Genomic DNA, 56606 nt, shown 5'->3' with positions numbered 1-56606 from the left:
TCGAGCCGGTCGCGGCCGTCGACGAAGACGTGCCTCGGCGCCTCCGGCAGTGCCACCACGGCGCGCTTCAGCGCCCACAATGAGGCGCGCAATATATTGTCGCGGTCGATTCGCGAGGGCGAGGCGACGGCGACCGAGACCTGGGCGGTGGCGCAGATCTTGTCGAACAGTTTTTCGCGCTCCTCGGCGGTCAGGCGCTTGGAATCGTCGATGCCGCGCGGGATCCGGTCGGGGTCGAGAATCACGGCCGCGGCTACCACGGGGCCGGCGAGCGGCCCGCGGCCGGCCTCGTCGCAGCCAGCGACCGGCCAGACGCCGCGCTTGATCAGCGCGCGCTCGCGCCGGAAGCTCGGCGGTGCGACTGCGATGATGCCTTTCTTGCCTGCGGGAACGGTCGTTGTTTTGGTCGCAGGCGCTTTGCCGGCCTTGGCGGGCGCTGCCTTCTTCGCAGCGTCCTTCTTTGGCGCGTCTTTGGCCGGTGTCTTGGCGGACTTGTCCCGAATCATGGCGGGGATCGTGCGCAAGCGGCCCGGCCGGCGCAACCGGGAACCCCGCGCAATTCCCGTTATTCAGACCGCCCTATTCCGCCAGGTGCACCCGCCGGTCCTCGCCGACCTCGATGCCGGGTGCGACCACGACCTCCCAGGGATGGCCGTCGGGATCGGCAAAATAACCGGAATAGCCGCCATAATCGGTCTCATGCGCGGCCTTCACGAGCTTTGCCCCCTTGCCGAGGGCAAAGGCCAGCACTGCATCGACCTCCTCTCGGGTCCGACAGTTCCAGGCGATCGTGATGCCGCGGAAGGTCGATGGCCTCGGCTGGTCCGGCAACGCCGCGTCGGCCGAGAGCTGATCCCAGGGATACAGCGCGAGCACCGGACCACCGGTATCGTAGAAAGCGACGGCCTCGCCGGTCGCCTTTAGCCGGCGCGAAAAACCGAGCGCGTCGTAAAAAGCGATGCTGGCGCGGATATCGCTGACGCCGAGCGTGATGACAGTGAGCCGCGGCACCGGCGAGTGAAGTTCCTTGACCATGCGACGCCTCTTCCACTTCCCGATCAGAACAGGCTGAGCTGATCGCCGTTCCGCTTCGGCCGGGCAAAGTGATCGGTCGTCAGCTTGGAGCGCCGCTTGTTGAGGCCGAGCCTGTCGCAGGCGATCTCGAAGCGGCGGCCGATGGTCCAGGCCATTGGTCCGGTGCCCTTCATCCGCTCGCCCCATTTCGCATCGTAGTCGCGGCCGCCGCGCATGTCGCGGATCAGGGTGAAGACGTGGCGATAGCGATCGGGATAGTTTGCCATCAGCCATTCGCGGAAGAGATCGCGCACCTCCAGCGGCAGCCGCAGCAGCACATAGGAGGCTTCCTTGACGCCGGCATGGGCGGCAGCATCGAGGATGCGCTCGATCTCGGAATCGTTCAGCGCGGGGATCACGGGCGCGACCATCACGGTGGTCGGGATGCCGGCGTCCGACAGCTGCTTCAGCGCCTCCAGCCGCTTCGGCGGCGTCGAGGCGCGCGGCTCCATGGTGCGCGCGAGCTTCGGATCGAGCGAGGTGACCGAGATCGCGACCTTGGCGAGGTTGCGCTTGGCCATCCGCGCGAGAATGTCGATGTCGCGCACCACCAGCGCCGACTTGGTAACGATGCCGACGGGATGGCCGGCACGCTCGAGAACCTCGAGGATGCCGCGCATGATTTTGCGCTCGCGCTCGATCGGCTGATAGGGATCGGTGTTGGTGCCGATCGCGATCATCCGGGGCTCATAGCCGGTCGCGGCGAGCTCTTTCTCCAGCAGCGCCGGCGCCTCGGGCTTGACGAACAGTTTTGACTCGAAGTCGAGCCCCGGCGACAGGCCGAGATAGGCATGGGTCGGCCGCGCGAAGCAATAAACGCAGCCATGCTCACAGCCGCGATAGGGATTGATCGAGCGATCGAAGCCGATATCGGGGGAGTCGTTGCGGGTGATCACCTTGCGCGAGGTGTCGACGCCGACACTGGTCTTGAACGGCGGCAGCTCTTCCAGGCTCTGCCAGCCGTCGTCGAAAGCGACGCGCGCCTCGGCCTCATAGCGGCCGCTGGCATTCGACTGTGCGCCCCGCCCTCGCCTGCGCGCGCGGTCGATGGCGACGCCAAGTTCTGGAAAGTCAGAGTCCACACCCGCCGGCTCGGAGGGTGCCTTGACCGGCGGGTGTTTGAGAGCATGAGAGGATGCTGCTGGGCTCATGAAGCCAAGATAGCACGACAACGGAACAAATCAAGAACACAAACAAAAAATGGGAAAACAACCCCATGCAAAGTAGCCGCCCAAATTTCGGGCGCGGTCCTTTGACCTCACGCAACACGCCGGTCGCAACGATTTCGTTTGATGCCGGCCAGGGATCAATCGTCGCGGAACAATGTTGGTGACGATCGCCGGGTGAAGGTCAAGGAACATGACAAATCAACAACAGTCGGCCGCGGCAAGCAGCAACCTCGACCTCCTCGATCGCTACTGGCGCGCCGCCAACTACCTCTCCGTCGGGCAAATCTACCTGCTCGACAATCCGCTGCTGCGCGAGCCCTTGCGGGCCGAGCACATCAAGCCGCGCTTGCTCGGCCATTGGGGCACGACGCCCGGCCTGAACTTCATCTACGCCCATCTCAACCGCGTCATCCGCGCGCTCGATATCAGCGTGCTCTATATCTGCGGTCCCGGCCATGGCGGGCCGGGCATGGTCGCCAACACCTATCTGGAAGGCAGCTACAGCGAGATCTATCCCGACATCGCGCGCGACACGGACGGATTGCGCAAGCTGTTCAGGCAGTTCTCCTTTCCCGGCGGCATTCCGAGCCACGCGGCGCCGGAAACGCCGGGCTCGATCCACGAAGGCGGCGAGCTCGGCTACGCGCTGGTGCACGCCTATGGTGCGGCGCTGGACAATCCTGATTTGATCGTGGCTTGCGTGGTCGGTGACGGCGAAGCGGAAACCGGTCCGCTCGCGGCCTCCTGGCACTCCAACAAGTTCCTGAACCCCACCCATGACGGCGCAGTGCTGCCGATCCTGCATCTGAACGGCTACAAGATTGCCAACCCGACCGTGCTCGGGCGGATGCGGGACGAGGAGATCCGCGATCTCTTCCGCGGGTTCGGCCACGAGCCGCTGTTCGTCGAGGGCGATGATCCCAAATTGATGCACCAGGCCATGGCGGATGCGCTGGACGTCGCGCTCGCCAGCATCCGCTCGATCCAGCAGCACGCACGGGACGGGCGCAAAAGCGTCGAGCGGCCGCGCTGGCCGATGATCGTGCTGCGCAGCCCGAAAGGCTGGACCGGCCCGAAAGAGGTCGACGGCAAGAAGGTCGAAGGTTTTTGGCGCGCGCATCAAGTCCCGGTGGCGGGCTGCCGCGAGAACCCGGCGCACCTCAGAGTGCTCGAAGACTGGATGCGCAGCTACGAGCCGGAAAAGCTGTTCGACCAGAGCGGCGCGCTCGTTCCAGAACTTCAGGCGCTCGCGCCCGAAGGCATTCGCCGCATGGGCGCCAATCCGCATGCCAATGGCGGGCTGCTTAAGAAGGAGCTGAAGCTGCCGGACTTCCGCAGCTTCGCTGTCGAAGTGCCGCAGCCCGGCGGCGTCATCGCCGAGGCGACGCGCGAGCTCGGCAAATTCCTGCGCGACGTCATCCGCCTCAACGCGAAAGAGCGCAATTTCCGCATCATGGGTCCGGACGAGACCGCGTCAAACCGTCTGGACGCCGTGTTCGAGGCGACCGAGCGGGTCTGGATGGAGCCGATCGAGCCTTACGACGTGCATCTGGCGCAAGACGGCCGCGTCATGGAAGTCTTGAGCGAGCATCTCTGCCAGGGCTGGCTCGAGGGCTATCTGCTCACCGGACGTCACGGGTTCTTCTCCTGCTACGAGGCCTTCATCCACATCGTGGATTCCATGTTCAACCAGCATGCCAAATGGCTGAAGGTCACGCGCGATCTGCCGTGGCGGCGCCCGATCGCCTCGCTCAACTATCTCCTGACCTCGCATGTCTGGCGGCAGGACCATAACGGCTTCAGCCATCAGGACCCCGGCTTCGTCGATCTTGTCGCCAACAAGAAGGCCGATATCGTTCGCATCTATTTCCCGCCCGATGCCAACACGCTGCTGTGGATCGCAGATCACTGCCTGCGGACCTATAACCGCATCAACGTCATCGTCGCCGGCAAGCAGCCCGCGCCACAATGGCTCTCGATGCAGGAAGCAGCCACGCATTGCGATGCCGGCATCGGCATCTGGACCTGGGCGGGGACAGAAGATGCAACGGGCGAGCCGGATGTCGTGATGGCCTGCGCCGGCGACGTGCCGACGCTCGAGACGCTCGCTGCCGTCGACCTCTTGCGCAAGGCGCTGCCGGATTTGAAGATCCGGGTCGTCAACGTCGTCGACCTCATGACGCTGCAACCGAGGGATCAGCATCCGCACGGCCTATCCGACCGCGACTTCGACAGCCTGTTCACGCGCGACAAGCCTGTCATCTTCGCCTATCACGGCTATCCCTATCTGATCCACCGCCTGACCTATAACCGCACCAACCATGCCGGCATGCATGTGCGCGGCTTTGCCGAGGAAGGCACCACGACGACGCCGTTCGACATGGTCGTGCTCAACGAGCTCGACCGCTACCATCTCGCGATCGAGGCGATCGAACGCGTACCCGGGCTCGCGGCCAAGGCTGCACAGGCGAAGCAGCAATTCCGCGACAAGCTGATCGAGCATTCGCGCTACGTGCGCGAGCACGGCGAGGACATGCCCGATGTCCAGGGATGGGTCTGGCCCAACAGCTCCGGCGGCAACACCCCCGCCGAAGGCGGCGATTAGCCATGCCGGACACGGTCCTCGTCCTCAACTCGGGATCGTCGAGCATCAAGTTTGGCCTGTTCGATATCTCGGCTGTTGAACCCAGCTTGCTCTGCAAGGGGCTGCTCGACGAGCACGAGGCAAAGCCCCGGCTGGTGGTGAAGAGCCCCGCGGGCGAAGACCTGTTCGAGACGCGGACAGAGGCGCCGGACGCCGACGGCGGCCATCTGTTCGCCGATGTGCTCGCCTTCATCGAGGACCGGTTCGGCGAACATCATCTGCGCGCCGTCGGCCATCGCATCGTTCATGGCGGGCCGGACTATTCAGGCCCGGTCGCGCTGACGGACGACGTCGTCGCGAAGCTGGAGGCATTGACGCCGCTGGCGCCGCTGCACCAGCCGCGGTGCCTCGCGCCAATTCGCGCGCTCGCGGCGATCCGGCCAGCGCTGAGGCAGATCGCGTGCTTCGATACGGCGTTCCATCACGGCCTGGCGCCACCGGCGAGCCGCTTCGCCATTCCGAGGCGCTACGAGGAACGAGGCGTGCGACGCTACGGATTTCACGGCCTCTCCTTCGAATATGTCGCGGGACGCCTCGTCGAGATTGCGCCGGAGCTCATCGCCAAGCGTACCATCATCGCGCATCTCGGCAACGGCGCCAGCCTGTGCGCATTGCGCAACGGCCGCAGCGTCGACACCACCATGGGACTGACGCCGCTCGACGGCCTCGTGATGGGCACACGCTGCGGCACGATCGATCCCGGCGTGCTGCTCTATCTGCAACAACACGAAAAGATGTCGATCGAGGATGTCCAGCACCTGCTCTATCACCAGTCGGGCCTGCTCGGCGTCTCCGGCATCTCCGCGGACATGCGCACGCTGCTTGCGAGCGGCGAGATTGCCGCGCGAGACGCGGTCGATCTCTTCACCTTCCGCGCGGCGCAGCAGGTCGCGATGATGGCGACCACGCTTGGCGGCCTCGATTGTCTGGTCTTCACCGGCGGCATCGGCGAGCACGCCAAGGAGATCCGCAGCGCGATCGGCGGGCTGCTCGGCTGGCTCGGCGTGCGGATCGACGCGGCGGCGAACGAGGAGGCACGTGAGCGGATCAGCGGTAGCGATAGCGCGGTGGAGGTGTTCGTCATTCCGACGAACGAGGAACTGACGATCGCGCGCCACTGTGCAGTGGTGCTGCGAACTAAAGGGACAATATCGTAGGGTGGGCAAAGGCGCAAAGCGCCGTGCGCACCCTACGACACCGGACTCGTGGAGATGTGAGGCACAACAGCGCGCGGAAAAAAGCGCTCAATGCGTTCCCGACCATATCTGAAAACACCCGATCGCGACCTCGATCACGATCAGGACCACGACCGCGATCTCCAGGCGGAGCGAGCGCTGGGTGTCGATGATGTCGGTCAGCGCGTTGGCGGTCTCCGACACCGCGGTGAGCTTGCGCTCGAGCGTGTCGAGGCGTTCTTTCAGCTCGTACTCGTCCTCGAGGCGGGAATAGAGCCGGTCGAGCTCGGGCTTCTCCCAGAGCACGTCGGGCTTCTCGGCGATCGCGACGCGCCCGGCGACGCGCTGCTGCACCAGCAGTGCATTGCCGATCAGTTGCAGGATGCCCTTGCGACGGCGCGGCGTGCGGCCGTGTTCGGCGAGCTCCCGCGCAAACGGCTCGATCACATCGAAGACCGCGGCGACGCGGCGCTCATCGCGCGCCAGCGACGTGCTTTTGGCGAGCGCGTCCGCAACCAGCAGCAGCCGGTCGTCGGAGAACTTTGCGAGGCAGATCGGCCCGCCCGGCTGGATCGCTTCAGTGCTTTCATCCTTGCAGAGCTGTGCCTGCGCAATCTCTTCCTCATACGGGCTGAGCTCGCCGATCACCCGCGGCTTCAGGCTGTCGATCAGCACTTTCTCCTCGGACGGAAGCAGCCCGATCAGCACCACGACGCCGTAACGGAAGATCACGGCAAGGCCGGCATGGACGCGGAAGGCGGCGGGCGTCGACGAGACCAGCGTGCCGATCTCGAGACTGGCGGCGTTGATGCGGTCGCCCAGCATCAGCGCGCGGATCCGCAAGGTCGGCGCAGCCTCCGACTTCGGCGATGTCGACGCCGTGCCAACAGCGAGTTGATCGGCGTTCACAGGAAGCCTCCGCCGGCACCAAAGTCACACATTTCCCGTTCGAACCTTTCTTGCAGGCGCCCCGTCCCTGCAGGAGCCGGCTACCCGCGCGCCGCGCAATGTCGCCGTAAAACTCCGGGTTAATACCCCCGGGACGAGCTTGTGCCGAAACATTCGGCAACATCGCCAACCCGCGCGTGACACATTTGGCTGCGAGGACTGGCTGCAGTTTACCATCGCACGCCGAAGCGCGGCCGGAAAGTTGCACTCGGCAACGCCACGTGTTTATGACAACATCATAACAAGTTACGCTTCTCCCGAAGTGCGGACATTGAAGCCTCAATCATGCTGAGCGTCATCATTCCGACCGAAGGCGTCGAGCAGACCGCGGTGGCGACTCTTGCCGCGCTGGTCCCCGGGGCCGCCGCCGGCGTCATCCGCGAGGTGCTTCTGGTCGACGGCACCCGCAACGGCGTCATCGAGCGCGTTGCGGACGTCGCAGGCTGCCGTTTCGTCGGCTTCGAGGGATCCTCGCAAGGCGCCGCGCTCGCGGCCGGCGCGCTCCAGGCCCGCTCGCCGTGGCTGATGTTCCTGCCCGCAGGCGCCGTGCTCGAAACCGGCTGGATCGAGGAAACCACCCAGTTCATCCAAGCCGTCGCGACCAGCGGACGGGACCGTGCTGCCGTGTTCCGCTATGCGCGCTCGCCTTACGCCGATACCGGATTGCGCGACATCTTCCGGGCCGTGGTGCGCAGGCTGATCGGCCCGCTCGGCGATCAGGGCCTTTTGATCGCGCGCGATCATTACGACCGGATCGGCGGCTACCCGCCGCAGGCCCGCCGTTCCGAGGCACGGCTGCTCCGCCGGCTCGGCCGCTCGTCCCGGACCGTGCTGCGCAGCCAGATCGTCATGATCGGCTGAAGTCACCTGATACTTGCCAAAGTCAAATAATTAATTGACAATGGCAAACATCGAGGTGCCGCCATGCCATCAAGCCCTTCCTCACCAGCCCTTGCCATCGAACAGGTCGCCGACGATCGCATCGCGGCGGTCCGCGCCTTCAACCGCTTCTATACCCGCAAGCTCGGTGTGCTCGACCAGCATCTTGGAAAGAGCCCGTTCTCGCTCAGCGAGGCCCGGGTGCTCTACGAACTCGCGCATCGCGACGAGCTGGCGGCAAAGGAGATCGGGAACGAGCTTGGCCTCGACCCCGGCTATCTCAGCCGCATCGTGCAAAGCTTCGACGAAAAGGGCCTGATCACGCGCAGGCCCCTGCCCGCCGATCGCCGTCAATATCAGCTCAGCCTCACCGCCAAGGGCCGCCAGACCTACGCCAAGCTGAACCTGAGCTCGCAAAACGAGGTTGCCGCAATGCTGGCTCAGCTTTCGGCCAGCGATGCAACGCGGCTCACGCAGGCCATGGCGACCATCGAGGCCGTGCTGGAGCAACGTCGAACCCAGCCTGCGGCCTTCATGCTGCGCAGCCATCGCGTCGGCGACATGGGCTGGGTCATCTCCAAGCAGGCCGCCGCCTATGCCGCGGACTACAACTGGGACATCAGCTACGAAGCGCTGGTCGCCGAGATCTGCGCACAGTTCATCAAGAATTACGATGCCGCGCGCGAGCACTGCTGGATCGCGGAAGTGGGCGGCGAGCCGGTCGGCTCGATCTTCCTGGTCAAGGCCACCGACGAGATCGCCAAGCTGCGCCTGTTGCAGGTGGAGAAGAAGGCGCGCGGGCTCGGTGTCGGCCGCGCGCTGGTCGAGCAATGCATCCAGGGTGCACGCGAGCGCGGCTACAGCAGGATGACGCTGTGGACGCAAAGCATCCTGGTTGCCGCACGCGGCATCTATCAAAGTGCAGGCTTCAAGCTCGTGAAGGAAGAGAAGCACCACAGCTTCGGTGCCGATCTGGTCGGCGAGACCTGGGAGCGGGATCTCTGATTTTGCGACGAGCGCGATGCGAATGAATGTGCCCTCGCCCCTTGTGGGAGAGGGCAGCGACGCCGGCAGACACAGGCTCACTTGGGTGAGGGGTGTGTCTCAGCGTATTCCGTGCGGATAGATACCCCTCATCCGGCGCTTCGCGCCACCTTCTCCCACAAGGGGACAAGGGAGAAAGCAATCACACCGTTGCGCCTTGCGCCTTCGGCCGGCGCAGATGCTCGTCCAGCCGCGGCATGATCTCGACGAAATTGCAGGGGCGCGTGCGGTAGTCGAGCTGAGCGGCGAGGATGCCGTCCCAGCCGTCGCGGCAGGCACCGGGCGAGCCTGGCAGGCAGAAGATGTAGGTCGCACCCGCGACGCCGGCGGTGGCGCGGCTCTGGATCGTCGACGTGCCGATCTTGGCGTGGCTCATCATGTGGAACGCGATCGAGAAACCGTCCATGCGCTTTTCGAACAGCGGCTCGATCGCCTCCGGCGTGACGTCGCGCCCGGTGAACCCGGTGCCGCCGGTGGTGATGACGACGTCGATGCCGGCATCCGCGATCCAGCGGCGAACGACGGCGCGGATCGCTTCGACATCGTCGGTGACGATCTCGCGGGCGGCGAGGCGATGGCCGGCCGCAGCAAGGCGGTCGGCGAGCGTCTGGCCGGACTTGTCATCCGCGAGCGCACGGGTGTCGGACACGGTGAGCACTGCGATGTCGAGCGGGATGAATTGTTTTGCTTCGTCGATGGAGGCCATTGCTCGCTCCTATTTCCCCAATCACCGCCCTCATCCTGAGGTGCGCGCCGTGCGGTGCAAGCGCACCGCTCGTCGAGCCTCGAAGGATGGGCCGGGGCCTCGTCCTCCTCCAGGGATCGCCGAAGAGGCGAGCACCTCAGGATGACGCCACTACTTCTGAATCCCATGATGCGCAATGGCGCATCATAATTCACGCTGCGCCCGGGGCACGGACGCTTGTGGCAACTACTGCCCGCCGCCGAACGTGTTGCAGGCCTGGACCGTGCCTTGCTGATAGCCGGTCATGAACCACTGCTTGCGTTGCGCGGCCGAGCCGTGGGTGAAGGAGTCAGGCACGACGCGTCCCGTGGCTTGGCGCTGCAGCGTGTCGTCGCCGATCGCGCTCGCCGTGGTCAGCGCGGCGTCGATGTCGCCGGGCTCGAGGAAGTTCGGACGCTTCTTCGACTCGCGATTGACCCAGACGCCGGACAGGCAATCGGCCTGCAATTCGACCTTCACCTGGAGCGCGTTGGCCTCCGCCTTCGAGCCCGCCTGCTGCTGCAGCCGCGTCACGCGCGGAATGATGCCGAGCAGGTTCTGGATGTGATGGCCGGCTTCGTGCGCGATGATGTAGGCGGTGGTGAAATTGCAGGCGGACTTGCCGGAGCAGCCGCGGAAGCGCGTCTCGACCTCACGGAAGAACGAGGTGTCGAGGAAGATGGTGCGATCCGGCGGACAATAGAACGGCCCCATCGCCGACTCTGCCCGGCCGCAGCGGCCGCCATTGGTGACGTTGCGGAACAGCACGACCTTCGGACCGGTGTAGGACTGGCCGGAGGCCTGGAAGATCTCGCTCCAGCGATCGTCGATCTCGCCGAGAATGCCGGAGATCATGCTGCCCATCTCGTCCGTCGGCGCGCCACGCTTGGCGGTCGAGGACGACTGGCGGTCGGTCTGGTAGCTCGGCGCCTGGCCGCCGCCGGTGAGAATCTCGGCGCCGCCGATCAGGATGCGCGGATCGATGCCGAAGGCGTAGCCTACGAGGCCGAGCACGATGATGGTACCGATACCGAGCCCGCCGCCGCCCATGGGCAGGCCGAACCCGCCGCCTCCACCGCCGCCACCACCTTCGTCGCGACGATCCTCGATGTCGTCGCTGCGGCGGAAGTCATCGTAACGCATGGCGGCCTTCCCTTTGGAGCCCCCGATTCCCGGGATCCCTGATTCAGTTTCGTCGGCGCGCAGGAGCGCGAAAGCTCAACGCGCCACACACGTAAAATTTCCCTTGCCTTTATCAATATCGTGGCCGGCAAAAATTGCCTAGTGCGGCAACATGCCGATGCCAGCAATTTTTTCCGAGGGTCGAGCAATTTTTTCCGAGAGAAATTTGGGGCTTTTTTGGCGCCGGGGCTGCTCCCGCAACGCGAAGAATTGCGAAATACCCTGCAAAACACGATAAACGCGCGCGACGACCGGCGCGCCGGACGCGATGCGGGGACTGCTCACGAAAGCGGCGGGTTAAGTCGATTTTTACTTTGCCGCTTCAATGTAACGGTCAGTCGGTTGTTTGGTCCCGCGTCGCCGACAGCGTCGCCTGAGTCAGAGTTCTTGAGTCATGGTAGAGTCGCGTCGCGGGGCGTCTGCAAGGGCGCCCCGCACAAATTTTGAGTCCGCCTCGCATCGCATCATTCTCGGTGATTGCGTCGCCGAGATGTCGAAGCTTCAGGCTGGTTCGGTCGATCTCGTGTTCGCCGATCCGCCGTACAATCTCCAGCTCAAGGGCGATCTCAAGCGCCCCGACGAATCCCATGTCGACGCCGTCGACGACGACTGGGACAAGTTCGATTCGTTCTCCGCCTATGACGATTTCACCCGCGCCTGGCTGCTTGCCGCTCGCCGCGCGATGAAGCCGTCGGCGACGATCTGGGTGATCGGCTCCTATCACAACATCTTCCGCGTCGGCGCGATCATGCAGGACCTCGGCTTCTGGCTCCTGAACGACATCGTCTGGCGCAAGTCGAACCCGATGCCGAATTTCCGCGGCCGCCGCTTCACCAACGCGCACGAGACCATGATCTGGGCCGCGCGCGACGAAAAAGCCAAGGGCTATACGTTCAATTACGAGGTGCTGAAGGCCGCGAACGAGGACGTGCAGGCACGTTCCGACTGGCTGATCCCGCTCTGCACCGGCGAGGAGCGCCTCAAGGGCGCCGACGGCAAGAAGGTGCATCCGACGCAGAAGCCGGAAGGCCTGCTCGCGCGCGTGCTGTTGTCCTCGTCCAAGCCCGGCGATCTCGTGATCGATCCCTTCAACGGCACCGGCACCACCGGCGCGGTCGCAAAACGCCTCGGCCGCTCCTATATCGGCTTCGAGCGCGACAGGACTTATGCGAAGGCCGCGGAAGCCCGAATCGCCAAAGTCGAGCCGCTGCCGGAGGAGAGCCTCGCCCCGTTCATGACCGCGCGCGAAGCGCCGCGGGTCGCGTTCTCCGAGCTGATCGAGCGCGGCATGATAATGCCCGGCACGAAGCTGTTCGACGCCAAGAAGAAGCTCGGCGCATTGGTGCGTGCCGACGGCGCCATCATGTTCGGCGACAAGGTCGGCTCGATCCACCGCATCGGCGCGGTGGCGCAAGGCGCGCAAGCCTGCAACGGCTGGACCTTCTGGCACGTCGAGACCAAGAAAGGTCTCAAGCTGATCGACGAGCTGCGCGCCGAGATCCGCGCCGGCATGGCGGCGGAGTAGCCGCTTCCCACGATCTTGTAGGGTGGGCAAAGCGAAGCGTGCCCACGTCCTGCCCAATTGACGCGAAGACGTGGGCACGGCGCAAACGCGCCTTTGCCCACCCTACGGCGCCTTGAATGCCGCGCCAGCCGGGATTAAGTTTCCTCGATCAGCCCCGTCCTGACCGGTGGGCCCTATGCGACGACAGTCCGAGACATTGCTGTTGGTGCCGCTGCTGCCGATCTTCCTGCTCGGCATGTTTCCGATGTTCCTGATCGCCCTGCTGGGGTTCTTCGGCCTCGCGCTGTTCGGCGTGCTCGTGATCTGCGTCGGGCTCGCCAGCAGCAACGAGGCTCACGACAATTTCAATCACGACGTCATCGTTCACGGCTATGCGCGCGGATCGGAGCGCGCGGCGCGGGCCTCCGACATGCATCTGGCCACGCGGCTCGGGCTGCGGCTGGAAGCGGTCGGCGCCGCGATGGTCATTACGGCGGCAATCGGCCTTTGTTACGCCGGCTGATCTGCGTGGCGCGCAGATACCGCCCGGCAAACTCGCCGGTTGCCCTCCCGCAACGGGTTCAGGCAAGACAGGCGGCGCGGCAATGATGCTGCGTTCGCGCCTTGCAACAAACCTGGGGAGATCGATGCTCAAATTCTATTTCAACGGATCGCCGAACCCGACCAAGGTCGCGCTTTATCTGGAGGAGTCCGGCCTGCCCTTCGAGCCGGTGAAGATCGACACCCGCAAGGGCGAGCAGTTCACGGCGGAATTCCTCAAGATCAATCCGAATGCCAAGGTGCCGGCGATCGACGATGGCGGCACCATCGTGTTCGACAGCAACGCCATCCTGCTCTACCTCGCCGAGAAGACCGGCAAGTTCCTGCCCGCCGCGAGCGTGCGCGGCGAGACGCTGTCATGGCTGATGTTCATCGCCACCGGCGTCGGCCCATATTCGGGTCAGGCCGTGCACTTCAAGCATTTCGCGCCGAAGGACCAGAACCACGATTACGCCCATAACCGCTACCAGTACGAGACCGATCGCCACTACAAGGTTCTCGACGCTCACCTCAAAGGGCGCAGCTACATGGTCGGCGACGGCTATTCGATCGTCGACATGGCGCTGTGGGGCTGGGCGCGGATGCTGCCGTTCAAGCTCGGCGACGACGCCTTTGCGCGCTACCCGAACGTGAAGCGGCTGGTTGACGAGATCTCGGCGCGCCCCGCAGCCGCGCGTGCGATCGCCCTGAAGGACAAGTTCACCTTCAAGGCCGAGATGGACGACGAGGCGCGCGCCAACATGTTCAAGCACATGGCGACCAAGGTCGCCTGATCGCACCGCGCCGCTCTTCGAGGCCACGCGCATGCGCGTGGCCTTTTGCGTTTGGGATTCAGGCGGCGTGGACCGAGTTCAGGAACTTGGCCACTTCGAGCTTGAGGCGGTTGCTGTCGGCCGACAGCGAGCGCGCCGCCGACAGCACCTGCGATGAGGCCGACCCGGTTTCGGAGGCGCCGCGCTGCACGTCGCCGATGTTGGACGACACCCTCTGCGTGCCATGAGCCGCCTGCTGGACGTTGCGGGAAATCTCCTGCGTCGCCGCGCCCTGCTGCTCCACGGCGGCCGCAACCGTCGACGAAATCTCCGACAGCCGCTCGATGGTGGCGCTGATCTCCCTGATGGAGCCGACCGATTCCTCCGTCGCGGCCTGGATGCCCGACACCTGCTGGGCGATCTCGCCGGTGGCCTTCGCAGTCTGCTCGGCGAGCGCCTTGACCTCGGAGGCGACCACGGCAAAGCCGCGGCCGGCTTCACCCGCGCGCGCCGCCTCGATGGTGGCGTTCAGCGCCAGGAGGTTGGTCTGGCCGGCGATGGTGCTGATCAGCTCGACCACGTCGCCGATCCGCGCGGCGGCCTTGGAGAGCGCGCCGACCCGGTCATTGGTCCTGCTCGCCTGACCAACGGCCTCGACCGCGATACGGGCGGATTCCTGCACCTGGCGGGCGATCTCGGACACCGAGGAGGACAGCTCCTCGGTCGCCGAGGCAACCGCCTGCACATTGGCCGAGGCCTCCTGCGAGGCGCTGGCGACCTCCGTCGACAAATCCTGGGCCCGCGAGGCGGTCGTGGTCAAGGTGCCGGCGGAGGCTTCGAGCTCGTTCGATGCCGACGACACGGTGTTCACGATCTCGCCGACCGCCTGCTCGAACTGATCGGCGAGCCTGACCATGTCAGCCTTGCGGCTTTCCTCCTGCCGCGCCTCGACCTCGGTCTGCTCGGCGCGCAGGCGCTCGGTCTCGACCATGTTGTCCCTAAACACCTGGATCGCCTTGGCCATGTCGCCGATCTCGTCGGCCTTGCCGCGTCCGGGGATCTCGACCTCGAGATTGCCGCCGGCAAGCCGCCCCATCGCGCTCGTCATCGAAGCCAGCGGACCGACGATGCTGCGGGCGATCAGGAATGCGACGATGCCGCCGAACAGGACGGCAAGGCCGCCCGCGATCTCCTGAATGGTTGTCGTACCGGCGATCACGGCTTCGGCGGTCGTACGCGATTCCTGGTAGTCCTTCTTCAGGGTCGTTTCCGCGGCCTTGAGCCTGCCGACGCTGTCGACGATGAGGGGCGCGAGGGTCTTGTGGTAGATCTCGTCGGCCTGAAGCATCGCGGCGGACGTCGTCTCGAACGCCGATTTGTAGATTCCGAGCGAGGTCTTTACGGGCGCGAGCGTGGATCGCAATTCCGCTGCCTGCGGGCTCTTTTCGAGAGCCGCGAGCCGTTGCGCCGCCCTGTCTACGCTCGCCCTGAAATTCGCGGGTCCCTGCGCGTCGCGCAAGGCCAGGAAACGCCAGTTTGCGACCCGAACAAGGAGGATCCTGGATTCGAGGTCGGCGACGAGGGCCGCGGTGTCTTCGTCGACGGCTGCGCGCGCTGCATCGACCAGCTTGCCCATCTTGACGGCCAGCTCTTCGCCGCTCGGCAGCAACGTGGCCTTGCCCGTTCGCGCCTCGTTGACGGCGTCGCCGAGGTTGTCACGCAGGCGTCGCATCTTGGCAATGTCGTCGATGAGGCCGTTGTAGAGCGCTCGCCGATCCTCCGAGAGCGTCCCCTTGGCGCCGACCCGCAACAGCTCGGTCGCCGCGGTTTCCCGCTCTTGCGCCTCCTTCATCGCGGGCTCGTTGGCGTCGTAGACGTAACGCAGATTGGCCCGCTGGATCGCCTGAAGATGGGTCGATATTTCCAAAACCCGCGCCGTGCTGTCCGAAAGTGCGGATTGTCTCGCGACCTGATCCTGCACCGCCCGCAAATTCCAGACGGCAACCACCGCCATCGCGAGACCGACCGCCACCAAGGCCATGAAGCCTGCGTACAGGCGTCCCCTGATCCGCAAACGAAACTTCGGCATTCCCACTGTCCACCCAGATGTCATTTCACTTCGAGCGGCCGAACAAGTCCGGCAAATCGTCACGACCACCCTGGCAGCCGCGCGTCTTTGCGACCCACGCTGCACCGCGACACAATGGGGGACACTCGTTAATTGAACCTTCAAATTTTTCGCGCGCACCAAAGTGGCGCGCACAATATCTGCTGATTTTATAGCCAGTTGCGTGCGCCCTTGGCGCAAGGCGTGCGACCCATGCAGATAGATACCCGCATGGGCGCCCGGATGCATGCCTGTTACGCGGTGGCCTGCTGCAATTGCCGCCCGAATCCCTCCCATTCTCTCTCTGTTTTCATTTCCGCCGGAAGGGCTTCTTCAGCTCGTACTCAATCTCCGAACGAGACATCCCGCAGTCCAGAAGCTCCCGCTCGCTCATCGCCACGAGCTGACGGCGCGCCGAAGACCGCTCGCGCCTGATACGAACGATCTCCGCCAGTCTTTGCCATACCGACGCGACCATCGCCAACCGTGACGGACGGCGCCGGCGGGCGGACCAGATCACGCTCAAGTCAGTCAGCCCGCGGCTCTGACGCCCCCTTGGGGAAAAGAACCGAGCGCCCGCTCGGTCAGGATCGAGTCGCAGTACTCGCGGATCTCCTTGATCTTGCCGTCCTCGAGACGAAACACCAGGCAATAGTCATTGTCGTAGCGCACGCCTTCGGGCGTGACGTTGACGCCCTTGGCCTCCACGACGACCACATCGCCGTCGGCGATGAAGCGGTGCGCGACCGTGCGCGTGCGGTCGCGCAGGCGGGTGCGCACATAGCCGTGCAGATCGTTGAGGATCGACTCCTTGCCTGAGAAGGTGCGCGACCAGGAATACTGGCCGGTCACGACCCATTTGGCATCTTCGGCAAGGCTTGCAGCGAACAGGGCGCGATCGCGCGCGGCCGGATCTGGATTGGCGGCGGCGGCGAAAATATCCTGCATCAGTTTCTTGTTGGCGCTCGCGTTCATGGCGGCATCTCCGTTTGGTGGGAACGCGGAGATCATCGCCGCAGCATCAGAATTCTTCAAATCGATAGAGAATATGATATCTATTCGCCTGATGAATTTGAACTCGCTTGACCTCAACCTGCTGACCGCGCTCGACGCCCTGCTGCGCGAGGCCAGTGTCAGCCGCGCCGCGCTTCGAATGGGCCTGTCGCAGCCGGCGGCCAGCCACGCACTGCAGCGCCTGCGCGACATACTTGGCGATCCGCTGCTGGTGCGCACCGGTGCACGGATGGAGCTGACGCCGCGGGCGCAGGCCTTGCGCGCGCCGCTGGCGCAGGCGCTCGATCAGGTGCGCGGCCTGTTCGTGCCCGATGACTTCGATGCCGCACGCAGCGAGCGGCAATTCCGCCTGATGATGCCGGATCTCGCAGTCGAGCTGCTGATGCCGCCGCTGATGGAGAAGGTGACGCGGGCCGCGCCCAACGTCCGCATCGACATCGTGCCATGGCGGGGATCGGCGATCTTCCACGCCGAGTTCGCCCGCACCATCGACCTCGTGATCTCGATCGGCAACGCCTTCAAGGGCTTTCACCGCCAGCTGCTCTACGTCGACAGCGACGCGCTGGCGGTGCGGCGCGGCCACCCCTTGGCCGCGAAGCTGAAGCGGCGCGAGACGTTCCTGGCCGCTCGCCATGTCGGCGTGATCATCCGTGGCAGCAACGAGGATCTGATCGACACCTGGCTGCGCGCCAAGGGCATCGAGCGGCACATCTCGCTGGTCGTGTCAGGCTATCTCGAAGCGCTGCACGTCGCCGCCCGCACCGATCTCGTCGCCTTCGTGCCACGCCGGCTGATCGCAGCACTGTCGAAACAGCTCGGCCTCGTCGCGGTGACCCCGCCGCTCGACCCCGGGATCGACGAGCAGTTCATGTTCTACCCGACCCGCGCGCAGATGGACCCCGGCTCGATCTGGCTGCGCCGACTGATGCTGGAGACGGGGCGGGAATTGGAGAAGCGGAAGGCTGGGTAGGATGCTGCTTCACCAAACACGGTGTCGTCCCGGACAAGCGCAGCGAAGCGGAGCGCCGATCCGGGACCCATAACCACAGGATGCGGTTTGGCGAAGACTGGTCGTTCGGGATTGCTACCGATCGCAATCGATAGATTCCGCGGTATGGGTCCCGGGTCTGCCCTTGCGCTTGCCCGGGACGACACCGCGTATTTGTCACGCCTTCTGCGCGTCCATCACCTTGCGCACGGCGGGCCTGTCAGACATGCGCTTGAAATGGTCGGCGATCTTCGGGGTTGCGTTGATGTCGACGCTGTCGCCTTCGAGCCAGGTCGAGAGCGTGTAGAGATACGGATCGCAGATCGTGAACTGATCGCCCATCACCCAGGGCCCCCGAAACATCTTCTGCTCGATCAGGGCAAAGCAGGCGGCCATGGTCTTCGGGACCATCGCCTTCATATCGGCGAACGAGCTCTCCTGCGTCGCCCAGCGCGGACCGCGCATCTTGTGGGCATGATTGATGTGCACGGTCGAGCAGAGGTAGGAGTTGAACGACTGTACCTGGGCGAAGTCGAAGGGATCATCGAGCGGCGCGAGCTTCGCCTTGGGGAAGGTCTGCGCGAGATAGGCCAGCATCGCCGGCGTCTCGGTGAGGACGCCGCGATCGGTCACCAGCGCCGGCACGCGGCCCTTCGGGTTGATCTTGAGATAGTCCGGGCTGTTCTGCTGGTTGTCCTTGAAGCTCAGCCGTTCAGCCGCGTAGTCGGCGCCGGCCTCCTCCAGGGTGATGTAGGTGGCGAGCGCGCAGGTGCCGGTGGCGTAGTAGAGCTTGAGCATGTCGGACCTCATGGGAAAGCCCGAGGTTAACGGCCCTCCGCCGCCCCGTCCATAGGGGACCTCTTCGCAGTTGCCCACGGCCGCCCGGCCGTGCGAAGACGCCGTCAATCGGAGGGGATTTTGTCATGACCGTACTCATCGCCGGTGGCGGCATCGGCGGGCTGACGCTTGCGCTCAGCCTGCACCAGATCGGCGTTCCCGTAAAAGTGTTCGAGAGCGTCGCGGAACTGAAGCCGCTCGGCGTCGGCATCAACGTGCTGCCGCATGCAGTGCGCGAGCTGATCGAGCTCGGGCTGATGGACAGACTGGACGCCAGCGGGGTGCGGACGCGCGAGCTCGCCTATTTCTCCAAGCATGGCAAGCCGATCTGGAGCGAGCCGCGCGGGCTGGAGGCCGGCTACAAATGGCCGCAATTCTCGATCCATCGCGGCACGCTGCAACAGCTCCTGCTCGACACCGCGATCGAGCGGCTCGGCCGTGACAACATCCTCACCAGCCACCATCTGACCGGCTGGAGCGAGACGGCAGACGGCGTGCGCGCTGACTTCATCGATCGGGCGACCGGCAAGGCCGCCGGGAGTTACGACGGCGCGATCCTGATCGCCGCCGACGGCATTCATTCCGCCGCACGCGAAAAGCTCTATCCCAATGAAGGTCCGCCGATCTGGAACGGCCGCATCCTCTGGCGCGGCGTCACGCCTTCCAAGGCCTTCCTGACTGGCCGCACCATGATCATGGCCGGTCACGAGATCCTCAAATTCGTCTGCTATCCGATCAGCAAGGCGCCGGACGCCGCGGGCAATCATCTGATCAATTGGGTCGCCGAGCGCCACATGCCGCCGACCTATCAATGGCGGCGCGAGGACTATAATCGCACCGCGCGGCTGGAAGAGTTTCTGCCCTGGTTCGAGAGCTGGCAGTTCGACTGGCTCGACGTGCCCGGCCTGATCAAGAACTGCCCGCACGCCTATGAATATCCGCTGGTCGACCGCGATCCGGTCTCGCAATGGACCTTCGGCAAGGTCACGCTGATGGGCGATGCCGCGCATCCGATGTACCCGATCGGCTCGAACGGCGCCTCGCAGGCCATCCTCGATGCCCGCACCATCACCCGCGAGATTCTCGCGCATGGACCGACGACCGCGGCGCTGCTCGCCTATGAGGCCGAGCGCCGGCCCGCGACCACCGACCTCGTCCTGCTCAACCGCAAGAACGGACCCGAGCAGGTCATGCAACTGGTCGAGGAGCGCGCGCCCGACGGCTTTGAGGTCGTCACCGACGTGCTGTCGCAGAAGGAACTGGAAGACATCGCCGCCAACTACAAGCGCGTTGCGGGCTTCCAGGTCGAGGCGCTGAACGCGAAGCCGCCGATCGTCAGTGGAGATGCGAAGCGCGCGAGCGCCTGAAGGCGGGGCGGTAAGAGTTGTCCAACCGCCCCGCGTCCGTCACGGCCCATCAATAACCATACTGTCCGGAACACACCCAGTTGCCGTAGGCATCGTAGCAACGGTTGTTGTAGTAGCCGTATGCACCTGCCGCCGCCGCTCCGACTCCTACTGCCGCGGCTCCGTATGCGGCTCCCCGGTAGACGCCTCTACGCGCCGCAGTACGTGCTACGGGGTACCCTGCTATCGGCCGGGAGACGTGAGCGCGGCCGTAGCGACCAGCGTGAACGGCACCGCCTCTGTAGTGCGCGCCTCCTCCATGAAATCCCCCTCCCCGATAGGCGCCACCTCCTCCGCGGCCGCCGCGGGCGAGTGCGTCATCGGGAACAAGGCTTGCGCCGACAAGAACGGCTGCGGCCAAGCCAACCAGAGCATATCGAAACATGGGCGTCCTCCCGTCATTGGAGTGCCGGTTCCATCCGCAGGGTGATGCCGTCAACGGGACAGGCACTTGCCCCATCATTTGGCGCGCCCTGCATGTCCAATTGACCTAGATCAACGCCTGTCTGTTTCAAAGACCCGGAATGGTCCAGCGCTTTCAGGCCGAGGCTGAAGACCATGAGCGGCCGCAACCGCCCGCTGGTGCGCTTCGATCTAAGCCACATCCTTGGATGCGAGAGAAATTTGTCCATTCGATAGACGCGAATAACCGAGGCTGCGATCATGAAGTTCCGGGCGGGGTTGCTTGCGGCGGCTATCTTGCTGGCCGAAATACACGTAAGTCATGCGGCGATACGGATCGCCGGCGATCGTGGCGGGCTAATCGACACCTATGTTGACAGATATGAACGCCTGCGCACTTCCGGAGAGACCGTCATCATCGATGGACTTTGTGCCTCATCGTGCACCATCGTTCTCGGTGCAGTTGGCGCTGACAAAATCTGTGTGACCTCGAAGGCCGCTCTCGGCTTCCACGCTGCTTGGGATTTCGGTCGGAAGGGAAGGACGATCACCGACCCTGACGCCACCAATTACCTATACTCCATGTATCCCGCGCCGGTGCAGCGTTGGATCGCGGCGCGCGGCGGGTTGAGGCCGCAACTCATCTTGCTGCGCGGCAAAGCACTTCAGGCGCTGTATAAGCCTTGCGCGCAGCACTCCGCGACACGGCCCCGACGGTAACGACTACCGCACCACCCTTGCCGCTTCCAGCAACCGCTCGGTCGCGCTAGCCGTTGCCAGCACCGTGCCGTTCTCCGCCATCAGCTTGGCCTCGACGAACGCAATCGTCTTGCCGAGCTGCGTCACCTTCGCCTCCCCGATGATCGGACCGGGCTTGGCGGGGCTGAGGAAATTCACGGTCATGCTGATGGTGGTGGTATAGAGCCGGCCCTCGCTCATCACCAGCACCGCCGGGCCCATGGTGTCGTCGAGCATGGCCGAGAGCATGCCGCCCTGGATGAAGCCGGCCGGATTGCAGAATTCCGGCTTGCCCTCGAAGCCGAGCTTGATCCAGCCCTCCTCGGGGCGGGCATCGAGCAGGCGCCATCCCAACAGCTCCGCACAGGGTGGCCTTGGAAAATTGTCGAGCGCGGTCTTGACCATTTGCAGCCTCCGTTTCGCACCCCGATAGCGTAGCGCTGCTGCCAGCGTGCTGTCAGGAGGACGAGCCCGCTGAAAGGTTGAGCGCGTGCGCAATGACCTTGCGCATGACATTGGGCAGCGCCTCGTCCGCAAGGGTGGCGACCGGCACCCAGCGCATGCCCTCGGGCGCGCGGGTGCGGGCTTCGGCCTTCGCCGTGTAGACAACCAGCTCCAGCGGAAAATGCGTGAAGACGTGGGTGACGACGCCCATTTTGCGGTGCCAGCGCGACAGCCCCTTCAGCGCCGGCGCCTGCAGCTTCGCCGCCGCCTCGTCCTGGCCGGCGAGCCAGTCCGAGCCGGGCACTTCGGTCATGCCGCCGAGCAGGCCCTTTTCGGGCCGGCTGCGGACCAGCAGCTCCTCGCCGCGTGTGACGACGAAGGCCGCTCCGCGCCGCAGCGTTCCGCTCTTCTTCGGCGCCTTGCGCGGAAAGGTCTCCTGCGTGCCTTGGAGCCGCGCCGTGCAATCCTCGTTCAGCGGACACAGCGAGCAGGCCGGCTTTTTCGGCGTACAGATCGAGGCGCCGAGATCCATCAGCGCCTGCGCGCTGTCGCCGGCGCGGGAGTTTGCAAGCAGCGTCGCCGCCAGTTGCTGGATCAGAGGTTTCGCCTGCGGGAGTTCATCTTCAACTGCAAAGAGCCGCGACACCACGCGCTCGATATTGCCGTCGACCGGCATGGTGTGGCGATCGAAGGCGATCGCCGCGATCGCCGCCGCCGTGTACGGCCCGATGCCCGGTAGCGCACGCAGCCCCTCCTCGGTGTCGGGAAAGATGCCGCCATGCTCGCGCGTCACCGCGACCGCGCAGACGTACAGGTTACGCGCGCGCGAGTAATAGCCGAGCCCGGCCCACATCCGCAGCACGTCATCCTGCGAGGCCCGTCCGAGCGCAGTGACATCCGGCCAGCGCGCGACGAATTTTTCGAAATAGGGCCCGACCGCCTTCACCGTGGTCTGCTGCAGCATGATCTCCGACAGCCAGACGAGGTATGGGTCCGACGTCTCGCCGGGCGCGGCCCGCCACGGCAACCTGCGCCGGTGGCGGTCGTACCAAGCGAGCAACGCCACCGGGCGCGACGAGGTCTCCGCCTGACTGGGTTCCGATTTCGCCTTCAGCGCGGATTTAGGGCTCATGCTCCCACTGTAGCGGTCCGACCTCAATCTCTCCACGTCATGCCCGCGCTTGTCGCGGGCATCCACGTCTTTCTTCGTGGCGAGACGTGGATGGCCGGGACAAAGCCCGGCCATGACGGCGGCAGTTCCTGTCACGTCGCGCACGGTGCTATAAGGACCCATGTCCAAATTCCCTCCCAAACCCGGTCCCATCAGCGCCAAGCCGCTGGGCATCCTGCTCAACGACGTCTTTGCCGAGGCCTATGCCAAGCAGGGCTTTGCGGCACGCGAGTTGGTGACGCGGTGGGCGCAGATTGCAGGTCCCGAGATCGCGGCCCATGCCGAGCCGCTGAAGATGCAATGGCCGCGCCCGGTGGAGGGCCAGCCGCAGGAGTCGGCGACCCTGGTGCTGCGGGTCGAGGGGCCGATGGCGCTGGAGATCCAGCATTCCGCCGACGTGATCCTGGAGCGCGTCAACCGCTTCTTCGGCTGGAGCGCGGTCGGCACGCGCGATCCCAAATCGGTGGCCAAGGTGGCGGAGAGCCTTGGTGACATCGAAGATGAACAACTGAAGACGGCGCTGGCGCGGCTGGGGGCTGCCATCAAGCGAAATTGAGCCTAATTTTTCGGTCAATCTGGACCCGTCTCTACCGCTCGCCATTGCCTCAAGCTACGTTTCAAGCTAGCGACAGGCCGCCCGGGCGGGAACTTCATAGACCCTGGGGCGACATTTTTGCCAATTCGGGAGCCGACCTTGATCATCACCCGCCGCGCCTTCACCACGATGCTGTCGCTGACCGGGCTTGCCGCGGTCGCCGGGTTCTCGCCGCTGCGGCTCATCTCCGACGCCATGGCGCAGTCGGCTGCCGACGTCGCCAAGCCCGTGTCGCTGCCCGACATGGCGCTCGGGCCCAACGATGCCGCCGTCACCATCACCGAATACGCCTCGATGACCTGCCCGCACTGCGCCGCCTTCAACGAGCAGGTGTTCCCGAAGATCAAGAAGGAATACATCGACACCGGCAAGGTGAAGTACATCTTCCGCGAGTTCCCGCTCGACATCAAAGCCGCCGCCGGCTCGATGCTGTCGCGCTGCATCGCCAATGGTGATGGGCCGAAATACTTCGCCGTCACCGACATGCTGTTCCGGCAGCAGAACGACTGGGTGGTGAAGAACACCACCGAGACCCTGACGCGGATCGGCAAGCAGGCCGGTCTCACCCAGCAGCAGGTCGAAGCCTGCCTGAAGGACCAGGCGCTGCTCGACAAGATCGCCGCCGACCAGAAATATGCCAGCGACGTTCTGAAGGTGGATTCGACGCCGACCTTCTTCATCAACGGCGAGAAGATCAAGGGCGAGGCCTCGTTCGAGGAATTCGCCAAGAAGATCAATCCGCTGTTGAAGAGCTGATTCGCACGCCCCAATTCTGATTCGCATCTCGAAAGCCGTATCTTTCCCGGCATAAATCCCTTGGGAAAAGCGGCTTTCGCCGGTTGCCCTCGCGGCGCACCGCGGCCATTGTCCAGCCGCATGAGGCGCCTCGCGCGACTCGCCCGGATAACGACATTGCCTTCCATGGTATTGTCCCGGCAGGGGGGATTCGCGCCTGCCAACAGAGATGCGTGCTTATGAAAATCACCCGGCTGCGCCTTCACGGCTTCAAGTCCTTCGTTGAGGCCACGGACTTCGTCATCGAGCCCGGCCTGACCGGCGTGGTCGGACCCAACGGCTGCGGCAAGTCGAATCTCGTCGAAGCGCTGCGCTGGGCGATGGGTGAGACCTCGTACAAGTCGCTGCGCGCCGCCGACATGGACGCGGTGATCTTCGCAGGCTCCGGCAACCGTCCCGCGCGCAACCACGCCGAAGTGACGATGACGATCGACAATGCCGATCGCACCGCGCCGGCGGCGATGAACGACAGCCAGTTGCTCGAAATCTCCCGCCGCATCGAGCGCGAGGCGGGGTCGGTCTATCGCATCAACGGCCGCGACGTGCGCGCCCGCGACGTGCAGATCCTGTTTGCGGATGCCGCCACCGGCGCGCGTTCGCCGGCTCTCGTCCACCAAGGCAAGATCGGCGAGATCATCCAGGCCAAGCCCGAGCAGCGCCGTCGCGTGCTGGAAGACGCTGCCGGCGTCGCCGGTCTGCACGCCCGCCGCCACGAGGCCGAGCTGCGGCTGAAGGCGGCCGAAACCAATCTCACCCGCGTCGAGGACGTGATCGGCCAGCTCGCAGGACAAATGGAAGGCCTGAAGAAGCAGGCCCGCCAAGCCGTGCGCTACCGCGAGGTCGCGGCCAAGGTCCGCAAGGCCGAAGCCACGCTGTTCCACCTGCGCTGGATCGGCGCCCATGCCGACGTCAACGAATCCGGCCAGACTCATGATCTCGCGGTGCGCGAGATGGCCGAGCGCACCCAGCACCAGGCCGAAGCCGCCCGCATCCAGGCGATCCGCGCCGCCGAAATGCCGGCGCTGCGCGATGCCGAGGCGCGCGCCGCCGCAGGCTTGCAGCGCCTGACCAATGCTCGCGAGCTGCTCGACCGCGAGGAGGAGCGCGCCAAGGAGCGCGTCGCCGAGCTCGAGCGTCGTCTCGCCCAGTTCGAAGGCGATATCTCGCGCGCCCAGCAGCAGACCATGGACGCCGACGTCGCGCTGCAGCGGCTCGACACCGAAGATTCCGAACTGAAGGAAGAGATCAAGTCGCGCGTCGAGAAGCGCTCCGGCGTCGACGAGCGCGTCGGCGAAGCCGAGGCGGTGCTGACCGAAACCGAGCAGCAGTTCGCCGAGCTCACCACTGCGCTCGCCGACCTCACCGCCAAGCGCAATCAGCTCGAGGCCAACGTCCGCACCCACCGCGACAAGCTCGCCCGGCTCGACCAGGAGATCGGGAACGTCGCTGCGGAAGAGCAGAAGCTTGCCGCCGAGACCGGCGGCTTCGGCGATCTCGACGAACTGACCGCGACGGTCGAAACCGCGGAGCAGACGCTGGCCGCCTCGGAAGCCGCAGCGCAAGCGAGCGAAGCCGCCCACGTCGCGGCGCGCCAGACGCTGGAATCCTCGCGCTCACCGCTGGTCGAGGCCGACAAGCGCGCGCAGCGGCTCGAAACCGAGGCGCGCACGATCTCCAAGATCCTCAACGGGGAGACCAAGAATCTGTGGCCGCCGATCATCGACGGCATCACCGTCGACAAGGGCTTTGAAAAGGCGATCGGCGCCGCGCTCGGCGACGACCTCGATGCCCCGATCGACCCGTCGGCGCCGATGCGCTGGACCAATGTCGGACAGGCCGACGGCGATCCAGAGCTGCCCGAAGGCGCCGTGCCGCTCGCCAATCATGTGCAGGCGCCGGCCGAGCTGACACGCCGTCTGGCCCAGATCGGTGTGGTGCCGCGCGAGCGCGGTGCCGAGCTGGTCTCGCAGCTCAAGACCGGCCAGCGGCTGGTTTCGCCCGAGGGCGACGTCTGGCGCTGGGACGGTTTTGTTGCCGCGGCGCATGCGCCGACCGGTGCCGCGCGGCGCCTTGCCGAGCGCGCCCGTCTCGTCGACATCGAGAACGAGCTGGAGCAGGCCCGCATCGACGCGCAGATCAAGCGCCAGGCGCTGGAGAATGCCGAGTCCGAGCTGCAGATGGCGGCCAGCACGGAAGGCGCCAGCCGCGAAGCCTGGCGCGCCGCGCAGCGCGAGCTCAACGTCGCGCGTGAGCGCCATGCCACCGCCGAGCGCGAGATCAGCCGTCACGCCGCGCGCAAGGCGACACTGTCGGAAGCGCACAGCCGTCTCGCCGCCGACCGCGCCGAGGCCGAAGCTGCGTATGAATATGCCGAAGCCGGCATCTCCGAGCTGCCGTCGAGCGAGGACACCGAGACCCGTCTCGCCGCGGTCCGCAGCGACATCGAAGGCCATCGCCGCATGGCCGCCCAGGTCCGCGCCGAGGCGCAGGCGCTGGCGCGCGAGGCCGAGCTCGCCGACCGCCGCGTGCAGGCAATCCTGGCCGAACGCACCGAGTGGCAGAACCGCAAGGAGAGCGCGGCTTCCCACATCGACACCATCCAGGCCCGTATCGCCGAGCTCACGATCGAGCGCAGCGAGCTCGAAAACGCGCCGCAAGTGTTCGCCGAAAAGCGCAGCGCGCTGATCACCGAGATCGAATACGCCGAGAACGATCGCCGCATGGCCGCCGACGCGCTTGCGACCGCCGAGACCGCGATGGCCGAGACCGATCGCGTTGCCAAGCTGACCTTGGAGGCACTCTCCAGCTCCCGCGAGGCCACCGCCCGCGCCGAGGAGCGCATGGAAGGCGCGCGGCGCCGGCTCGAGGACATCGAGCGCGAGATCCGCGACATGCTGGAAGTCGAGCCGCAGGCCGTTGCCGGCCTCGCCGAGATCGAGCCCGGCGCAGAGCTGCCGCCGCTGCACGACATCGAGGAAGACCTCGAAAAGATGCGCCGCGACCGCGAGCGCCTCGGCGCCGTCAATTTGCGCGCCGAGGAAGAGCTGCGCGAGGTCGAGACCCAGCACAATGGTCTGGTCACCGAGCGCGACGACCTCGTCGAGGCCATCAAGCGTCTGCGCCAGGGCATCCAGAGCCTCAACAAGGAGGCGCGCGAGCGGCTTCTGACCTCGTTCGAGGTCGTCAACAACCACTTCAAGCGCCTGTTCGTCGAGCTGTTCGGCGGCGGCGAAGCGGCGCTGCACCTGATCGAGAGCGACGACCCGCTGGAAGCCGGCCTCGAAATCATTGCCAAGCCGCCCGGCAAGAAGCCGCAGACGCTGTCGCTGCTCTCGGGCGGTGAGCAGGCGCTGACCGCGATGGCGTTGATCTTCGCGGTGTTCTTGACCAACCCTTCGCCGATCTGCGTGCTGGACGAAGTCGACGCGCCGCTCGACGACCACAACGTCGAACGGTACTGCAACCTGCTGCACGAGATGACCGGCTCGACCGACACGCGCTTCATCATCATCACGCACAATCCGATCACGATGGCGCGGATGAACCGCCTGTTCGGCGTCACGATGGCCGAGCGCGGCGTCTCGCAGCTGGTGTCGGTCAGCCTGTCAGAGGCGGTGGACATTCTCGACCAGAACGTGGCGTGATATCCTTGGCGTCATTCCGGGGCTCGCGAAGCGAGAACCCGGAATGACGTGAGGTTGATGATGATCTCGCCCACGCTCCCTCCTGAACTCAAGGCCGCCCTCGACGGCAAGCTGCAGGGCTTCTCCCGCACCGACGCTGCACAACGGTCGCAGAAAATCTCGACCGCCTATCGCGCCGGCGGCGGCTCCGGCACGATCAAGTCGGACGCCGATGCGCTCGCCTATGCGCTCGCGCGAATGCCGGCGACCTACGCGGCCGTGGCCGCCAGCCTCAATGCGCTCACCGAGATTGCGCCCGATCTCGCCCTGGAAACATTGCTCGACGTCGGCGCAGGCCCGGGCACCGCGAGCTGGGCCGCTGCGGAAGCCTTTCCCTCGCTACAGGATTTCACCCTGCTCGACGCCAACGCCACGCTCAGCCGGCTCGCGCTCGAGCTGGCGCGCGACAGCTCGCGATTGGCGGAGTGCCGTTATTTGCCGGGCGATGCAGGCGCGAATCTCGTCGAAGTTTCCGAAGCCGATCTCGTCGTCGCGAGCTACGTCATCGGCGAATTGAGCGAGGCCGATCAACGCAAGCTCGCGGAAGCGATGTGGGCGAAAGCGCGCCACGCGCTGGTCGTGATCGAGCCCGGCACGCCCGCGGGCTACGCGCGCATCCTCGCCCTGCGCCAGCAGCTGATCGCGCTGGGCGCCTTTGTCTCCGCGCCGTGCCCGCACGAAAGGCCCTGCCCGCTCACCGCCCCCGACTGGTGCCATTTCAGCCAGCGCCTGCCGCGCTCGCAGGCCCACCGCCAGATCAAGGGCGCCGACGTGCCGTTCGAGGACGAACGTTTTATTTACGTCGCGCTGACTCGCAAGCCGCCCGCAACGCGTGCTGCGCGCGTGCTGGCGCCGCCGGATGTCGGTAAGGCCGAGATCACGGCGAAGCTCTGCACCGAGGACGGCGTCGCGCTGACGAAAGTCCCGCGGCGCGACAAGACCGCCTATGCAAGTGCCCGGCGTTGGCGCTGGGGCGACGCCATTCTGTCCGAAAGTTAACCTCGTTCCGGACTTTCGCCTTGAACTCGGGCGGCTCCTCATTCGACCAAGTCTTACCTCCCCTCTGCGCCGGGCTCTCGTTTCGCGCCGATTTGGTCTACCCTAGCGCCCTGCTTCTTCCCCCCTTCAGGAGTTCTCCATGTCGACCGGCTGGATCGTTCTCGGCGTCATCGTCGTCCTCGCGCTGTTCGCCTTCAGCGCCTACAACCGCCTGGTGGCGCTGAGCCAGCGCGTCGGCCAGGCTTTTGCCGATATCGACGTGCAGCTCAAGCAGCGCCACGACCTGATCCCGAACCTGGTCGAGACGGTGAAGGGCTACGCCTCGCATGAGCGCGGCACGCTCGACGACGTCATCAAGGCACGCAATTCGGCGATGTCGGCGCAGGGGCCGGCGCAGGTCTCCGCGGCCGAGAACCAACTGTCCGGCGCGCTCGGCCGGCTGATCGCGCTGTCGGAGGCCTATCCCGACCTCAAGGCCAACGCCAATTTCCAGCAACTCGCATCCGAGCTTTCCGACCTCGAGAACAAGATCGCGGCGAGCCGCCGCTTCTTCAACAACGCGGTCCAGGAATACAACACCGGCATCCAGCAGCTGCCCGCCGCTTTGTTCGCCGGCATGTTCGGCTTCACCAGGAAGGACTTCTTCGATCTCGGCGCCAGCCGCACCGAGGTCGAGGCCGCGCCGCAGGTGAAGTTCTGATCTTGAGCCGATAGGCCGGCAGGGCACCCGCGTCATGGCCGCGTATGGTCTCTACACGCACATCGCCTCGAACAAGCTTCGTTCGATGCTGCTGCTCGCCGGCCTGTTCATGCTGGTCTACGTGCTGGTCTATGCTGGCGCGTTGGTCGCCGAAGTCGTCATCAACGGCAATGAGACCGTCGTCTATTACCTGAGGCGCGCCCTCCACGATCTGATCGTGGCCGCACCGGTTGCGACGATCGTAGCGGCGGCCTGGGTCGTGATCGCCTATTTCTTCCACCAGTCGATGATCGACGCGGTGACCGGCGGCCACGACGTCACGAGGCAGGAGGAGCCGCGGCTCTACAATCTGCTGGAAAACCTCTGCATCTCGCGCGGCATCACCATGCCGAGGCTGAAGATCATGGAGAGCCCGGCGCTGAACGCGTTCGCGACCGGGCTCAATCGGCGACAATATTCGATCACCGTCACCACGGGTCTCCTCAACGCGCTGAACGACAAGGAGATCGAGGCGGTGCTGGGCCACGAGCTGACCCACATCAAGAACGGCGACGTGCAGCTGATGGTGGTCGCCGTCATCATCGCCGGCGTGGTCGGCTTCTTCGGCGAATTGTTCTTCCGCCTGTTCACCAATTTCAATTGGAGCTCCGGCTCCGGCGGCTCATGGTCCTCGGGCTCCTCCTCGTCGTCGCGGTCGTCCTCATCATCGAGCGACAACAAGAGTTCCGGCGGCGGCGCGGTAATCGTGATCATCATCGCGATCGTGCTGATCGTGGTGGCCTGGCTGCTGTCCCAGGTTGTCAAGCTCGCACTGTCGCGTTCGCGCGAATATCTCGCCGACGCGGGCTCCGTCGAGCTGACGAAAGACCCCGATGCGATGATCTCGGCGCTGCGCAAGATCGAGAATCGCGGCGAGCTGCCCGGCGCGACCTCGGCCGTGATGGAGCTCTGCGTCGACAATCCCCGCGAGGGCTTTGCCGATCTGTTCGCGACCCACCCATCGGTGCAGTCCCGGGTCGACGCGCTGGTCAAGTTTGCCGGCGGCCACGATCCGGGCCCGCTGCCGCCGACCGAGGAAACGGACGAGCCCGAGGCGCAAGCTGACCAGGACGCCGCACCGCCGCTGCGTCATGGCCCGTGGGACGATGCGAGTGGGCCGGCCGCTCCGCCGCCCCTACCCGCACCCGGCCCCTCCGGTACCGCGAGCAGCAACCCCGCGGGCAATCTCATGGGTCCTTGGGGCCGTCATTAAGCACGCGATGTCCCGCCATGCGCGGTGGGTTTCGCCGCGATTGGGAAAAACTTCGGGAATTGCCGTATCGACATGCCGAGGAATTGAATTCTCCCTTGTTTCTGCCATGTTCGCGCCCAACAGCAGACTTGGGACATCCTTGGGGCATCCTTGGGACATCGATTTGGGGCCCGGCCGATTGCGACCTCGCGATCGGGGGCGCGCGTTAGGGGACAGCAATGGCAAAGCCGGCAGTGGTTGTGGTGGGCGCGGACAAGGGCGGGGTCGGCAAGACCACGGTATCGCGCACCTTGCTCGATTATTTCTCAGCCAACAACGTGCCGACGCGCGCCTTCGACACGGAATCGCCGCGCGGAACCCTGAAGCGCTTCCACCCCGACATCACCGAGATCGTCGACATGACGACGACATCGGACCAGATGAAGATCTTCGACACGCTCAACGCGGTGAGCCCGTCGGTGACCGTGATCGACGTTCGCGCCGGCCTGCTCTCGCCTGCGCTGGCTTCGCTGCGCGACATCGGCTTCCTCGACGCCGCCAAGGCCGGCCAGATCACTTTCGCGGTGTTCCACATCCTCGGACCCTCGATCGCCTCGCTGGAGGAGATCGCCGAGACCGCCGGCTTCATGACCGGCGCAAAATATTTCCTGGTGAAGAACTTCATCAACGACACCCAGTTCTTCCAATGGGACCAGGCGACCTACAATTCCTACTTCCACCGCATCAAGGACGCGACCGAGCTGACCATCCCCAAGCTCAACGAAATGGCCTATGAGCAGGTCGAAGTGTCCTCCGTCCCGTTCCTGAAATTCGTCGCCAACAAGGGAATCAGCGACGAGGCCGCGAATTATTCGTTCGTGCTGCGCGGCTATGTCCGGCACTGGCTGGCGAATGTCTGGAGCGAGTTCGACCGGATCCGGCTGACCGACATCGTCGGCTCGAAACCCGCGACCCGCAACAGCGAAAAATAGTTGCGCAAGCAGGGCTGATACGGCTGGATTGGTCGCCAGGTTCGACTGATATAGCTGCCGATGCCCGCAACGCCCGTCTACATCATCTGCTCGCCCCGCCCGCAGGTCGGCAAGACACTGCTGGCGCGGCTGCTTGCCGAATTTCTGCTGCTCAAGAACGGCAATGTCGCGGCCTTCGACGTCAATCTGAAGGAACCGTCGCTGCTCGACTACCTGCCAAAGATCACGGAGACCGCCGACGTGATCGACACCTACGGCAAGATGCAGCTGATGGACCGCGTCATCGTCGATGACGGCACGGCCAAGGTGATCGACCTCGGCTTCCACGCCTTCGACGAGTTCTTCAAGATGACCGACGAGATCGGCCTCTTGAAGGAGGCCGCGCGCCGCCACGTCGCACCACAGATCCTGTTCGTCGCCGACACCGACCGCGCCTCGGCCCGCGCCCACGAGATGCTGCGCGGGCAGATCCCGCGGATGAACCTGATCACCGTGGACAACGAATATGTCGTGCGCGGCGAGCTGCCGGCCGCGATGGCCGGCGGCCGCCTGTTCCGCCTGCCCGCGTTGCCCGGCTTCCTCAAGACTTATGTCGACCGGCTGAACTTCTCCTTCACCGGCTATCTGCGCCAGGAAAAGGACGCCTCGACCGAGCTGCACCAATGGACCCGGCGGAACTACTTTGCGTTCCGCGAGCTCGAGCTCAGCCTGATCCTTCAACGATCCTAGATAATTTCACCCGGATAATATTGACTGCGGGCTGGAGCAGCCTTATTGAGGCGGACATCGGTATCCCCCTCAGCAAGGCCCGTCACCGTGAGCATCGACCGGAAAGCAGCGATCGCCGCCTACAAGGAGCGAAAGACCGTCGCGGGCATCTTCGTCGTGCGTTGCGCGGTCTCGAGCGAGGCCTGGGTCGGCCAGGCGCCGAACCTGGAGACGATCCGGAACCGCATCTGGTTCTCGCTGCGCCAGGGCAGCCATACCTGCCGCAGCCTTCAGGCTGCCTGGAATGCGCATGGCGAGGCCGGCCTGACCTTTGGCGAATGCGAGCGCCTGGAGGATGAGGAAACCGCCTATGTCAGGAACGCGCTCCTGAAGGAGCGCCTGATGCATTGGCGGGATGAACTGAAGGCCGAGGCGATCTGAAGATCGCGGCGACCTCTCAATGCCCCTCGAACGTCATCAGCGTGCGCACCGGCACGTCCATGGCGCGCAGCTTGGCTGCGCCGCCGAGCTCGGGCAGATCGATGATGAAGCAGGCGGCGACGACGTTGGCGCCGATCTGGCGCAGCAGCTTCACCGCGCCTTCCGCGGTGCCGCCGGTGGCGATGAGGTCGTCGACCAGGATGACGCGCTCGCCGGGCTGGATGGCGTCGACATGCATCTCCATCTCGTCGATGCCGTATTCGAGCGAATAGGCGATGCGCACGGTGGTGTGCGGCAGCTTGCCCTTCTTGCGGATCGGCACGAAGCCGGCCGAGAGCTGGTGCGCCACCGCACCGCCGATGATGAAGCCCCTCGCCTCCATGCCGGCGACCTTGTCGATCTTGTTGCCGGCCCAGGGGTTGACGAGCTCGTCGACCGCGCGGCGGAAGGCGCGCGCGTCCGCGAGCAGGGTCGTGATGTCGCGGAACATGATCCCCGGCTTGGGATAGTCGGGGATGGTCCGGACGCTCGCCTTGATGTCGTGGTCAAAGGTCATGGTTATCTCGCTCTGGCTTTTCCACCGTCATTGCGAGCGAAGCGAAGCAATCCAGACCTTCTCCGCGGCAACAGTCTGGACTGCTTCGTCGCCAGCGCAAAATTGCTGCGCAATTTGTCGCGGGCTCCTCGCAATGACGGCTCTTACTCAATTCGCCCCAGCATCCAGCCGGAACGCATTCTCGACAATACGTAGTCCCACCTCATTGCTGAGCGACATCAGCGATTCCGGGTGGAATTGCACGCCGGCGACTGGCAGCGTCTTGTGCTCCAGCGCCATGGCGACGCCGTCCTCGGTGCTGGCGGTGACGGACAACACCTCCGGCATGCTGTCGCGCTCGACGAAGAGCGAGTGATAGCGGCCGATGACGATCTCGTTCGGCAAATTGCGCATCAAGCGTCCGCCGCGCACCTGCACCCGCGAGGGACGGCCGTGCGCAGGATGGGTGAGCTGGCCGAGCTCGCCGCCGAAATATTCGCCGATCGCCTGCACGCCGAGGCAAACGCCGAACACCGGCAGCTTCTTCTCCAGCGCCGCATCGATGGTCTTCTTGATCCCGAAATCTTCCGGTCTGCCGGGGCCCGGCGACAGCACCAGCAAATCCCATGTCTTCCGCTTGAGCATGTCGAGCGCGTGCACATGGCGGACCACGGTGACGTCAGCGCCGACCTGGCGGAAATAATCGGCGAGCATGTGCACGAAGCTGTCGTCGTGATCGATCAGCAGCACCCGCTTGCCCGAACCGGTCGCATCCGGCGCGAAGGTCGACAACGGCTTCGGCGGATCGCCGCGCAGCGCCTGGAACAGCGCGGCGGCCTTGACTTGGCATTCGCGGTCTTCGGCGGCCGGATCGGAATCGAACAGGCAGGTGGCGCCGACGCGCACTTCGGCGAGGCCATCCTTCATGCGGATGGTGCGGATGGTCAGGCCGGTGTTGATACTGCCGTCGAAGTTCACCGCGCCGATCGCGCCGGCATACCAGCGCCGCGGCGAGCGCTCGTGATCCTCGACGAACTGCATCGCCCACAGCTTTGGCGCACCGGTCACGGTGACGGCCCAGGCGTGGGTCAGGAAGGCGTCGAGCGCGTCGAAGCCGGGACGCAGCATGCCCTCGACATGATCGACGGTGTGAAACAGCTTTGAATAGGTCTCGATCTGGCGCCGCGCCAGCACCTTGATCGTGCCGGGCACGCAGACGCGCGCCTTGTCGTTGCGGTCGACGTCGGTGCACATGTTGAGCTCGAACTCGTCTTTCTCCGAGTTCAGGAGCTGCCGGATCTGCTCGGCATCGCCGATCGCATCGCTGCCGCGCGCGATCGTGCCCGAGATCGGGCACGTCTCGACCCGGCGCCCGTCCGAGCGCACGAACATTTCGGGCGAGGCCGACACCAGGAATTCGCCCTCACCCAGATTCATCAGCGCGCCATAGGGCGACGGGTTGATGACGCAGAGGCGCTGGAAGACTTCAGCCGGCGAACGATCGCAAGGCTCGGCGAACAGCTGCCCAGGCACCGCTTCAAAGAGATCACCGCGGGCGAAGGCCGCACGCGCGGTCTCGACCGTTGCCTGATATTCACCGGGGGCGTGATCGGCAAAACCCTGCCGCGGCGTCTTCAGATACGGACTCTCGGCGGTCTCGCGGGGCAGGCCCTCGGTGGATTTGCCCTTCCAGGCAAAGTCGTACGAGAGCACCACGCCGCGGCCGGTGGCGCGGTCATAGGCCAGCAGGCGATCGGGCACGTAGAGCACGATGTCGCGCTGGTCGCTCTCTCGTGCGCGCTTCTGTACGAGGTCCTCGATCTGGAACACGAGGTCGTAGGCGAAGGCGCCGAACAGGCCGAGCAGCCCGTCGTCATTGGCAGAGAAGGCGGCGACGAGATCTCGGACCAGCGACATCACGCTGGCACGCCGCGTGCGCTGGTCTTCCTCGACCGGCGCATCGCCGCGGATGATGTGGCCGGCGAGGCGCGTCGTGGTCTTCTCGGAAATGACGACGCAGGGCTCGCGCAGCACATCGGCCAGAAAGGCGATCAGCACCTGCCCGCGCTCGTTCAGCGCTTCCAGCTTGAAATTGACGCCAGTGGTCTCGAGCTTGAGCGGCGGATCGGAGAAGCCGAGGTCAAAGCTCTCGTAGCGGCCGGGCACGGTCGTGCCCGAGGACAGCACCACGCCGCGACGGCGGTCGAGCAGATTGATGAGGTCGTCGAGCCGGCTCGCGCCGCCGGTGAATTGCTCGGCCACGCGCGTGATCGCGAGACCCGCGCGGGTCACGTAATCGCTTCTGGCCGGGAGGGCAAAGACTGTCCTGTTCATGTGATCCTCTTGGGGTCCTCTTACGAGACTTGCCGAGGAAACGCCACACAGGACAAACGATCAGGCCGCCGCACTGCGCTGGCGACCTCAGACGATTTGGGAAAGGAAAATCGCACCGGCCACCTCGTTAGGAGGTGCGCCACCAAAGACGGGCTGGGCGAACGGCGGTGCTCATGGGGCGGATACTCACCATGGCACGGGGACGGCGTCAAGGGCGGCCGGGGCAGTAGCCCGGATGGAGCGCAGCGCAATCCGGGGGCGTGCCACAATGGAAGTCCCCGGATTACGCTGCGCTCCATCCGGGCTGCAGGCTGGGTCAGGCTGCGCTGTTACCGCCGAGATGATTGGCGAAGAACTTGATCGCCCTGCCCCAGGCGAGCTCGGCCGCCTCGCGGTCATGCACGGCCTGGCGCTGCTCGTTGACGAAGGCGTGCTCGGCGTCATAGCGGAATAGCTCCAGCGACTTGCCGGCCGCCTTCATGGCCTTCTCGAAGCCGCTGACCAGCTCCGGTGTGCACCAATCGTCCTTGTTGGCGAAATGGGCCTGGAGCGGGATCTTGACGTCGGCGGGCTTGGCCGCCTGCTCCGGTGGGATGCCGTAGAACACGACGCCAGCCGCGAGCTCCGGGATCTTGGTCGCGCCGATGATGGTGACGGCGCCGCCGAGACAGAAGCCGGTCAGCCCGACCTTGGCGCCGTTACGCGACAGATATTGCGCGGCGCCGCGCACGGTCTGCGTGGTGGCGTCCATGAAGTCGAGCGAGTTCATCTCCTTGTTGGCGCTGTCCGTGTCGTGATACGGCACCACCTTGCCCTTGTAGAGATCGGGCGCCAGCGCATCGAAACCGGCCAGCGCGAAGCGGTCGCACAGGCCCTTGATCTGGTCCGACAGGCCCCACCATTCCTGGATCACGACCACGCCCGGCGCGTTGCCGCGCGCGGCATTGGCGAGATAGCCCGAGGCGTCCTTGCCGTCCGGGCGCTTGAAGGTGATGGCGGTTCCCATGGTGTCCTCCGATGAGTTCTTGGGGGAGTGGTTGGTGGCATTTTGGCGGGTGCATGCGAATGACGCAATCACCGCGCAAACAAACTCTCGTGCCCCGGATGCTGCGCAGCGCGCCGCCCCTTGCGGCGTGATGCGCTGCTGATCCGGGGCCCAGCTACGAGCATTCCGGGTCCCGGCTCGCGCTTCGCGCGTCAGGGACACGGACCCAACAAAAAAGCCCCCTTGCGGGGGCTTCTTCATTTTCTCGTCGCATCAGAGCGCTCAGTGCGAGCTGGCCCAGACCTTTTTCTTGGTGAAGTACATCAGGCCCGCGAACAGGATCAGGAACACGAAGACCTGGAATCCGAGGCGCTTGCGCGCTTCCATGTGCGGCTCTGCGGTCCACATCAGGAAGGTGGTGACGTCCTTGGAATATTGCGCGACCGTGGTCGGCGAGCCGTCGTCATAGGTCACCTGGCCGTCGCTGAGCGGCTTCGGCATCTTGATGGCGTGGCCCGGGAAGTACTTGTTATAGTACGAGCCCTCCGGAATGGTGACGCCTTCCGGCACCTTGTCCTCGAAGCCCTGCAGCAATGCCGAGACGTAGTCCGGGCCCTGCTCCTGGAACTGGGTGAAGAAGTCGAAGATGAACCAGGGGAAGCCGCGCTTATAGGAGCGCGCCTTGGTGATCAGGGACAAATCGGGCGGCGCCGCGCCGCCGTTCGCCGCGCGAGCGGCCTGCTCGTTCGGGAACGGCGAGGGGAAATAGTCCGCCGGACGCCCCGCACGCTCGAACATGTCGCCGGCATCGTTCGGGCCGTCCTTGACCTTGTATTCCGACGCGAAGGCCGCCGCCTGCGCCACCGAATAGCTGGGCCCACCGGGCTCGGCGAGGTTGCGGAAGGCCACATAGGACAGGCCGTGGCAGCTGGCGCAGACCTCCTTGTAGACCTTCAGGCCGCGCTGCAGCGCGCCGCGGTCGAACTTACCGAAAGGGCCGGAGAACGACCATTTGTTGCCCGGAGGCGTATCGCTGCCTTCAGACGCCTTCGCGCTGTCGACCGAGCCTGCGAACAACGAACCGGCGAGCGCCAGCATGATCGCGGTCGAGACCATCGGCGTCGACCTGCTTCCGGTCTTGGCCAGGACTGCATCCGAGATCGAGTTCGGCACCGGCCGCGGCTTCTCGATGCGTGCGAGCAGCGGCAGCACGATCAGGAAGTAGGCGAAGTAGCAGACCGTCAGAACCCGGCCGGCGATCACGTAGATGCCTTCCGGCGGCTGCGCCCCGAGATAGCCGAGCAGGATGCAAACCACGACGAAGATCCAGAAGAACTGCTTGGCCAACGGGCGATACTTCGACGACCTCGTCTTCGCGGCGTCCAGCCAGGGCAGGAAGCACAGGATGATGATCGCACCGAACATCCCGATGACGCCGGCGAGCTTGTTCGGGATCGAGCGCAGGATCGCGTAGAACGGCAGGTAATACCATTCCGGCACGATGTGTGGCGGGGTCACGCCCGGGTTCGCCGGAATGTAGTTGTCGGCATCGCCGAGATAGTTCGGCATGTAGAAGATGAACCAGGCGTAGAGCAGCATGAAGCAGGCGACGCCGAACATGTCCTTGATGGTGGCATGCGGCGTAAACGGCACCGTATCCTTTTCCGTCTTCGGCTCGACACCGTCGGGGTTGTTCTGACCGGCGACGTGCAGCGCCCAGACGTGGAGCACGACGACGCCCGCGATCAGGAACGGCAGCAGGTAATGCAGCGAGAAGAAGCGGTTCAGCGTCGGATTGCCGACCGAATAGCCGCCCCACAGCAGCGTCACGATGCTCTCGCCGACATAGGGAATGGCGGAGAACAGGTTGGTGATGACCGTGGCGCCCCAGAAACTCATCTGGCCCCAGGGCAGCACGTAGCCCATGAAGCCGGTCGCCATCATCAAGAGGTAGATGATGACGCCGAGGATCCACAGCACCTCGCGCGGCTCCTTGTAGGACCCGTAATAGAGACCGCGGAACATGTGAACGTAGACGGCGACAAAAAACATCGATGCGCCGACCGCATGCATGTTGCGCAGCAGCCAGCCGTAGTTCACGTCACGGACGATCAGCTCGACCGACTTGAAGGCGAGATCGGCATGCGGCGTATAGTGCATCGCCAGGATCACGCCGGTCAGGATCTGCATCCCCAGCATGAAGGAGAGGATGGCGCCGAAGGTCCACCAATAGTTCAGGTTACGCGGGGTGGGATAGGCAACGAAGGAGGAGTGCATGAGGCCGAGGATCGGCAGGCGCCGCTCGATCCATTGCAGGGCCGGATTGCTCGGCTGGTAGTCGGATGGTCCGCTCATGATGCGATCCTGAGGAAATAGTACGACGAGACGGCGCGAAGCTTCGGACGAGGGTCCGAGGCTCAGCCGATCTGGATTTTGGTGTCGGAAACGAACTGGTACGGCGGCACCGGCAGGTTCGCGGGCGCGGGCCCCTGGCGGATGCGGCCGGACGAATCGTACTGCGAACCATGGCAGGGGCAGAAGAACCCGTCGTAATTGCCCTCATGGGCGATGGGGATGCAGCCGAGATGGGTGCAGATGCCGATCACGACCAGCCACTGCTCATGGCCGGACTTGACCCGGGCCTCGTCGGACTGCGGATCAGGCAGGCTCGCCACGTTGACGGCGCGCGCCTCGTCGATCTGCTTCTTGGTGCGGTGGCTGATGTAGATCGGCTTGCCGCGCCAGAACACCTTGATGTCCTGCCCTTCGGCGACCGGACTGAGATCGACCTCGATCGGCGCACCGGCGGCGATGGTCGAAGCATCAGGATTCATTTGGGAGATGAAGGGCCAGAGCGCGGCTGCGCCCCCTACTGCTGCAGCTGCCCCGGTTGCAACGAATAAGAAATCACGGCGTGTCGGATGGTCCGCCGAAGACGCTGTCGTCACGATTCCAACCCTTTCTTCTTACGCCACCGGAGGAACCGCTCCAGGAGCCCCCAAGGTCCCCGGAACAGTCTGCCGGCGCCCGCGGCCCCCCGCGGCGGCAGAACTTCGCTCATTCACCTCTAAACGGATGAAACAGCAGTCCAGAATCGTTCTATTGGCACCCTTGCCGGGCGAGCGCAAGCCCGCTATCGGCGCTGGAGCGTGCCATGCACGAATTCCCGGGCAGGCGATGTTTTATTGAGACATTTCCGGCCCGCATCGCCCCCGACACAGCCCTCGCACAGCCCATGCAGATAGCGCTTTTCCAACCCGACATCGCCCAGAACACCGGCACGATTCTCAGGCTTTGCGCCTGTCTGGGCGTCGCCGCCCACATCATCGAACCGGCGGGCTTCCCCGTCTCCGACCGCCTGTTCCGCCGGGCGGGAATGGACTACCTCGACCATGTCAGCCTGACCCGCCATGACTCCTGGTCGAAATTCGAGGATTGGCGTGCGGCACATGGCTACCGCCTGCTGCTGTTCACCACGAAAGCTGCCACCGACTACCGCGATTTCCGTTACCAGACGTCGGACATCCTGCTATTCGGGCGCGAGAGCGCCGGTGTCACCGACGCGGTGGTCGAGGCCGCGGATGCGCGGCTGGTGATCCCGATCAAAGCGGGGCTGCGGTCGCTCAACGTCGCCATGACCGCGGCCATGGCCGCCGGCGAGGCGCTGCGGCAGATCCGGAACCCGCAAGCCTGATAGATTGAGGAGAGACGATTGAGTTACGCGGTCAAGGAAATCTTCCTGACCCTGCAAGGCGAAGGCGCCCATGCCGGGCGCGCGTCCGTGTTCTGCCGTTTTGCCGGCTGCAACCTCTGGAGCGGCCGCGAGGCGGACCGCCTTGAGGCCACCTGCAAGTTCTGCGACACGGATTTCGTCGGGACCGACGGCACCCTCGGCGGCCGCTACGGCTCGGCCGCGGAGCTCGCCGACACCATCGCCGCGCAATGGACTGCGGCCGCCGCCAACCGCTACGTGGTGCTAACCGGCGGCGAGCCGCTGCTCCAGGTCGACGCCGCGCTGATCGAGGCGCTCCACGCCCGCGGCTTCGAGATCGGCGTCGAGACCAACGGCACCATCGCAGCGCCGGAGGGGCTGGACTGGATCTGCGTCAGCCCCAAGGGCGGCAGCGAGCTGGTGCTGCGCCAGGGCCACGAGCTGAAGCTGGTCTATCCGCAGGCCCTCGCCGCGCCCGAGACGTTCGAGGACCTAGCCTTCGAGCGCTTCTCGCTGCAGCCGATGGACGGACCCGAGGTCATCGAGAACACCGCGCGCGCGATCGACTACTGCCTGCATCATCCGCAATGGCGGCTCAGCGTGCAGACGCATAAATCGCTCGGCATCAGATAGGACGCGCCTTGGGAATGCAGATGGACATGTCGAAGATCGACGACCGCAAGGGCCGCGCCCGCACCTGGTTCGAGGCCTTGCGCGACGACATCTGCGCCAGCTTCGAGCGGCTCGAGGATGACGCGCCGCAAAGCCTCTATCCGGGCGAGGCCGGCCGCTTCAAGCGCACGCCCTGGCAGCGCACCGACCATACCGGCGCGGCGGGCGGTGGTGGCGTGATGTCGATGATGCATGGCCGCCTGTTCGAGAAGGTCGGCGTGCACTGCTCGACCGTGCACGGCGAGTTCGCGCCCGAATTTCGCGCCCAGATCCCCGGCGCCGCGGACGATCCGAAATTCTGGGCGTCCGGCATTTCGCTGATCGCGCATATGCGCAATCCGAACGTGCCCGCAGTGCACATGAACACCCGCTTCGTGGTCACCACGAAAGCCTGGTTCGGCGGCGGCGCCGATCTCACACCGGTGCTCGACCGACGGCGCACCCAGGACGATGCCGACAGCATCGCCTTCCACGCCGCGATGAAACAGGCCTGCAACCAGCCGAACGGCGTTGCCGACTACGACAAGTACAAGAAATGGTGCGACGAATATTTCTACCTGCCGCATCGCAAAGAGGCGCGCGGCATCGGCGGCATCTTCTACGACTGGCACGACAGCGGTGACTGGGACGCCGATCTCGCCTTCACCAAAGACGTCGGCCGCGCCTTCCTGAAGATCTACCCCGACATCGTCAGGCGCAATTTCGCGGCAGGCTGGACCGCCGCAGACCGCGAGGAGCAATTGATCCGGCGCGGCCGCTATGTCGAATTCAACCTGCTCTACGATCGCGGCACCATCTTCGGGCTGAAGACCGGCGGCAATGTGGATTCGATCCTGTCGTCGATGCCGCCGGAGGTGAAGTGGCCATGACTGTTTCGAGGCCGCTGCCGCGCGCCATGCTGATCGACATGGATGACACCATCCTGTCGGCCTATGGCCGGCCCGAGATCGCCTGGAACACGATCGCGAACGAGTTTGCCGAAGAGCTGGCGCCGCTGCCGCCGCCGCAAGTCGCAACCGCGGTGCTCGCCTTTGCGCGGCAGTTCTGGTCGACTGCGGAGCCGATCTGGCGGATGAAGCTCGGCGAGGCGCGGCGGCTCACGGTACGCGGCGGCTTCGCCGCGCTCGCCGCAAACGGCCATCGCGCCCTGCCCGACGATCTCGCCGATCGCATCGCCGACCGCTTCACCACCTATCGCGAGGAAGCAATCTTCGTCTTCCCCGGCGCGCATGATGCGATCGACGCGTTCAGGGCACGCGGCATCAAGCTCGCGCTGGTCACCAACGGCGCCGCCGACATGCAGCGTGCCAAGGTCGAGCGGTTCGAGTTGACCCATCGCTTCGACCATATCCAGATCGAGGGTGAGCACGGTTTCGGCAAGCCGGAGGAGCGCGCCTATCTGCACGCGATGGAGGCGCTGGGCGTTTCCGCAAGGGACACCTGGATGATCGGCGACAATCTGGAATGGGAAGTGGTGACGCCGCAGCGCCTCGGCATCTATTCGATCTGGATCGACGTGCACGGCGACGGCCTGCCCGAAGGCTCGACGGTCAGGCCCGACCGCATCATCCGCTCGCTGACCGAGCTGGTGCCGGGCCGGCCCTGACCAGGGCCCGAAAACAAAATATCGAAAACGACCCCATGCACGGTAGGGCGCTGCTGCAAAATCAATAGCTTGCGGATTTTTCGAATCGGCTTTTGCTCCGTCGGGCAAAACAGGGGTATGATGCCATCGTCGACGCTTGCGATGAGCGCCCTGAAGTGGCCTTCCGGCACCGAGGCTTGATGCATCGGACCGCGCAGCCCGTCTCAAGCTCCTCTCCCGGCCGCCTCCGTTTTCCGCGTGTCATGACAAGTTGCTAGCCTCCTTCGGGTCGATCAACTCGAAAGGACAATCCATGGAATTGAAAGCCGGCGATGTCGTGATGCTGAAATCCGGCGGCCAGCCGCTGACGGTTGCGGAAGTGAAGCAGGACGAGGCGCTCTGCCTCTGGATGGGCATGGAAGGCGATCTGTTCCGCGAGACGCTGCCGCTGGCCGTGCTGGTGCGCGTGGAAGAGGAAGACGAGGAGGAGGATGAGAATGAAGACGAGGGAGAAGACGACGATGAGTGAGCACGCCTAAGACCGCATTCCGGTCAGCCTGGAGTCCGCCGCTCCAGCGCACTTGATGTCTGCTTCTCTGCCAATCACTGCGATAGTGGGCTCATCGGCGAATGTCGCGACGGCCAAAAGCGATAATGACGCTCCAGTCGCTTCAGCAGACTCAGCGGCGCCCGTTATGGAAGATAGATCTCAACCACTCAACTGAAGGCCGCACCAGGAGCCATCCTCGTGACCCAAGAGCCTTCTTGCAGGCGAGAAAACACCACCGAGGCGTTCCTTGAACGCTCGGATCGATACTCACCGCAAGCTGAGAAAGGCGTGCTGAGCTTTCCGTCGCTCCTTCGTTGAAGGCCGCGCTTGCACAGCCGATCGCTTCAAGCGCCAACATATGGATCAACCAGGCACGAAGATCGTCAGCGTTCGTCAACCTGGCGGCGCAACTATTCAGGAAGTGTTCAATCGCCGCCTTGCGTTGGAGCAGGTCTTGCTCCCGCGAAGGCTCACCTGACATATTGGCCGAGTGCGATCGATACACGGCTTGATCAGCAGCAATGACCCCCACGTCGCCATGTGCGGCGAGTCGCAACCACATTTCCATGTCAGAGGCATAGGGCAAGTCAGCCAAATACCCGCCCACTCTTTTCTGCAGGCTCGTGCGAACCACTACGGTCGGTGACAGCACAATGTTTCTTGCGCCGCTAAGTGCGACGAAATCACGTCCGGACAAAACGTGGGTTCTGGATCCCACTCCTGTTCTATGGCGCGAACGCTCCCCCCGTTGATCGAGAACGACCGCGCCTCCGAAGGTGAAAGCGACAGAAGGATGATCATCCATCAGATCGGCCGATCTCTTGAGGGCACCGGGCAGCAGGTAATCGTCCGCAGACAGCAGAAGCATATAGTCGGCTCTCACCCAGGCGATGCCTTCGTTGGCGGTAGCGATGAGACCTTGATTCGAGGTGTGTCTGCGGTAGTTGGCGCGGGGATCGGAGCCGACCAACTCTTGCGCAACTTCCGCAGTATTGTCGGGCGACGCATCATCGATGATGAGCACGCGCAATTCGGGATCGGATTGCGTCAAAACGCTCTCGACGCACTCTCGCAGGAAATGCCCGTACCGGAAGCAGGGAACAACGACGTCTACGGAAGTCATTTATTGTCGGTTCCACCGACTCACAAAAGCGTCGAAATCTATCTATTCAACAAATTACGATTGAATGGGTTCCTGGCCTGCTGCCACGAGGGGTAGTTCATCCGCCCTTTCAACGCTGCCGATCAAATCCTGCTCCTTTCAGGGTACCCCCGAGTCCCCTACGGGTCAAAGGCTGCTCTAGCCGGCCAGCTTGAGCTTGATCGGGTCACCTGTCGGAAGCGGACGCCTTCGTTGCTTTGGGGGTAACGTCAGCGACAGGCCAATTGCGGTCACCCTCCTTACTCGCGCGGAACTGCAGCAGCTTGATCGATGAGATTGGTATTGGGCGCAAGTTTACGCGAGCGCGCAAAAACGATCCGAGACGTGGCAGGTATCTCGGCTTCGGCTCTACCGTCTTGGCCGATTAGGATCAATCCGGCGCCGCCATTTGCTACATTCAGAATAATCGGGTCCCCGCTCCAGGTCATGATCGCCTCCATTCCGATGATGAGGAACTCGCCCACGGGCTGGTCGAAATATTGGATGCGCAATTGTGGTCCGACCTCTGCCGGTGCAAGTTCAAAGCCGAGTTTTCGAGCCCGTGAGTAAAGGTCAGCTAACGTCACACGATCGCTCGTGAACCCAAGTTGCGTCGGGGAGACGAGTGCAAGCTCCATGTCTGTCTTCTGAGAAGCAGTAATAAAGGACGGTCGGGCAAGGATTTCGCCCGCTTGGCTGCCCACACTGCATCGCATGCTGTCCATTGCATTGCGCAGCTTAAGTGAGCCGGCGAACGTGCCTATTGTAATTGACTTCCATGTCGCAATGTCGCGCTCGGATTTAATAAGCCGTTGAGGCGCTTCGGATGCGCGTGTCTTGAATTTCAGCTGTCTCTCCAAAACATCGCGAGCTGCGCACTGGGTCTGCGCCGTACTGCTTGCGAGCTGAAGGATGCAAACTGAAAGGATTAGAACAACTAAGTAGTGGCACGCCGTGCTTCTGTTGCGACGATTGACTGCGGTGCATCGCGTTATGCTTTTTGGAATAGACATGGCGGAATCACTTTTTCAATCAAGCTTGACAGAAAAAGCCCGCCTCCGAGTCAAGGGGAAGAACGGAGGGAAATGACGTCCATGAATATTCCCCGGCCGCCTTTGAAATGCGTCCGGAGGCGGGGCCTATGGCTTCAATTATTCCAATTTCCAAATTGCAGGCTGCAGTCCGTAAGCCTGATCAAGCCTGCCCATCAGACCTTAGGCATGATGTGAATGAAGCATAGCATGTGGTTGCATCCGCTCAATATGCCAAAAGTCTGCTCCGGGTCATAAGCTGCCGCGGGACAATTGAGCCGAGCGACTTCCGATTGTCCCTCAGGAGCGGACGTTATGAGAACAACCTGGATCGCGGAAAGTCGCGAATATTCGATTGGCCATCTACGCGACGAGCTGCCTCGCCGCCGCCGAGATCATCACGAGCCCGCCGGTGATCACCGCGACATCAAGGATCGCGGTGTGGATGTGCACCGGCATCCGCTCCACGAAGGCCTTTGCGAGAAACGCGCCGGGGATCGCGATCGCGCCGATCAGCAGCGCGAAGGCGAGCACCTGCGCGGTGACGGCACCGGCAAGGCCGAACACCGAGATCTTGATGAGGCCGGTGCCGAGCGAGATCATGGCATCGGTTGCGATCACGGCGGCGCCTTCGAGGCCGGCGGCCATCAGCAGCGAGAGCAGGATCACGCCGGAGCCCGAGGTGCCGCCGACCAGCACGCCGTAGCCGACCGAGCCGGCGGCAAGGCCGCTGTCGCCGATCTTGACCTTTCGGCGGCGGAGTACGCGGCGCAGCGGCACGCTCAGGATCAGCATGGAGCCGATCACGAGCGCCGCGCCGGCATTGGTGAGGCGCGTATAGCCGTAGGCGCCGAGCGCGGTCGTCAGCGCGGCGCAGGCGAGCACGATCAGCGCGCGGCGGCGGTCGGCGTAGCGCAGATAGGCAACGGCGCGGCTGGAATTGGTGAAGATGGCGGAGATCGCGATGATCGGCACCACGGGCTCGGCGCCGACCAGCGGCACCAGCACCAGCGGCATCAGGGCGCCGGTGCCGTAGCCGGCGAGACCACCGATGATCGAAGCAAACAACGCCATCAACGCGACCAGCAGGAGCTGAAAGATCGAGATGTCGGCGAAGCCTGAGACGATGGTCACGTTCTCTCGTCGCGGCTGATTCGTGCCGCAGCTTGATCGGCGATGGAAGCGAGTGCGGCTTCCTCTAAGGGAAAATCCGCCGCAAGCCAAGCGTCCTCGGCGAGCGTCAACACATGTCCGAGCGCGGGTCCTTCGGCCAGACCGCGCGCGATGAAATCGGCGGCCTTCAGCGGAAATTTCGGCGCAGTCCAGCGCTGCGGCAGCTCGGCGAGAGCGCGCCAGCGCATCGAGGTGAAATCGCCACCGGCGCGCGCCCAGCTGAGCAACACACGATCGTGATAGCGCTCGGGGCCGAGCCGATAGAGCAGCCGCCGTGCATTGGCCTCATCCTTGGTGGCGAAGCGCCACCAGCGGTGGCCCATCGAATCCAGTGCCTTGGTCTCGGCATTGGAGAGCCGCAGGCGCGCGGCGACGCGCTTGGCGTCTTCGGTCACCGCGACGGTCAGCGCGGCGAGGCGCCGCGTGCTGCTGGCGATGAGGCCGAGTTCGCGCTCGATCGCGATCATCGCCGACAGCGGCCCGGTATAGGCGACGCCGCCGATCAGCGCTTGCAGCAATCCGCCCTCGGCCATGGCCAGCACGGCCGCGGATGCGCCGCCGGCCACCAGCAGCTTCAGCATCTCCATGCGCACCCGCTCGGCCGAGAGGCTGGCAAGACCGGCACGCCCCCGGATGCAGGCGAGATAGCCGTCGCGGTCGGGATCGCCGGCACCAAAGGCGGCGTGGATGCGGAAGAAGCGCAGGATGCGCAAATAATCTTCGGCGATGCGCTGGTCAGGATCGCCGATGAAGCGCACGCGGCGCGCCTTGGCATCCGCGATGCCGCCGACATGATCGTAGACGACGCCGCGCGCATCGACCGACAGGCCGTTCATGGTGAAGTCGCGCCGCTCGGCGTCCTTGACCCAGTCGCGGCCGAACGCGACCTTGGCCTTGCGGCCGAAGGTTTCGGTGTCCTCGCGCAGGGTCGTGACTTCATAGGGGTGGCTGTCGATCACCAGCGTGACGGTGCCGTGGTCGATGCCGGTCGGCACGCTCTTGATGCCGGCGGCCTTGGCGCGCCGGATCACCTCCTCCGGCCGCGCGGTGGTCGCGATGTCGATGTCGCCGGGCACAAGACCGAGCAGCGCGTTGCGTACGGCGCCGCCGACGACCCGCGCCTCCTCGCCGTCAGAGTTGAGCAATTGCAGGACGCGCGCGGTCCCGCCTGCGGTCAGCCAGGGCGCATCGGCGAGAATCGGCGCAAGTATCGGCTCCGCGCTCATCGTGCGGCCCCTATTTTTCCACGCCCGGCACCAGCCGGCCGTTCTCGATATGGGCGGGAACGTAAGTCGAATCCGGAGCGGCGCCGGAGAAGTGCGCAAGTCCGATCAGGCCCGCAATGACCAGCACGATCGCCGCCAACGCAAGACGCGCGACGACCGCGACCGGCCAGGAGGAACGCGCGAACAGGCCGGAACGCGTCGCGGCCAGGAACAACGCGTAGACGGCAAAGGGAATGAGGAAGATTCCGATCTCGGTCAGAACCGGCCGGATCATGATGAATAGATCCGCTCATACAGCACACGCAGCATGCCCGCCGTCGCACCCCAGATGTAGCGTTCCGCGAACGGCATCGCGTAGTAGAACCGCTCCATGCCGCGGAATTCCTTGCTGTGCACCTGATGGTTCACCGGGTTCATCAGGAAGGATAGCGGCACCTCGAACGCATCATCAACCTCGGAATGGTTGATGGTGAGCTCGAAGCCGGGCCTGACCCTGGCGACCGTCGGCAGGATGCGGAAGCCGAAGGCGGTGCCGTAGAGATCGAGATAACCGATCGGCTCGACGAAGTCTCTGGACAGCCCGACCTCCTCCTCGGCCTCGCGCAGCGCTGCATCCAGCGGCGAGGCGTCGGTGGCGTCGATCTTGCCGCCGGGGAAAGCGATCTGGCCGGCATGGTCGTTGAGATGCGCCGAGCGCTGCGTCAGCAAGATGGTCGGCTCGGGATGATCGACCACCGCGATCAGGACCGCCGCGGGGCGCACCGGCTGCTCGCGCGCGACGATCTCGAGCATCTTGTCGGTGCCGGGATCGCCCGAGGCGGGAATGATGTTCGGATCGTAGAGGCCGAGCGGAACGTCGAAGCCGAGCTTCGCCCTGGAGCGGGCGAAGAAATCCGCCGCGCCGGGGGCGACAGGATCGCTCTTCAAGATAGGCTTGTTCAAAGCGCGGCCCTCACCTGCTCCGCATCGGCCATGGCGAAGAATTCGCCAGCCGATTCGACGCCGAACATCGGCTGGCCATCGACCATCCGCTCCTCGCCCATGTCAACCAGATCGTAATAGAGCGCCCTTGTGACCTTGGCCCAGAGCTCGGCGCGAACGTGCAGATACGGCGTCAGCCCGCCGTCCCTGGCCTGCTCGAAACGCAGCCGGTGCGCGGCATCGCAGGTGACCCAGTCGTCGACATTGGTGCGGAAGCGCAGCACGCGATGGTTGCCCTCGCCGTCCTTCTGCATCTCGACCGCCATGAAGGGCGCGTCGTCGACGCGGATGCCGACCTTCTCCACCGGCGTGACCAGGAAATGCTTGTCGCCCTCGCGCTTCAGGATAGTCGAGAACAGCCGCACCAGAGCGGGGCGCCCGATTGGCGTCCCCAAGTAGAACCAAGTACCATCGGAGGCGATTCGGATGTCGAGATCGCCGCAAAACGGCGGATTCCACAGATGCACCGGAGGCAAGCCCTTCTTGGCGCCTTCGGCATTGGCAGCATTTTTGGCGGCAGCAGTCAGCCCCTCAAGACCGCGATCGGCGCTCTGCCCTTGGTTCGCCATGGTTTGCCCTGACTTTGTCCCTTGGCACGATTGGTGCAGGTCTACGTTGTGATCGGGTGCACGGTTCCACCCCGGATTAGTCCGGTGGGGGAGGTCGCCACTTCGTGATGCCGTACATAACCCGAAGCCGATAAGGTGGGGATAGGTTAATTCAACGAATACATGGCCTTCCTGCAAGTCTAGCATAGGCCCATGAGTTGACGCGATGATCTGACGTGATGATCTGACATGATGATCCGTGATGTGATGACGTGACGACGTAAGCAAGCCGCGGGGCAGGCTGAAGGAGCTAAACGGATGGCGGATAGTGTCGAGAAACTCGAGGACGGGATCGTTCGTTCGGCCGAGCAGGTGTCGAGCCAGATTCGCGCGGCGAAGGATGCGATCGCGTCCGTCATCTTCGGCCAGGATCGCGTGATCGAGAACACGCTTGTCACCATCCTCTCCGGCGGCCATGCGCTGCTGATCGGCGTGCCCGGCCTTGCCAAGACTAAGCTGGTCGAGACGCTCGGCGTGACGCTCGGCCTCGATGCCAAGCGCATCCAGTTCACGCCCGATCTGATGCCGTCGGACATTCTCGGCGCCGAGGTGCTGGATGAGAGTACCGCGGGGAGGCGCGCCTTCCGCTTCATCGCAGGTCCGGTGTTCGCGCAGCTCCTGATGGCGGACGAGATCAACCGCGCCAGCCCGCGCACGCAATCGGCGCTGCTGCAGGCGATGCAGGAGCAGCACATCACCGTGGCCGGCGCGCGCCACGATCTGCCGAAGCCGTTCCACGTGCTCGCGACGCAGAACCCGCTGGAGCAGGAAGGCACCTATCCGCTGCCCGAAGCGCAGCTCGACCGTTTCCTGATGGAGATCGACGTCGACTATCCCGATCGCGACGCCGAGCGCCGCATCCTGTTCGAGACCACCGGCGCCGAGGAGACGCTGGCGAGGGGATCGATGACCGCGGACGCGCTGATCACAGCGCAGCGGCTGATCCGGCGCCTGCCGGTCGGCGATTCCGTGGTGGAGGCGATCCTGTCGCTGGTGCGCTCGGCCCGTCCTGGTCCGGACGCCGGCGAAGCCGGCAAGTTCATCGCCTGGGGCCCCGGCCCGCGCGCCAGCCAGTCGCTGATGCTGGCGGTGCGTGCGCGCGCGCTGATCGACGGACGCCTCGCACCCTCGGTCGACGATGTGCTCGACCTCGCCGAGCCCGTGCTGAAGCACCGCATGGCGCTGACGTTCCAGGCGCGCGCCGAAGGCCGCACGATTCCGGACGTGATCCGGCAATTGAAGACACGGATCGGTTGATGGCAGCGGAGAACGGGCACACAGCGAAGGAGATCATTGCGATCCGACGTGCCGATGGCGAAAGCCGCACGCTCGCTGCTTCCTTACCGCGCCTGGTGCTCGAAGCCCGCCGTATCGCCGCCAACGTCATCCACGGCCTGCACGGCCGCCGCCGCGCCGGCTCCGGCGAGAATTTCTGGCAATACCGCCGCTTCGTCTCCGGCGAGCCGGCGCAGAACGTCGACTGGCGCCGCTCGGCGCGCGACGACCATCTCTATGTCCGCGAGCTCGAATGGGAAGCCTCGCACACGGTGTGGATCTGGCCGGACCGCTCGCCGTCGATGGCGTTCGCCTCGAAGACCGCGCGCGAGTCCAAGCTCGAGCGCACGCTGATCGTCGCCTTCGCGCTGGCCGAGCTGCTGGTGTCCGGCGGCGAGCGCGTCGGCATTCCCGGCCTGATGGCGCCGACCGCGAGCCGCAGCGTGATCGACAAGATGGCGCAGGCGATGCTGCATGACGATGCCGACCGCCTCAGCCTGCCGCCGTCCTTCGTGCCGGCGGCGCTAGCCGAGATCATCGTGCTGTCGGATTTCTGGTCGCCGATCGCGGAGATCAAGACGACGCTCACGGGCCTCTCCGGCTCCGGCGCGCATGGCACCATGGTGCAAATCGTCGATCCCGCCGAAGAATCGTTCCCCTATTCCGGCCGCGTCGAGTTCGTCGAGCCGGAAGGCTTCGGCGTGATCACCGCCGGCCGCGCCGAGAGCTGGGCGCAGGATTACACCGCGCGGCTCGCGCTGCACCGCGACCAGATCCACGCCGAGACCAACAAGCTGGACTGGCTGTTCACCACGCACGCCACCGACCGCTCCGCCGCCGAACTGCTGCTGTTCCTGCATGCCGGCATGCAGGTGAGCAAGTCGGGCGCCCGCACCACGACGATCAAGGTGGGGCCGGCCGCATGATGGGACTGCCGCTCGCCTTCACCGAACCGCTGCTCCTGATCGGCCTCGTCAGCCTGCCCGTGCTGTGGTGGCTGCTGCGCGTGATGCCGCCGCGGCCGCGCCGCATCGAGTTTCCGCCGACGCGCCTGCTGTTCGACATTGCGCCGCGGGAGGAGACGCCCTCGCGGACGCCGTGGTGGCTGACCGCGTTGCGTCTCCTCGCTGCGGCTCTCGTCATTTTCGCGGCCGCCGGCCCGATCTGGAATCCGCAAACAGGCGCAGCCGACAGCAAGGCGCCGCTGATGATCATGCTCGACGACGGCTGGAGCGCGGCGTCGCACTGGGACATCAGGATCAGGGCCGCCGACGAGCTGATCGCCAATGCCGACAATGACCGCCGCGCCATCGCGCTGGTGCCGCTGTCCGAGCCGAACCGCGACATCACCCTGATGCCGGCGGGCGCCGCGCGCGTCGCCCTGCGCCAGCTCGCGCCAAAACCCTATTCGATCGACCGCGTCGAGACGCTGGCCGCGGTCGACCGTTTCCTGAAAGCCACCGGCGATTGCGAGATCGCGTGGCTGTCCGACGGCGTCGACACCGGCCGCGGCGAGGACTTCGTGGCTGGCCTCGGCAAGACCATCGGCGATCGCAGCCTGACCGTGTTCGAAGGCGGTACCTCCTCGCCGCTGGCGCTGGTCGCGGCCGAGAACGCCGCGGCGAAGATGACGGTGAAGGTGCTGCGCACCGACAGCGGCATTGCCATGGGCACGGTGCGCGCGCTGGACCAGAAGGCCTCGCCGATCGGAGAGGCCCGCTATGCGTTCGGTCCGCAGGACAAGGAGACCGACGCCGCGTTCGATCTGCCGGTCGAGCTGCGCAACGACATCACGCGGCTCGAGATATCGGGCGAGCGCTCAGCCGGCGCGGTGCAGCTGCTCGACAAGCGCTGGCGCCGCCGCGCCATCGGCATCGTCTCGGGCGCAACCAGCGAGACTGCGCAGCCGCTGCTGGCACCGACCTTCTATCTCACCCGCGCGCTGGCGCCGTTCGCCGACGTCAGGCTCGCCGACAAGGGTTCGCCGCAGCAGGGCATCACACAATTTTTGGACCAGAAGCTGCCGATGATCATCCTCGCTGATGTCGGCACCATCGCGCCGGAGCTGCGCGAGCGCCTCAATGCCTGGGTCGACCAGGGCGGCGTGCTGGTGCGGTTCGCCGGTCCCCGGCTGGCGCAGGCCGAGGACGATCTCGTGCCGGTCAAGCTGCGCAAGGGCGGCCGCACGCTCGGCGGCAGCCTGACCTGGGAGAAGCCGCAGCATCTTGCGACCTTCGCAGCCGACGGCCCGTTTGCCGGCGTCGTCGTCCCCAAGGACGTCACCGTGAGCCGCCAGGTGCTGGCCGAGCCCGATGCGGTGCTCGCCACCAAGAGCTGGGCCTCGCTGGAAGACGGCACACCGCTGGTCACCGGCGAGCATCGCGGCAAGGGCCTCGTCAGCCTGTTCCACGTCAGCGCCGACATGCGCTGGTCGGATCTGCCGATGTCGGGCACCTTCGTCGAAATGCTGCGGCGGGTCGTCGACATGTCCGGCTACACGTCCAAGCCCGGCGCAGGCGTTGCCAGCGAAGCGACCACCGAGACGGTGGCGCCGCTGCACATCCTCGACGGTTTTGGCGCCTTCGGGCCGCCGCCCGCCACCGCAAAGCCGCTGCCCGCGGACTATCGCGACCGCGCCACATCCGATCATCCGCCGGGCTTCTATGGCCCGGCCGAAGGACCGCTCGCCGTGAACACGCTTGCCAGCGCCGACCGCATCGCCGCGCTGAACACCGCGAGCCTGCGCGCCCGGCACGCCACCTACACCAATGCCGAGCCGCGCGATTTGCGCGGCTGGCTGCTGTCGACGGCGCTCGCGCTGTTCCTGGTCGACGCCATCATCGTCGCGGTGCTCGGCGGCGGCATCGCCGCGCTGCTGCGCCGACGCGCAGCGCCCGCAATGATCATCCTCGCTTTGGTGCTCGCAGGCCTTACCGCGCTCTCGCCGACGCCCTCGCGCGCCGACAGCGCCGCCGACGAGTTCGCGATGAAGGCGACGTCGCAGACCCGCCTCGCCTATGTCGTGACCGGCAATGCCGACGTCGATTCCATCGTCAGGGCCGGCATGTCCGGACTGACGCTGTTCCTGGCGCAGCGCACCGCGCTCGAGGCCGGAGATCCCGTCGGGATCGATCCCGCGCGCGACGAGCTCGCCTTCTTCCCGCTGATCTACTGGCCGATCGTGCCGGGTGCGCCCAAGCCGCCGCAGGACGCCATCAACAAGATCGACGCCTACATGAAGCAGGGCGGCACCGTGCTGTTCGACACCCGCGACGCGATCGAAGCGCCGCCCGGCGCCAACGGCGCCGCGCAGACCCCGGGCATGCAAACGCTGCGCGAGATCCTGTCGTCGCTCGACGTGCCCGAGCTCGAGCCGGTGCCGCGCGAGCACGTGCTGACCAAGACCTTCTACCTGCTGCGCGACTTCCCCGGCCGCTTCGTCACCGGCCAGACCTGGGTCGAGACCCTCCCGCGCGACGAGGACGAGGACAGCGCGCAGCGGCCGGCGCGCGGCGGCGACGGCGTCTCGCCGATCATCATCACCTCGAACGATCTTGCCGGCGCCTGGGCGGTCCGGCCCGACGGCCAGGCCATGCTGCCGGTGACCGGCGGCGACACCCGCCAGCGCGAATTCGCCTACCGCGCCGGCGCCAACATCGTGATGTACACGCTGACCGGCAATTACAAGGCCGACCAGGTGCACGCACCGGCCCTGATCGAACGGCTGGGGCAATAGGACCGATATGAATTACGGCATCGCATTCACGCCGCTTGTCCCCGCGATCGTGCTCTGGCTCGCGCTCGCCGCGATCGTCGTCATCGCGATCGTGCTGCTCGTTGCGCGCGCGCGCGGCGCCGCCGTGCGCGTGGCCGCGCTGGCGCTGTTCCTGCTCGCGCTCGCCAATCCCTCCTTCACCCGGGAAGACCGCGATCCCCTCACCTCTGTCGCCGCCGTCGTCGTCGACAAGAGCCCGAGCCAGAATTTCGGCAACCGCAATCGCGAGGCTGCGCAAGCGCAGGAAGCGCTGGTCGACAGCCTGAAGAAGGTCAAGGGGCTCGAAGTCCGTGTCGTCGAGGCTGGACAGGCCGACGGCGAGACCGACGGCACCAAGCTGTTCGGCGCCCTCGCCTCGGTCTTGTCGGACGTGCCCGTCGACCGTGTCGCCGGCGCGTTCCTGATCACCGACGGCCGCGTCCACGATATTCCGGCCAGCGCCACGGCGCTCGGCTTCCAGGCGCCGGTGCATGCGCTGATCACCGGCCAGAAGGACGAGCGCGACCGCCGCATCGCGATCACGGCGGCGCCGCGCTTCGGCATCGTCGGCCAGACCCAGACCATCAGCTATCGCCTCGACGACCAGGGCGTCTCCGGCGAGCGCGCCAAGGTCACGATCCGCAGGGACGGCGAGGTCATCAACGAGCGCACGCTCTCGAGCGGCCAGGCCGCGAGCGTCGACGTCGACATCAAGCATGCCGGCCCGAACATCGTCGAAATCGAGGCCTCGCCGCTCGAGAGAGAGCTGACTCCGGTGAACAACCGCGCCGTCGTCGCCATCGACGGGGTGCGCGACAAGCTGCGCGTGCTGCTGGTCTCGGGCGAGCCGCATTCCGGCGAGCGCACCTGGCGCAACCTGCTCAAGTCCGACGCCAGCGTTGATCTCGTGCATTTCACCATTCTGCGTCCGCCGGAGAAGCAGGACGGCACGCCGATCAACGAATTGTCGCTGATCGCGTTTCCGACCCGCGAGCTGTTCCAGCAGAAGATCAACGAATTCCAGCTGATCATCTTCGATCGTTACGCCCGCCAGGGCGTGCTGCCGATCGCCTATTTCGACAACATCGCGCGCTATGTGCGCGGCGGCGGCGCGGTGCTGGTCTCGGCCGGCCCTGACTACGCCTCCAACACCAGCATCTGGCGCACGCCGCTGGATTCGGTGCTGCCGGCCGAGCCCGTGGGCGTGACGGAAAAGCCGTTCTATGCGCACCTGTCCGACATCGGCAAACGCCACCCGGTCACGCGCGCCCTGGAGGGCTCCGCCAGCGAGCCGCCGCGCTGGAGCCGTTTCTTCCGCACCGTCGACACCCGCAATTCCGTCAACCCGCCGGTGATGACGGGGGCCGACGGCAAGCCGCTTCTGTTCCTGTCGCGCTTCGGCGAGGGCCGCGTCGCGCTTCTGCTTTCCGACCACATCTGGCTGTGGGCACGCGGCTATGAGGGCGGCGGCCCGCATCTGGACCTGCTCAGGCGGATGTCGCACTGGCTGATGAAGCAGCCGGACCTCGACGAGGAGGCGCTGCGTCTGCAGGTGCAGGGCAAGAACCTCGTCGTGGTGCGTCAGACCATGGCCGACAGCGTCCAGCCGGTGAGCGTGACCTCGCCGTCCGGCGCGTCGCAGGATTTGACGCTGAGCCCCGGCGATCCCGGCGAATGGCGCGCCAGCCTTCCCGCAAGCGAGCTCGGTCTGTGGCAGGCCACCGACGGCACGCTGAAGGCGCTGATCAATGTCGGCCCGACCAATCCGAAGGAGTTTTCGGAGGTCACCTCCACCGTCGAGACCTTGAAGCCGCTGACGCAGGCAACCGGCGGCAACGCCGTGCGGGTGGCCAGCGGCGCCGACGTCGAGCTGCCGCGCATCCTGCCGGTGCGCTCGGCCAGCGTCTTTGCCGGCGACGGCTGGATGGGGGTGCGGATGCGCGACGCCAGCGTCGTCAAGGGCGTCGGTGTGCTGCCGATCTTCGCCGGACTGATCGGCCTCTTGCTGCTGCTCGGCGCGTTTGCTGCGACCTGGGTCCGCGAGGGGCGGTAGTTGCCCGAAGCTTGATTGGACGAGCTCGCGTAGCGCCGCGACGGCGGTGCGTTCCCTCCCCCCCCTTGTGGGGGAGGGCTAGGG

General features: G+C 65.2%; 53 protein-coding genes (1 of these 53 running past the window's edge). 28 read left to right on the top strand and 25 right to left on the bottom strand.

Annotation, left to right across the window (positions count from 1 at the left end):
* The 3 genes from rnhB to CV770_RS14690 form a co-directional block, all read right to left on the bottom strand.
* Window positions 1-506, bottom strand: partial view of a ribonuclease HII gene (gene rnhB, locus CV770_RS14700; RefSeq protein WP_091956344.1) — the 5' portion only. It extends 352 nt beyond the left edge of the window; the window shows 506 of its 858 coding nt (coding positions 1-506); the start codon lies at window positions 504-506; its stop codon lies beyond the left edge, outside the window.
* A gap of 73 nt (window positions 507-579) precedes the next feature.
* Window positions 580-1035: a VOC family protein gene (locus tag CV770_RS14695; RefSeq protein WP_091956059.1), complete on the bottom strand. Its 456-nt coding sequence runs from the start codon at window positions 1033-1035 to the stop codon at window positions 580-582.
* A 23-nt stretch (window positions 1036-1058) separates the two neighbouring features.
* Complete coding sequence (locus CV770_RS14690) at window positions 1059-2225, bottom strand: PA0069 family radical SAM protein (protein ID WP_028141670.1); 1167 nt, start codon at window positions 2223-2225, stop codon at window positions 1059-1061.
* 208 nt (window positions 2226-2433) lie between these two features.
* Here CV770_RS14690 and CV770_RS14685 point away from each other — a divergent pair, with 208 nt between their 5' ends.
* Both CV770_RS14685 and CV770_RS14680 read left to right on the top strand, forming a co-directional pair.
* The gene (locus CV770_RS14685; protein ID WP_104462844.1) at window positions 2434-4848 is read left to right on the top strand and encodes a phosphoketolase family protein; all 2415 of its coding nucleotides are present in this window, start codon (window positions 2434-2436) and stop codon (window positions 4846-4848) included.
* Between the two features lie 2 nt (window positions 4849-4850).
* Entirely contained in the window at window positions 4851-6044 is a 1194-nt protein-coding gene (locus CV770_RS14680; protein WP_201759856.1) for an acetate/propionate family kinase, read from the top strand.
* Between the two features lie 87 nt (window positions 6045-6131).
* Here CV770_RS14680 and CV770_RS14675 read toward each other — a convergent pair whose 3' ends face one another.
* The gene (locus tag CV770_RS14675) at window positions 6132-6971 is read right to left on the bottom strand and encodes an RMD1 family protein (RefSeq protein WP_104462842.1); all 840 of its coding nucleotides are present in this window, start codon (window positions 6969-6971) and stop codon (window positions 6132-6134) included.
* A gap of 324 nt (window positions 6972-7295) precedes the next feature.
* Here CV770_RS14675 and CV770_RS14670 point away from each other — a divergent pair, with 324 nt between their 5' ends.
* Both CV770_RS14670 and CV770_RS14665 read left to right on the top strand, forming a co-directional pair.
* The gene (locus tag CV770_RS14670) at window positions 7296-7871 is read left to right on the top strand and encodes a glycosyltransferase family protein (protein ID WP_104462841.1); all 576 of its coding nucleotides are present in this window, start codon (window positions 7296-7298) and stop codon (window positions 7869-7871) included.
* A 63-nt stretch (window positions 7872-7934) separates the two neighbouring features.
* Window positions 7935-8894 carry a bifunctional helix-turn-helix transcriptional regulator/GNAT family N-acetyltransferase gene (locus CV770_RS14665; RefSeq protein ID WP_104462840.1) on the top strand — a complete coding sequence of 320 codons (960 nt, stop codon included), beginning with the start codon at window positions 7935-7937 and terminating at the stop codon, window positions 8892-8894.
* Between the two features lie 181 nt (window positions 8895-9075).
* Here CV770_RS14665 and moaB read toward each other — a convergent pair whose 3' ends face one another.
* Together moaB and ypfJ are read right to left on the bottom strand one after the other, a co-directional pair.
* Window positions 9076-9639, bottom strand: a complete 564-nt coding sequence (gene moaB, locus CV770_RS14660; RefSeq protein WP_104462839.1) for a molybdenum cofactor biosynthesis protein B — start codon at window positions 9637-9639, stop codon at window positions 9076-9078.
* Between the two features lie 225 nt (window positions 9640-9864).
* On the bottom strand, window positions 9865-10800 hold the full coding sequence (gene ypfJ / locus CV770_RS14655; protein ID WP_091956065.1) for a KPN_02809 family neutral zinc metallopeptidase: 936 nt from the start codon (window positions 10798-10800) through the stop codon (window positions 9865-9867).
* 433 nt (window positions 10801-11233) lie between these two features.
* Between ypfJ and CV770_RS14650 the strand changes: the two genes are divergently transcribed.
* The 3 genes from CV770_RS14650 to CV770_RS14640 all read left to right on the top strand — a co-directional run bounded on the left by CV770_RS14650 (window position 11234) and on the right by CV770_RS14640 (window position 13677).
* Window positions 11234-12364: a site-specific DNA-methyltransferase gene (locus tag CV770_RS14650; protein ID WP_104462838.1), complete on the top strand. Its 1131-nt coding sequence runs from the start codon at window positions 11234-11236 to the stop codon at window positions 12362-12364.
* A 175-nt stretch (window positions 12365-12539) separates the two neighbouring features.
* Complete coding sequence (locus CV770_RS14645; RefSeq protein ID WP_018323332.1) at window positions 12540-12866, top strand: hypothetical protein; 327 nt, start codon at window positions 12540-12542, stop codon at window positions 12864-12866.
* A gap of 124 nt (window positions 12867-12990) precedes the next feature.
* The gene (locus tag CV770_RS14640; RefSeq protein ID WP_104462837.1) at window positions 12991-13677 is read left to right on the top strand and encodes a glutathione S-transferase family protein; all 687 of its coding nucleotides are present in this window, start codon (window positions 12991-12993) and stop codon (window positions 13675-13677) included.
* A 58-nt stretch (window positions 13678-13735) separates the two neighbouring features.
* On the opposite strand, the gene CV770_RS14635 is transcribed toward CV770_RS14640, so the two are convergent.
* From CV770_RS14635 to CV770_RS14625, 3 genes are all read right to left on the bottom strand, one after another.
* A complete protein-coding gene (locus CV770_RS14635) occupies window positions 13736-15745 on the bottom strand; it encodes a methyl-accepting chemotaxis protein (protein WP_201759854.1) in 2010 nt (669 codons plus the stop codon).
* 328 nt (window positions 15746-16073) lie between these two features.
* The gene (locus CV770_RS14630; RefSeq protein ID WP_104462835.1) at window positions 16074-16241 is read right to left on the bottom strand and encodes a DUF1127 domain-containing protein; all 168 of its coding nucleotides are present in this window, start codon (window positions 16239-16241) and stop codon (window positions 16074-16076) included.
* Between the two features lie 53 nt (window positions 16242-16294).
* Window positions 16295-16738, bottom strand: a complete 444-nt coding sequence (locus CV770_RS14625; protein WP_201759853.1) for a nuclear transport factor 2 family protein — start codon at window positions 16736-16738, stop codon at window positions 16295-16297.
* A 91-nt stretch (window positions 16739-16829) separates the two neighbouring features.
* On the opposite strand from CV770_RS14625, the gene CV770_RS14620 reads away from it, so the two are divergent.
* Window positions 16830-17747 (top strand): LysR family transcriptional regulator, encoded by a 918-nt coding sequence (locus CV770_RS14620; RefSeq protein ID WP_018323327.1) that lies wholly within the window; start codon window positions 16830-16832, stop codon window positions 17745-17747.
* A 195-nt stretch (window positions 17748-17942) separates the two neighbouring features.
* Here the strand turns inward: CV770_RS14620 and CV770_RS14610 are convergent, their stop codons facing one another.
* A complete protein-coding gene (locus CV770_RS14610) occupies window positions 17943-18563 on the bottom strand; it encodes a glutathione S-transferase family protein (RefSeq protein ID WP_091956347.1) in 621 nt (206 codons plus the stop codon).
* A 125-nt stretch (window positions 18564-18688) separates the two neighbouring features.
* Here CV770_RS14610 and CV770_RS14605 point away from each other — a divergent pair, with 125 nt between their 5' ends.
* Window positions 18689-19969 (top strand): flavin-dependent oxidoreductase, encoded by a 1281-nt coding sequence (locus tag CV770_RS14605; RefSeq protein ID WP_104462833.1) that lies wholly within the window; start codon window positions 18689-18691, stop codon window positions 19967-19969.
* A gap of 437 nt (window positions 19970-20406) precedes the next feature.
* On the opposite strand, the gene CV770_RS14595 is transcribed toward CV770_RS14605, so the two are convergent.
* Entirely contained in the window at window positions 20407-20673 is a 267-nt protein-coding gene (locus tag CV770_RS14595) for a hypothetical protein (RefSeq protein ID WP_146101288.1), read from the bottom strand.
* Between CV770_RS14595 and CV770_RS14590 the strand changes: the two genes are divergently transcribed.
* Complete coding sequence (locus CV770_RS14590; protein WP_104462831.1) at window positions 20672-21130, top strand: hypothetical protein; 459 nt, start codon at window positions 20672-20674, stop codon at window positions 21128-21130. The two genes, CV770_RS14595 and CV770_RS14590, sit on opposite strands and share 2 nt — an antisense overlap.
* 3 nt (window positions 21131-21133) lie before the next feature.
* Here CV770_RS14590 and CV770_RS14585 read toward each other — a convergent pair whose 3' ends face one another.
* Together CV770_RS14585 and mutY are read right to left on the bottom strand one after the other, a co-directional pair.
* A complete protein-coding gene (locus CV770_RS14585) occupies window positions 21134-21553 on the bottom strand; it encodes a PaaI family thioesterase (RefSeq protein ID WP_104462830.1) in 420 nt (139 codons plus the stop codon).
* Between the two features lie 52 nt (window positions 21554-21605).
* On the bottom strand, window positions 21606-22724 hold the full coding sequence (gene mutY / locus CV770_RS14580) for an A/G-specific adenine glycosylase (RefSeq protein ID WP_104462829.1): 1119 nt from the start codon (window positions 22722-22724) through the stop codon (window positions 21606-21608).
* A 160-nt stretch (window positions 22725-22884) separates the two neighbouring features.
* On the opposite strand from mutY, the gene CV770_RS14575 reads away from it, so the two are divergent.
* The 9 genes from CV770_RS14575 (at window position 22885) to CV770_RS14535 (ending at window position 32907) form a co-directional block, all read left to right on the top strand.
* Window positions 22885-23319: a DUF721 domain-containing protein gene (locus CV770_RS14575; protein ID WP_104462828.1), complete on the top strand. Its 435-nt coding sequence runs from the start codon at window positions 22885-22887 to the stop codon at window positions 23317-23319.
* A gap of 138 nt (window positions 23320-23457) precedes the next feature.
* Window positions 23458-24114, top strand: coding sequence for a DsbA family protein (locus CV770_RS14570; RefSeq protein ID WP_091956077.1), 657 nt, complete (start codon window positions 23458-23460; stop codon window positions 24112-24114).
* A 218-nt stretch (window positions 24115-24332) separates the two neighbouring features.
* Window positions 24333-27797 (top strand): chromosome segregation protein SMC, encoded by a 3465-nt coding sequence (gene smc, locus CV770_RS14565; RefSeq protein WP_104462827.1) that lies wholly within the window; start codon window positions 24333-24335, stop codon window positions 27795-27797.
* A 57-nt stretch (window positions 27798-27854) separates the two neighbouring features.
* Window positions 27855-28835: a small ribosomal subunit Rsm22 family protein gene (locus tag CV770_RS14560; protein WP_201759852.1), complete on the top strand. Its 981-nt coding sequence runs from the start codon at window positions 27855-27857 to the stop codon at window positions 28833-28835.
* 139 nt (window positions 28836-28974) lie between these two features.
* Entirely contained in the window at window positions 28975-29535 is a 561-nt protein-coding gene (locus CV770_RS14555; RefSeq protein WP_018323315.1) for a LemA family protein, read from the top strand.
* Window positions 29536-29569: 34 nt separating this feature from the next.
* Window positions 29570-30787, top strand: coding sequence for a M48 family metallopeptidase (locus tag CV770_RS14550; RefSeq protein ID WP_104462825.1), 1218 nt, complete (start codon window positions 29570-29572; stop codon window positions 30785-30787).
* 218 nt (window positions 30788-31005) lie between these two features.
* Window positions 31006-31758, top strand: a complete 753-nt coding sequence (locus CV770_RS14545) for a P-loop NTPase family protein (RefSeq protein WP_038972150.1) — start codon at window positions 31006-31008, stop codon at window positions 31756-31758.
* Window positions 31759-31818: 60 nt separating this feature from the next.
* Window positions 31819-32487, top strand: coding sequence for a P-loop NTPase family protein (locus CV770_RS14540; protein WP_104462824.1), 669 nt, complete (start codon window positions 31819-31821; stop codon window positions 32485-32487).
* An 87-nt stretch (window positions 32488-32574) separates the two neighbouring features.
* Complete coding sequence (locus CV770_RS14535) at window positions 32575-32907, top strand: GIY-YIG nuclease family protein (protein WP_104462823.1); 333 nt, start codon at window positions 32575-32577, stop codon at window positions 32905-32907.
* Between the two features lie 16 nt (window positions 32908-32923).
* Here the strand turns inward: CV770_RS14535 and CV770_RS14530 are convergent, their stop codons facing one another.
* The 5 genes from CV770_RS14530 to petA form a co-directional block, all read right to left on the bottom strand.
* A complete protein-coding gene (locus CV770_RS14530; RefSeq protein WP_018323310.1) occupies window positions 32924-33463 on the bottom strand; it encodes an adenine phosphoribosyltransferase in 540 nt (179 codons plus the stop codon).
* 147 nt (window positions 33464-33610) lie between these two features.
* Window positions 33611-35776, bottom strand: coding sequence for an anthranilate synthase component I (locus tag CV770_RS14525; protein WP_104462822.1), 2166 nt, complete (start codon window positions 35774-35776; stop codon window positions 33611-33613).
* A 316-nt stretch (window positions 35777-36092) separates the two neighbouring features.
* Window positions 36093-36782 carry a dienelactone hydrolase family protein gene (locus tag CV770_RS14520; RefSeq protein ID WP_104462821.1) on the bottom strand — a complete coding sequence of 230 codons (690 nt, stop codon included), beginning with the start codon at window positions 36780-36782 and terminating at the stop codon, window positions 36093-36095.
* Window positions 36783-37043: 261 nt separating this feature from the next.
* The gene (gene fbcH / locus CV770_RS14515; RefSeq protein ID WP_091956086.1) at window positions 37044-39116 is read right to left on the bottom strand and encodes a cytochrome b/c1; all 2073 of its coding nucleotides are present in this window, start codon (window positions 39114-39116) and stop codon (window positions 37044-37046) included.
* Window positions 39117-39178: 62 nt separating this feature from the next.
* Window positions 39179-39709, bottom strand: coding sequence for a ubiquinol-cytochrome c reductase iron-sulfur subunit (gene petA / locus CV770_RS14510; RefSeq protein WP_026232845.1), 531 nt, complete (start codon window positions 39707-39709; stop codon window positions 39179-39181).
* Window positions 39710-39996: 287 nt separating this feature from the next.
* Between petA and CV770_RS14505 the strand changes: the two genes are divergently transcribed.
* The 5 genes from CV770_RS14505 to CV770_RS14485 all read left to right on the top strand — a co-directional run bounded on the left by CV770_RS14505 (window position 39997) and on the right by CV770_RS14485 (window position 43259).
* Window positions 39997-40455, top strand: a complete 459-nt coding sequence (locus CV770_RS14505; protein ID WP_104462820.1) for a tRNA (cytidine(34)-2'-O)-methyltransferase — start codon at window positions 39997-39999, stop codon at window positions 40453-40455.
* A gap of 18 nt (window positions 40456-40473) precedes the next feature.
* Window positions 40474-41106, top strand: a complete 633-nt coding sequence (gene queE / locus CV770_RS14500) for a 7-carboxy-7-deazaguanine synthase (protein WP_091956088.1) — start codon at window positions 40474-40476, stop codon at window positions 41104-41106.
* A gap of 20 nt (window positions 41107-41126) precedes the next feature.
* Window positions 41127-42014, top strand: a complete 888-nt coding sequence (hemF, locus tag CV770_RS14495) for an oxygen-dependent coproporphyrinogen oxidase (protein WP_104462863.1) — start codon at window positions 41127-41129, stop codon at window positions 42012-42014.
* The gene (locus tag CV770_RS14490; protein ID WP_201759851.1) at window positions 42011-42751 is read left to right on the top strand and encodes an HAD family hydrolase; all 741 of its coding nucleotides are present in this window, start codon (window positions 42011-42013) and stop codon (window positions 42749-42751) included. The genes hemF and CV770_RS14490 overlap by 4 nt, the downstream gene beginning before the upstream one ends.
* 292 nt (window positions 42752-43043) lie before the next feature.
* Complete coding sequence (locus tag CV770_RS14485; protein WP_091956090.1) at window positions 43044-43259, top strand: YodC family protein; 216 nt, start codon at window positions 43044-43046, stop codon at window positions 43257-43259.
* A gap of 151 nt (window positions 43260-43410) precedes the next feature.
* On the opposite strand, the gene CV770_RS14480 is transcribed toward CV770_RS14485, so the two are convergent.
* The 7 genes from CV770_RS14480 to CV770_RS14450 form a co-directional block, all read right to left on the bottom strand.
* Entirely contained in the window at window positions 43411-44403 is a 993-nt protein-coding gene (locus CV770_RS14480) for a glycosyltransferase family 2 protein (protein ID WP_091956091.1), read from the bottom strand.
* 278 nt (window positions 44404-44681) lie between these two features.
* Complete coding sequence (locus CV770_RS14475; RefSeq protein ID WP_104462818.1) at window positions 44682-45434, bottom strand: hypothetical protein; 753 nt, start codon at window positions 45432-45434, stop codon at window positions 44682-44684.
* A 381-nt stretch (window positions 45435-45815) separates the two neighbouring features.
* Window positions 45816-46586: a sulfite exporter TauE/SafE family protein gene (locus tag CV770_RS14470; protein WP_091956093.1), complete on the bottom strand. Its 771-nt coding sequence runs from the start codon at window positions 46584-46586 to the stop codon at window positions 45816-45818.
* A complete protein-coding gene (locus CV770_RS14465; protein ID WP_091956094.1) occupies window positions 46583-47851 on the bottom strand; it encodes a CCA tRNA nucleotidyltransferase in 1269 nt (422 codons plus the stop codon). The genes CV770_RS14470 and CV770_RS14465 overlap by 4 nt, the downstream gene beginning before the upstream one ends.
* A gap of 10 nt (window positions 47852-47861) precedes the next feature.
* The gene (locus CV770_RS14460) at window positions 47862-48125 is read right to left on the bottom strand and encodes a DUF6111 family protein (protein ID WP_028141715.1); all 264 of its coding nucleotides are present in this window, start codon (window positions 48123-48125) and stop codon (window positions 47862-47864) included.
* Window positions 48122-48793, bottom strand: coding sequence for a CoA pyrophosphatase (locus CV770_RS14455; protein ID WP_091956095.1), 672 nt, complete (start codon window positions 48791-48793; stop codon window positions 48122-48124). Before CV770_RS14455 ends, CV770_RS14460 begins: the two co-directional genes overlap by 4 nt.
* Window positions 48790-49401 (bottom strand): DUF1285 domain-containing protein, encoded by a 612-nt coding sequence (locus tag CV770_RS14450; RefSeq protein WP_104462817.1) that lies wholly within the window; start codon window positions 49399-49401, stop codon window positions 48790-48792. Before CV770_RS14450 ends, CV770_RS14455 begins: the two co-directional genes overlap by 4 nt.
* Window positions 49402-49698: 297 nt before the next feature.
* On the opposite strand from CV770_RS14450, the gene CV770_RS14445 reads away from it, so the two are divergent.
* Genes CV770_RS14445 through CV770_RS14430 form a run of 4 tightly spaced genes read left to right on the top strand, consistent with a single transcriptional unit; the run spans window position 49699 to window position 56522 of the window.
* Complete coding sequence (locus CV770_RS14445; RefSeq protein WP_104462816.1) at window positions 49699-50697, top strand: AAA family ATPase; 999 nt, start codon at window positions 49699-49701, stop codon at window positions 50695-50697.
* Window positions 50697-51641: a DUF58 domain-containing protein gene (locus CV770_RS14440; RefSeq protein ID WP_104462815.1), complete on the top strand. Its 945-nt coding sequence runs from the start codon at window positions 50697-50699 to the stop codon at window positions 51639-51641. The genes CV770_RS14445 and CV770_RS14440 overlap by 1 nt, the downstream gene beginning before the upstream one ends.
* Entirely contained in the window at window positions 51638-54451 is a 2814-nt protein-coding gene (locus CV770_RS14435) for a DUF4159 domain-containing protein (RefSeq protein WP_104462814.1), read from the top strand. Before CV770_RS14440 ends, CV770_RS14435 begins: the two co-directional genes overlap by 4 nt.
* A gap of 7 nt (window positions 54452-54458) precedes the next feature.
* On the top strand, window positions 54459-56522 hold the full coding sequence (locus tag CV770_RS14430; RefSeq protein ID WP_104462813.1) for a hypothetical protein: 2064 nt from the start codon (window positions 54459-54461) through the stop codon (window positions 56520-56522).
* Window positions 56523-56606: the final 84 nt, after the last annotated feature.

The sequence above is a fragment of the Bradyrhizobium sp. AC87j1 genome (assembly GCF_002936975.1).
GTDB classification, from domain to species: domain Bacteria; phylum Pseudomonadota; class Alphaproteobacteria; order Rhizobiales; family Xanthobacteraceae; genus Bradyrhizobium; species Bradyrhizobium shewense.
This window is presented reverse-complemented; position numbering and strand designations above follow the sequence as displayed.

Bases quoted from the DNA above. Each gene is read 5' to 3' on its own strand.
- CV770_RS14695 (WP_091956059.1), bottom strand. From the start codon at position 1,035: ATGGTCAAGGAACTTCACTCGCCGGTGCCGCGGCTCACTGTCATCACG.
- CV770_RS14690 (WP_028141670.1), bottom strand. From the start codon at position 2,225: ATGAGCCCAGCAGCATCCTCTCATGCTCTCAAACACCCGCCGGTCAAG.
- CV770_RS14685 (WP_104462844.1), top strand. From the start codon at position 2,434: ATGACAAATCAACAACAGTCGGCCGCGGCAAGCAGCAACCTCGACCTC.
- CV770_RS14680 (WP_201759856.1), top strand. From the start codon at position 4,851: ATGCCGGACACGGTCCTCGTCCTCAACTCGGGATCGTCGAGCATCAAG.
- CV770_RS14670 (WP_104462841.1), top strand. From the start codon at position 7,296: ATGCTGAGCGTCATCATTCCGACCGAAGGCGTCGAGCAGACCGCGGTG.
- CV770_RS14665 (WP_104462840.1), top strand. From the start codon at position 7,935: ATGCCATCAAGCCCTTCCTCACCAGCCCTTGCCATCGAACAGGTCGCC.
- moaB (WP_104462839.1), bottom strand. From the start codon at position 9,639: ATGGCCTCCATCGACGAAGCAAAACAATTCATCCCGCTCGACATCGCA.
- ypfJ (WP_091956065.1), bottom strand. From the start codon at position 10,800: ATGCGTTACGATGACTTCCGCCGCAGCGACGACATCGAGGATCGTCGC.
- CV770_RS14650 (WP_104462838.1), top strand. From the start codon at position 11,234: ATGGTAGAGTCGCGTCGCGGGGCGTCTGCAAGGGCGCCCCGCACAAAT.
- CV770_RS14645 (WP_018323332.1), top strand. From the start codon at position 12,540: ATGCGACGACAGTCCGAGACATTGCTGTTGGTGCCGCTGCTGCCGATC.
- CV770_RS14640 (WP_104462837.1), top strand. From the start codon at position 12,991: ATGCTCAAATTCTATTTCAACGGATCGCCGAACCCGACCAAGGTCGCG.
- CV770_RS14635 (WP_201759854.1), bottom strand. From the start codon at position 15,745: ATGCCGAAGTTTCGTTTGCGGATCAGGGGACGCCTGTACGCAGGCTTC.
- CV770_RS14630 (WP_104462835.1), bottom strand. From the start codon at position 16,241: ATGGTCGCGTCGGTATGGCAAAGACTGGCGGAGATCGTTCGTATCAGG.
- CV770_RS14625 (WP_201759853.1), bottom strand. From the start codon at position 16,738: ATGAACGCGAGCGCCAACAAGAAACTGATGCAGGATATTTTCGCCGCC.
- CV770_RS14620 (WP_018323327.1), top strand. From the start codon at position 16,830: ATGAATTTGAACTCGCTTGACCTCAACCTGCTGACCGCGCTCGACGCC.
- CV770_RS14610 (WP_091956347.1), bottom strand. From the start codon at position 18,563: ATGCTCAAGCTCTACTACGCCACCGGCACCTGCGCGCTCGCCACCTAC.
- CV770_RS14605 (WP_104462833.1), top strand. From the start codon at position 18,689: ATGACCGTACTCATCGCCGGTGGCGGCATCGGCGGGCTGACGCTTGCG.
- CV770_RS14590 (WP_104462831.1), top strand. From the start codon at position 20,672: ATGAAGTTCCGGGCGGGGTTGCTTGCGGCGGCTATCTTGCTGGCCGAA.
- CV770_RS14595 (WP_146101288.1), bottom strand. From the start codon at position 20,673: ATGATCGCAGCCTCGGTTATTCGCGTCTATCGAATGGACAAATTTCTC.
- CV770_RS14585 (WP_104462830.1), bottom strand. From the start codon at position 21,553: ATGGTCAAGACCGCGCTCGACAATTTTCCAAGGCCACCCTGTGCGGAG.
- mutY (WP_104462829.1), bottom strand. From the start codon at position 22,724: ATGAGCCCTAAATCCGCGCTGAAGGCGAAATCGGAACCCAGTCAGGCG.
- CV770_RS14575 (WP_104462828.1), top strand. From the start codon at position 22,885: ATGTCCAAATTCCCTCCCAAACCCGGTCCCATCAGCGCCAAGCCGCTG.
- smc (WP_104462827.1), top strand. From the start codon at position 24,333: ATGAAAATCACCCGGCTGCGCCTTCACGGCTTCAAGTCCTTCGTTGAG.
- CV770_RS14560 (WP_201759852.1), top strand. From the start codon at position 27,855: ATGATGATCTCGCCCACGCTCCCTCCTGAACTCAAGGCCGCCCTCGAC.
- CV770_RS14555 (WP_018323315.1), top strand. From the start codon at position 28,975: ATGTCGACCGGCTGGATCGTTCTCGGCGTCATCGTCGTCCTCGCGCTG.
- CV770_RS14550 (WP_104462825.1), top strand. From the start codon at position 29,570: ATGGCCGCGTATGGTCTCTACACGCACATCGCCTCGAACAAGCTTCGT.
- CV770_RS14545 (WP_038972150.1), top strand. From the start codon at position 31,006: ATGGCAAAGCCGGCAGTGGTTGTGGTGGGCGCGGACAAGGGCGGGGTC.
- CV770_RS14540 (WP_104462824.1), top strand. From the start codon at position 31,819: ATGCCCGCAACGCCCGTCTACATCATCTGCTCGCCCCGCCCGCAGGTC.
- CV770_RS14530 (WP_018323310.1), bottom strand. From the start codon at position 33,463: ATGACCTTTGACCACGACATCAAGGCGAGCGTCCGGACCATCCCCGAC.
- CV770_RS14525 (WP_104462822.1), bottom strand. From the start codon at position 35,776: ATGAACAGGACAGTCTTTGCCCTCCCGGCCAGAAGCGATTACGTGACC.
- CV770_RS14520 (WP_104462821.1), bottom strand. From the start codon at position 36,782: ATGGGAACCGCCATCACCTTCAAGCGCCCGGACGGCAAGGACGCCTCG.
- fbcH (WP_091956086.1), bottom strand. From the start codon at position 39,116: ATGAGCGGACCATCCGACTACCAGCCGAGCAATCCGGCCCTGCAATGG.
- CV770_RS14505 (WP_104462820.1), top strand. From the start codon at position 39,997: ATGCAGATAGCGCTTTTCCAACCCGACATCGCCCAGAACACCGGCACG.
- hemF (WP_104462863.1), top strand. From the start codon at position 41,127: ATGGACATGTCGAAGATCGACGACCGCAAGGGCCGCGCCCGCACCTGG.
- CV770_RS14490 (WP_201759851.1), top strand. From the start codon at position 42,011: ATGACTGTTTCGAGGCCGCTGCCGCGCGCCATGCTGATCGACATGGAT.
- CV770_RS14485 (WP_091956090.1), top strand. From the start codon at position 43,044: ATGGAATTGAAAGCCGGCGATGTCGTGATGCTGAAATCCGGCGGCCAG.
- CV770_RS14480 (WP_091956091.1), bottom strand. From the start codon at position 44,403: ATGACTTCCGTAGACGTCGTTGTTCCCTGCTTCCGGTACGGGCATTTC.
- CV770_RS14475 (WP_104462818.1), bottom strand. From the start codon at position 45,434: ATGTCTATTCCAAAAAGCATAACGCGATGCACCGCAGTCAATCGTCGC.
- CV770_RS14465 (WP_091956094.1), bottom strand. From the start codon at position 47,851: ATGAGCGCGGAGCCGATACTTGCGCCGATTCTCGCCGATGCGCCCTGG.
- CV770_RS14460 (WP_028141715.1), bottom strand. From the start codon at position 48,125: ATGATCCGGCCGGTTCTGACCGAGATCGGAATCTTCCTCATTCCCTTT.
- CV770_RS14450 (WP_104462817.1), bottom strand. From the start codon at position 49,401: ATGGCGAACCAAGGGCAGAGCGCCGATCGCGGTCTTGAGGGGCTGACT.
- CV770_RS14445 (WP_104462816.1), top strand. From the start codon at position 49,699: ATGGCGGATAGTGTCGAGAAACTCGAGGACGGGATCGTTCGTTCGGCC.
- CV770_RS14440 (WP_104462815.1), top strand. From the start codon at position 50,697: ATGGCAGCGGAGAACGGGCACACAGCGAAGGAGATCATTGCGATCCGA.
- CV770_RS14435 (WP_104462814.1), top strand. From the start codon at position 51,638: ATGATGGGACTGCCGCTCGCCTTCACCGAACCGCTGCTCCTGATCGGC.
- CV770_RS14430 (WP_104462813.1), top strand. From the start codon at position 54,459: ATGAATTACGGCATCGCATTCACGCCGCTTGTCCCCGCGATCGTGCTC.